This window comes from Methyloversatilis discipulorum (assembly GCF_000385375.1).
GTDB classification, from domain to species: domain Bacteria; phylum Pseudomonadota; class Gammaproteobacteria; order Burkholderiales; family Rhodocyclaceae; genus Methyloversatilis; species Methyloversatilis discipulorum_A.
Genome location: NZ_ARVV01000001.1, coordinates 2,183,242 through 2,235,247 on the forward strand (window position 1 = coordinate 2,183,242; position 52,006 = coordinate 2,235,247).

The following is a 52,006-nucleotide window of genomic DNA, read 5'->3' on the forward strand; positions in this document are numbered from 1 at the left end:
GCGGGATAAGCTGACAGGGAGAGAACGACCATGAAATGGATGCTGGTGATCATCGTGATGAACTCGCCGGTCAAGACCGATCTGGTCTTCGGCAGCCTCGCGGAGTGTCTGTCGGCGGAAGCGCAGATGCGGCAGGAGTGGGCCGATCATTACGGGCAGGCGAAGAAGGCCGGTGCTGCAGCTGAAACCCTGGGGCTGCTGAGTTCGCAGGTGACCAAGGGGACCTGCATTCCGGCGAAGTGAGGGGTGTTGCGGGTTGCTGGACCGCAGCGCGGCGAGTTGGTGATGTTGAGGTTTTTGCGGCCGTGTCGGGGTCAGAAGACCCCTCCCACAGGGGCGGTGCGCCTGATCCACGACCAGAGCCTGAGCTGGGGTTCTGTGGGAGGGGTATTCTGACCCCGACAGCGGCGGTGAGCAGAGTGGCGGCGCCGGGTCCCGGCCCAATCGCGGCCAAGGCCGCTCCCACAGGGATCGCGCCCGACCCACGGCCTGAGTGAAGGGACGGGAGATAAACCAACCCGAACGCGCGAGATAAATCGGGAAGAGGCCGGACGAAACCGGATATTTGCGGAAGGCCTGATGAACAACATTCACCTAGGCTGAATGGCACCCGAACCCGTTGAACGTTGCGCAAGGTACTCGCCGACAGCGGCTCGCAGGGCAACTGCCTCCTGCGGCAGAACCTCGTGTGTGATCGGCGACCTGTCACCGTTAAACCGAAGCACCCACCGCACATCACTCCCCTCTCGATACAGCGAGGCAATCCACTGCACCGCTTCGGAATCGATTGGCACAGCCACCCGCTCATCGTAGGTGCAGTTGTAAGTGCGTACCGCACGCGAGCACCCCGCAACGTTCCGACTCAATACCTGTACTGGTGTTTGGCGCGGGGAATTGTTCACAGAGCTGTTCGCGCTGGAGTAGTACCGCCACCCTTCATCCGAATAGACAAGCTGCGCGATGTAACTGTAGGCGACGCCTCCTGTCTCCTTATCAACAAGGGCGACCAGATGTCCGGACCGGTTCATCACGATGCCCGCAGTAGACAGCGTAGCTGTGACGTCCAAGGATGAATCGGTCAGAACGATCTGCCGTTTGATCAACTCCGGCGTTACCTGAGAAACCTCGACCCGGTTCGCATGCGAGCCGGTAGTGACGCACCCGGCTGTCGAAATCGCGGTGCCGATGCTGATGACAAAGGCGGGAACGCGATGAGCTCGAAGGGCACTCATCTTCTTCAGCGATCTGTGTGCAAAGAAGCCGTGCGTGGCGGCAGCGGCAACGAGAAAACGCACGCCGACCCTTACGCGATGTCGGGCGGCTTCCAGCCATCCAGATCTCGCATCCAAGCTGTCTGCGCCGGACGGCCGGGCGGTCTTGGCGAAACGACAGGCTGCTACTGCGAAGCGGTAGTGCTTCATCATGACCGAAGCCCTTTTGAATGGTGGAAATAGACGAAAACTCACGCTCATTCGCGGCATGAACAGCCCACCAATGCACGCGCATTTGTCGAGCCAACAAAAAGCGGGGTGTGACTTGCAACGGCGCCTCACCAGGCTGAAAAAGCTTGGCGAAAGTACGCATGTACATGTCGTCGTCGTCCCCCATCAGTCCCTCGTGGCTGAGGGGGAATGCTACCCACGTATGCGTTTCACTCTGAAACGCAGCGCCTCATCCGTTAGGGTGAACGCGTGCAAACAAAGGTGTCAGCCATGTGTCCCGGTCTGCCCAGGCTGCTGCGTGCCGTCACCCATGCCGATGTCGGCGACTCCTGATTCAAGTTCCTGCAGGTACTCGAAGAACATCGCGATGACCATGCGGATGAACTGGTCGGAGGTAAGTTTGTGCCCGTGCTTCTTAGAACCGGTAATGGTCGTCAGCACGGCGGCGTGCAGTGCCTGTTCCATGAAGTCCTTCGTCGGTGCAGCCGACGTCGCTTTTGGGTTGACCTTGTAGCTTGCTGCAGGGGCCTCGGCGGCTGGTAGGTGCCTACCGCTCAGCACGTAGGTCACGTCCACGCCATGTTCGCTTGCCTGGGCAAGCTGGCGCGCGTCCGGGGCGCCAACATTCCTTTCCCAGTTTCCCACCGTCTTGGCACTTACACCGCCGAGCCACACCCCAAATTCTTCCTGTCCACACCCACAGCGGATGCGCTCTTCCCGCAGTCGCTGACTGACGTCGAAGCCTCTTCCCCCTTGCGGTTGACGGGCTACCTCTTCAAACGCCGTGTCGTCGGAGGGATTGCCTATCGGCGCCTCGACGGCTTGAGAGGGCCGTCCGGTCAGGACGAACGCGACGTCGACTCCCGCTGACGAGATCCGCTGCAGGTAATCGGCCGTCGGGCTGGAAAGGCCCTTTTCGTAGCCGAGCTGCGTCTTCTTCGTGACGCCACCCAACGCCCCTAGCGCCGCCTGCGTAAGCCGGAGTCGTTTTCGTTCCTCGGCCAGACGTTCAGGAAGCTCCATGATTGACCTCAAGTGAATAAAAACGCTTGCAGTGAACGACTTCGTGAACTACGATGCGCATAAGGTGAATATTTGGTTTATCGCAAGCGAAGAAATCAACCATTTCTAGCTCTGCGGTTAGTCAGTTTGTAGGCGCAAAAAATTAAGCGCGTACATCGGCGCATTTGGGAGAAGCGATGAAACCCGAACAAATCAAGGCGTTGCTGAAGGAACAAGGGGCGACGCAGTCTGATGTGGCGCGTGTTGTCGGCGTCAGTCCGGCAACGGTGAGCGGGGTGATCAATGGCACCTCGAAGTCGCGAATGGTCGCCATGACGATCGCGGGGTTCCTGAAAAAGGACGTCGATGTCCTTTGGCCGGGAAAGTATCCGAAGGTCTATCGCCGCAATCGCAGGGATGTGTGCGTTGATCTGGAGAGGGTGTTCCAGGCGCTGAAGGCGACGCCTGCCGCGGCTCGCGCGACTGCCGAGGTTTGACATGAACGGCACCCAGCATCCCGTGCCCGTGACTGCGCGTGATCCGCTCGAAGACGATGTTCGCCCCTTCAGCGAGGAAGAACAGGCTGCGCTGTATGAGCGGGTCGCGCTCATGGCGTATGGCCTCACTGCCCTGCCGGGCGATGCGAGGCGCTGATGACCGCAATCACGTTCATCAGGTTCTGCAGCGACTCGTTGCGCCGTTCCGGGTTGCCGATTGGCAAGTTGCGGATCGCGTTCTCGATGTCGAAGCGCCAGTTCATGGTGCAGATGGATCGGCTGTCGCGGAGCTGCGAGACGGCCGCGCACAGCCCTGCAATCAAAACCGCGTTCAAGTCGCCCATACGTTCGACGCGTTCTTCCAGCGCTGCGATCCGGTCCATATACGCCCCTTCCGTCACGTGTTCTTCACCGATGACTGAATTTTACGCCAGTGAATCGAATTCACTCGGACGCAATAACCCGCTTTTTTTGGAGGGTGCTTCGTGGGCCTGAATCCAAGAAGGCGGGCGTATTGGAAGTCGTACGTTCCGGCCACGCTGAAGGACGCGCTGTACGGCTGTATCGAGTACGCGAAAGAGGCGCGGAACCTCAGCGTCGAGCGCATCGCGGACCTGTGCGGCATCAACAGCCGGGACACGCTCTACAAGTACATCAGCGAGGCGCGGCTGCCGGTCGGGCTGGTGCTGGCCTTCGAGGCCGCATGCGGCATAAACCTGATCAGCCGCTGGAACGCCAGCGCGAGCGGCCAGCTGCTGCTCGACATCCCCAAGGGCAAGACGGCGACACCCGACGACATCAGCAACTTGCAGACCGCGCTGCACTCCGCTGTGGGCGACCTGTTGTCCTTCTACCGCGACGAGAAGAGCGCCGACGAGGTGCTGGCGTCGGTGACGGCCGGGCTGAATCAGCTCGCCTGGCACCGCGCCAACGTCGCCAAGCACAACCAACCGGAGCTTGACCTGTGACCACCGAGAAGTCCGACGCAACTAGCCAGCGCGCCGTCGTGCGGGCGATGCGAATCATGAAGCTGCTCAAGGGGCAGACCGACCTGGGCGTGAGCCTGCGGCAGTTGGCAAAGGCCTTGGGTGAGAACGACTCCACCGTGCTCAACACGCTGCGAGCGATGGAAGGCGAAGAGATGGTCATGCAGTACGACAAGACCAATCACTGGGCGCTTTCGATTGCCTGCATGCAGATCCACGCCGCCACCGATGCCGAACTCACGCGCATCGCCACGCGCACCGCCGAACGCCGCCAGCGCATCAATGCCGCCATCGCAGAAGTCGGCGGCTGATTCCTCAACCAACGGAGATCACAAGAACATGGCACGCCCCAAGAAAGCCGAAGTCGAGGCCGTCGAAACAGGTATCGACACGCCGCAGGCCACGCATGCGCTGCAGACGCTGCAGCAGTCCGGCGCGGCGATGATCAATCAGGTCGCGCAGCAGCTTGAACAGGCCGAGTACAGCCGATCCGCAGCGATCACCACGATTCAGGGGCTGATGGCGAACGCCAGCCTGGTCATGTACGAAATCGGCCGCGTGCTGTGCTGGGTGCGCGCCAACGAGCCGGCGGAAGAGTTCGTCGCGTTGCTCGATCAGGTCGGTATGGAAAAGCGCCTGGCACAGAAGCTGATGCAGACCTTCCGCAAGTTCAGCGCAGCGCTGACGGGCGAACAGCGCAACAGCGTGCTCGGCCTGGGCCGCAGCAAGCTGCTCGAACTGGTCGCGCTCGACGACGAAGAGCTGCAGGCGGTGGCCGACGGCGACAGCGATCTGGGCACCATCGACGAAATCGACGCGATGAGCACCAGCGAGTTGCGCGCCGCCATCCGCAGAGAGCGTGAGAAGGGCATCGCCGAGGCCGAAGCGAAGGACCGGCGCCTGAGCGATCGCAATCAGCGCATCGAGAAGCTGGAAGATGAGCTGGAAAAGCTGCAGCACGGCACGAAGGACGAGAGGGTACGCGCCGCCCGCGCGGCCGATCGCCACGCCGTCGAGCAGGTGCAGGGCGCCACGCTCGCGCTGCTGGCGCAGGTCGAGGCCTTCGATGTGGCGATCGCCGACATCCTGGCGCACGCGTCACAAGGCGGCGGAAACGCCGTCAGCCTTCGCCGCATCGCGACGGACAGCTTGAACTTCGCCTTCCAGCGCATCGCCGATATCGCACGCGAGCGTGAGATGGACGTGGACTTCCAGGCCGTGGTCGAACCCGAGTGGCTGAGCGCCGTCGAGGGTATGTCCAAGGGCGTCGGGGCCTGACATGCACGCCGCCGACCTCGCCATCATCGACCTGCTGCGCGCCTACGCCACGCGCATCGCCAGCGCCGGGCACGGGGCGAAGAATGCCATCGTCGCCGAGGCGTGCGAGCGCCTGCAGATGAGCCAGGCCACGCTGTACAAGCGCATGGGCGAACTGGGGCTGACGCGCGCACGGAAGCGGCGCAGCGACGCCGGCACCACGCGCGTTCCGGCAGAGGTGGCGCGAATCGGCGGCGGTCTGGTGGCGCTGGCCACCCGCGCGAACGGCAAGCGCACCATGACGATCAAGGGTGCGGCCCGGCAGTTGATCGCAAACGGACTCGGCGCGGTGGATGAAGACACCGGCGAAGTGGTCAGCTTTTCCACCAGCACGCTTTCGCGCGCGATGCGCCTGCATCAGTGCCACCCCGATCAGCTCGCCGTGCCGAGCGCACACACCAACCTGGTGAGCCTGCACCCTAACCACGTGTGGCAGGTCGATTGCTCGGTGTGCGTCATCTTCTACGCGCCGGAAGGCGGGCTGCGCGTGAAGGCCATCGACGACACGGACGTCTACAAGAACAAGCCCGACGCGGTCGCCCGTGTGGCGCGCGACCTGTGTTTGCGCTGGGCCATCGTCGACCACACCAGCGGCGCGTTCTACAGCGACTACCACGCCGGCGCGGAAGACTCGACCAGCTTCAACGAGTTCTTCATCCGCGCCATCCAGCAGCGCGCCGGTCAGCCCTTTCACGGCGTGCCGCGCATCCTGATGCTTGACCCCGGTGCAGCAGCGCGTGCCGCCACCAGCCGCAACCTGCTGGAGCGCCTGGGCGTGCAGGTGATCCAGCACCGCCCGAAGAATCCGCGCGCCAAGGGCATGGTCGAGGGCCTGCACAACCTGATCGAGCGCGAGTTCGAAGGCCTGCTGCGTCAGTGGAAGCCGGCCGACATCGATGATCTGAACACCTGGCATCACCGCTGGCGCGTCGCCTACTGCGCGACCGAACGCCATAGCCGGCACGGCATGACGCGCTTCGGCGCCTGGACACGCATCCGCGAAGACCAACTCGTACTGGCGCCGCCGGTCGAGTTGTGCCGCGAGCTGGTGGTGTCGCGCCCGGTCGAGCGCACGGTGACCGGTGACCTGTCGATCAGCTACGCCTGCCCCGGCCACAAGAGCGCGATCTACACCCTGCGCCACCTGCCCGACGTGTATCCCAAGCAGAAGGTGCGCGTGGTGGTCAATGCCTACCGCCTGCCGGATGTCGATGTACTGGTCGATGCGCCCGACGGCACGGTGGCCACCTACACCGTGTCACCGGCCGAGCTGAACGAGTACGGCTTCATCGCCGCCGGCGCCGTGATCGGTGAGGGCTACAAGGCCGCGCCGAAAAACGAGGCGCAGCGCCAGCTCGACCGCATCGCGCAAGAGGCCTACGGCCTGCCCAGCATGGATGACGCCAAGCGCCAGCGCGCGCAGCGCACCGCCTTCACCGGCGACGGCGGCATCACGCTGAACCCGTTCGCTCATATCGAAAGCGCCCAGTTGCCTGCCTACCTGCCCAAGCGCGGGCGCGAGCACGGCGCGCAGATCGCCGCGCGCGACCTACCGAACGTCGAGATCACGCAGGCCGTGCGACGGCTGCGCACGGCGGGGGACAAAAGCAGCGATCTGTATGCGCGCCTGTCGGCGCAGTTCGGCGATGGCTTCGTGCCGGCCGACTGGCTGCAGGCGGAGGTGGATGCACTGCGCGGCGCCGAGCGCCAGCAGGCAACGGGCTGAGCCCGGAAGGAATTCGGCCCCGGTGCTGCGAACACCGGGGCCGAGGGTGGGCGGATTGCGATTGCAAGCGAACTTGCACCAGATCGCAAACCGCCCGGACTGCAACGACGACGAGAGGTTACCACGTGAGCACACACACATTGCGGGCCATCCCGACACCGGCCGGTACCGCCTACATCAACCCGAATCTTGAATGGACGCGTCCGATGAAGCTGCGCGAAGTCATGACCGCCAACGGCATATCTCACAGCATGTTGCGCCTGGCAATCCGCGGCACTGACGGCGAGCTGCTGGCGCGATCCACCGTAACCACCATCCTCAGCCGCGATGTGTGGCCGCAGCGCACTCCGCGCGAATGGATCGAAAAGCAGATCCGCGACTACCTGCGCAGCCGCGGCCTGGCCGAGGCCGATCACGCCGATCTGTTCGGAAGCGAGATCGACGCCGCGCCCGACCTTTCGCGCATCCGTCCGCGCAAGAACGAGTACCCCGTCCCCGATCAGGAATTCAACGCCCCGGAGCCCGCCATGCTGTCACCCCAAGCCCGCAAGCACTTCTCGATGTTCCGCGAGCCGTTCCCGCAAGACCTTCACGGCGCCGATGAAGTGTTCCTCGGCCCCGATCAGCTGTACGCCAATGAAGCGCTGTGGGATGCAGTCAAGAACAACCGCCTGTTCGCGCTGGTCGGCGAGTCCGGCGCCGGCAAATCCACGCTGATCGACCTGCTGCGCGACCGCATCCAGCGCGAGCAACTGCCGGTGCGTCTGCTCAACGTCAGCACGCCGGACAAGAGCGAAGTGCGCGGCCGGGCGGTGCTCGAAGCCATCGTGCGCGATCTGGACTCTGACGCGAAGATACCGTCGAGCAACGAAACGCTGAGCCGGCTTGCTCACAAGCTGCTCGCCGAGTCGGCCGAGGCCGGGCAGCACACGACGCTCATGTTCGAAGAGGCGCACGACCTCACGGTCGACGCCCTGAAGCTGCTCAAGCGCTTTCACGAGTTCAAGGTGGGTTGGCAGAAGCTGCTGTCCATCGTGCTCATCGGTCAGCCCGAGCTGACCAAGAAGCTCAACGCCAACGCCGCCGGCGTCGCCCGTGAAGTCGCTCGCCGCCTCGAAGTGCACACCCTGCTGCCGCTCGACAGCGACCTCGAAGACTTCGTCGCCCACCGGCTGAAGGTGATCAACGTCGACGCCAGCAAGGTGTTCGCCGCTGACGCCTATGACGCCGTGCGCCAGCGGCTTGTGGCGCTGGTCAGCGTCGGCCAGGCGAAAGAGCGCGTCTCGATGTGTTACCCGCTGCTGGTCGGCAACCTGCTCACCCGGGCTATGAACGAGGCTGCGCACCTGGGCGCCGCCAAGGTCGACGCCAACATCGTGCGGAGCTGCTGACATGAGCGCCTCAGTCTCCTACGTGCGCCCGCAGCGCACCGTGCCCGAGCCGGTTTCGCCGCTCAACGGCGTGTTCCTGAACGCCACCATCGCCATCGCAGAAGCCGTCGGCGTACTGACCGACATGGGGCTGCGCATCATCAACGTGCAGATGGCATGGGGCGCGCTGCCGACCATCCACATCGCCGAATGCGAAGCGCTGCGTGAGCGCGTCGAGCGCGACGAAGCGGCGTACTACCACTGGTCGACCGACGAATCCACCGGCCGGCAGTTCCGTCACGGGCAGTTCCAGATCCGCGGCGTGCGCTGCATCTGGGTCGAGCAGATCGGTCACTGAGCGAGGGCGACGGCGATGGACGAGAGCAGAGGCGTCACCGAGCAACTGTGCGACTTCATCGCCGAACGTGGCGTTGCGCGCAGCACGGACATCTACGAGGCGTATCCGCACATCGGTACCAACCTGCACGGAATGCTCAAGAACCCATTGGGCAATGGCTACCTGGTGAGTTGCAAGGTCACTGCGCCGGATCGCCGCGGCGTCATGCGCGAGATCGGCGAATTCCGCGTGAGCGAAAACGCCAAAGGCCGCAGCTACAAGGAATGGAAAGCCAAGTTCGACCCCGAAACGCGGGGCGATCTGAAGCCCGCCAAGCTGCCCCCGCGCGCCGCCGCTGCCCTCGCTGTCGCCGTCACGCGCGAAACGCTGACTTCCCCTCTCTCGCCCCGCGAAAAGGGCCGGATCGAGCGCGCTCAGCTCCGCCGCGACACCCTCGCCGCGCACATCAACCGGCCCGCCGTTCGCAGAACGACAGCCCCTCAGCCGGAGGTGGGGAAAAACACCGGCACTGCAGGATTGGTTACTCCAACGAGTGCACCTTTTACCGAGGCCTGCAGCGTTGCACCCACACCGTCCGCGGAGCGCGCCAACGCCACCGCGGACGGTGGCGACGAGATCACCGCAACCTGGTGCTTGCACAGCGACGGCTCGATGCAGCTTGCCAAGGACGGCATGAGCCTCACGCTCGCGCCGGCTGAAGCCCTGCGCTTCGCCCAGTTGTGCGGCCTGGTCACGCCCTACCTGGCCGACATCCGGCCGGTCGGCACGCACTGAGGAACCCGCCATGTCCCAGTCCAAGCAAGCCAATCAGCCACGCATCGCAACCAAGAGCGATCTGCTCGCCAGCCTCGCGCAGAACGGCAACAGCGGCGCGCAACGCGGCGTCACCGCGCGCCGCCTGTGCGCCCGCCTGGGCTGCCACGAGCGCCACCTGCGCACGCTCATCACCGAGCTGCGCGAAGACGGCATCGCAGTCTGCGGCACCCCGCGTGACGGCTACTACATCGCCATCCGCGCCAGCGAAGTGGAAGACACCTGCCGCTTCCTGCGCGCCCGCGCCATGAAGAGCCTGCAGCTCGAAGCCCGGCTGCGTCACATCCCGTTGCCCGAGCTGCTGGGCCAGCTTCGCCTGGAGACCTGAAGACATGAGCACCGAGAACACGAAGCACCCGCTGATCGGTCGCCGGGTGCGCGTATCGCACCAGGCGCGGCACTACCCGAACCGCTTCGGCGTCGTCGTGAAAGTGCTGGGCGACGACAGCCTGATGGTCAGCCTCGACGCCTACAAGCGCGCCCCCGCGCGCCGCCAGGCCTACCGACTGACCGACCTGATTGTTCAACCCCTGTATCAACCCGAACAAGGAAACGACCATGAGCAAGAAAACCGCACCCACGCCTGAACTCGTCGCCATTCGCGAAGCCGCCCAGCGCCTCGCCATTGCCAACCGCGAACTGACCGTGCGTGCCGAGATGCAGCAGCGCGAGCTGGCCGCCGCCGTCGCCCCCATCGCCGAGAAGCACCGCGCCGGCATCGACGAAGCCGCTCAAGCCCGCGCCGAGGCCGAGGCCGCGCTGGATGCGCTGCTCAAGGCCTCGCCGAGCCTCTTCATGTCACCGCGCAGCGTGACGGTCGATGGCGTGAAGTGCGGCTATCGCAAGGAAGAAGACTCGCTGGACTGGGGCGACGAAGACCTGGTGATCAAGCGCATCGAAGATCTGCACCCCGAGCTGTACGACCTGCTGGTGCGCGAGAAGAAGACGCTGGTGGCCGACGCGCTCGCCCAGCTCGAACCGCGCCAGCTTGCCCACATCGGTGTCCGCCTGGTCAGCGGTGCCGACCGGTGCTTCATCAGCATCGGCGACAGCGACGTCGACAAGCTTGTGAAGGCCATCCTCTCCGACGCCCAGCGCCGCGTCGCCGACGACGACAAGCCGGCGAAGAAGCGAGGCAAGGCCACCGCCAAACCCCGCACCCGCGAGGTGGCGTGATGCCCGGCGCCTACATCGACACCTACCGCGAGCCCGGCGTGATCGCGCGCGTGCGCCAGCGGCTGGCTGTGTGGCGCATCCGCCGCCGCATCGAAGAGCTGCGCGCCGCCACCGAAATCGGCCGCGAAATGATCCGCAACGACGAAGCGCTCATCGCGCGGCAGGAAGAGCAGATCGCCGCGCTCAAGGGCGAACTGCTGCAACTCGGAGGGCTGACGACATGCGAGAAGTCCTGAACCTGATGGTCGAGGTGCCGCTGTGGGCCATCGCAGTGTTCGGCCTCATCGGCCTGCTGCTCATCGGCCTTGACGGCTGGCGCGCCCAGCAGTGGCAGCACCTCGCCATCCTCGCCGCCCGCATCGGCACCCGCCCGGCCGACACGCTGCCCGACCCGGCCGGCGCCCTCGACGCCGCCGCTGAATCTGTTTCAACCCCGCCGGGCGACCGGCCAACCACCAGGAGCACCACAGCATGAACCAGCAAGAACTGACCCGCACCGTATCGGAAGTGTCCGGCCACTCGAAGAAGGACGTCGATCACATCCTGAAAACCCTGGGCGAAGTCGTCACCGCCAACGTGGCCGACGAAGAGATCACCTTGCCCGGCATCGGCAAGCTGAAACCCAAGACGCGCGCCGCTCGCGCCGGCCGCAACCCGGCCACCGGCGAAGAGGTGCAGATCCCCGAGAAGGTCACCGTCGCGTTCAAGCCGGCGAAACCACTTATCGACGCGCTGAACGGCTGAGCACCGCTGACCCCAGCGTGAAGCCTCGCGTGCGGGGCTTCACGGTGATCAGACAGACGAAAGGAGAAGGCGATGTACTCGTTTGACAGTGGTGGTTTGGTGGCGGTCGTTGTGATGTGCTTCATGGTCGGCATGGTCGGCCGCTGGGTGGTGATGGGCGAGCTGCCGGTGATCTGGGCGGCGTTGAAGGCACTGGTCGGGCGACGAGGCGAGAAGGACATGTACTCGTTCCGCAATGGCGAACTGATCGCACTCGTGCTGGTGTTCGTGCTGCTCGGCATCGTCGCTGGCTGGGCGTTTCGCGAAGGCCTGCCGCTGCTGTGGGAAGTGGTGAAGCCGTGGATTCATGAGGTGACGCGATGAGCGATCGCACTCTCGAACAGAGCCGCGCCATTCTGCTGAAGCTCAATCAGCTACAGGCCATCGCGCAGAAGCAGGACGTGGCATCGGCGGATGCCCATGAGGCGAACACCCGCTGGAATGAAGCGCGCAAGGAGTACGCGGCTCGCTGGTCCGAGTTCGTCGCGGAGCACGGTGAAGCCGAAGCGCCGCAATGGTTTGAAGCGCTGCGCGGCCCGAAGCCGGTCCTGTCTGCTCGCGAAGGAGGCCTGTGATGGGAATCGACTCTGAAAGCCTGGCGCTGACCTGCAGTTGCCGCGCTGAGTTGCAGGCGAAGCTGGCCGAGCAATACGCAGTGCTGAACCCGGACGCCAGCAACATCCGGGCGGACCTGATGGGCTACGCATTCGGCGCGAGCAAGACGCTGAATCTGGTCGAGATGGGCGCGATGGATGTGCAGTACTCCGGTGAATGGAAACTGAAGTCGGGCGCTATGAAACCCAGAACCTACAAGGCGCGGATGTTCTTCGCGTACTGCCCCTTCTGCGGCCGGAAAGCGGGCGTCGAGCGCCCCGTTACCTACGAGGTGCAGTCCGTCCAGTACCTGGCCGGAGAACTGCGCCTGAAGACGGTCGATGACGCTGAGGTTCCTCAGCTGATCGAGGCCGGCATGCGCGTGGAGTTGCGGAAAGGCGGTGCGTGATCATGGCCAGCTTCCTGCTCAACTTCCAACGCCAGTTCGCCCCGGCTGTGCTCGCCGGCGAGAAGTGCATGACCATCCGCGCCACGCGAAAGGACCGAAAGGTGCCCGAGGTCGGCGACGTGCTTGCGCTTTATACCGGCCTGCGCACGCGCGGCGCGCAGTTGCTGATGAAGACGCCTGCCACCTGCGTATGGCGAATCCGGATGGACTTCCAGGAGCGCATGGTGGTCGTGGATGGGGCGCGCCTTGATCACGACGCACTGCGGCTGCTCGCCCGCAACGACGGCTTCCAGTCGGTCGATGCCTTCTTCGACTTCTTCCGTGCCAGCGCTGAAGGCCCGCTGTTCGAGGGCTTTGCGCCCCACTGGAATCCGAAGGAGCGTCTGCAGTGATCGCCGACCTTATCCAGCTGCTGAACTCGCTGACCTGGCCGGGTGCATTCGCCCTGGCGGCGCTGGTAGCGGGCTGTGTGGCCGTCATTTGGGGGTCGCCGTGGTAGCCAAGAGGACTCCGTGGACCGAGGCCGAGCGTGAGCTGCTGCGCAGGCTGTTTCCGCACTACACGTCGCTGGCCATCGCCCGCACGATGGGGCGGACGGTATGTGCGATCAACGGTCAGGCGGGGAAGCTCGGGCTGCAGAAGTCAGCCGAGCACCTGCGGGCGAACGGTGGCCGCTGGAACCCCGATAACCCGAAGGCCGTCGCCAATCGCTTCCAGAAGGGCCTGGTGCCCTGGAACAAGGGCAAGCACGTGGTGGCAGGCGGGCGCAGCGCGGAAACCCGCTTCAAGCCCGGCAGCAAGCCGGGCAACTGGATGCCGATCGGCAGCGAGCGCGTCACGAAAGATGGCTACCTGCAGCGCAAGCTCACCGATACCGGTTACCCGCCGCGCGACTGGGTGTCTGTGCATCACATCGTCTGGAAAGAGGCCGGCCGGGATATCCCCAAGGGCTATCGGCTGGTTTTCAAGGACGGCAACAGGCTGAACGTCGTACTGGAAAACCTCGAACTGGTGAGCATCGCCGACCTGATGCGGCGAAACACCATCCACAACCTGCCGCCCGAGCTGCGCGAGGTCGTTCATCTGCGCGCCGCCATCGTGCGGAGGATCAACCGACACGAGAGGGCTCAAAGCCATGAGCAATGACATCCGCGAACTGCGCTCGATCCTGTTCGACACGCTGCGCGACGCGAAGGACACCAGCAAGAAGCTGGACATCGAGCGCTGCAAGGTGGTCGCCGAACTGTCGCAGGTGCTCATCAACACCGCCAAGGCCGAGGTGGATTTCCTGAAGACCGTTGGCGGCAAGTCGACCGGCTTCCTGGATGCGCCGGGCGTGACCACGAACGTCACTGGCGGCGAGCGGTTGAAATGAGCACCAGCCGCTTCGCCACCTTCGGCGCGCTGCGCTACGGCGTCGAACGCTTGCGGGCTGCCCGGCGCTGGAAACGCAAGGGGCTCACGTATGCCCAGATCGGTGCGCGCCTGGGCGTGAGCCGGCAGCGCGCGCACCAGCTGCTGAACCCGTCACCGACGAAAGGAAGCGTCAATGCCCATCACTGACAAGCAACTGGCCGGCAATCAGCGCCGGTCGCTGCGCGTCATGCGCGCCAAGCTGCTCGCGATGGCGGGCGAGTGGGACGGCCGCGATCAGTTCAACCTGAGTGAGCTGACGCGCCTGGCCGACGATGTCGAGGAAGTCGCCATCAACATGACCGACGACAGCGTGATCGACGACGGCGAGGTCAAGCTATGAGCATGACCGAGATCGCGCCGGGCGTGCGGGTGGGCAAGCACGAGGCCGAGCCGGCCAAGAAGCGCAAGGCACGCCCGGCGCGCTCGGCCGACGATCTGCGCCGCGCCGAGATCGCCCAGATCAAGATCGGCGCCAAGCAGCTCGGGCTGGAGGATGACGTCTACCGCGACATGCTGTTTGCGCTCGCCCGGGTGCGCTCGGCCGCTGACCTCGACTGGACCGGCCGCAAGCGCGTGATCGAGCACCTGAAAAGCTGCGGCGCGACGGTGGGTAAGCAGCGCAAGCCGCGCGACGGCCAGGCGGAGAAGATCAGGGCGCTGTGGGCAGCGCTCGCGCAGGCCGGCGTGGTGCGCGACGGCTCGCCCGCCGCGCTGTCGGCCTGGCTCAAGCGGCAGACGCGCATGAGCGCGGCCGAGTGGCTGTCGACCGCCGAGGCCTCGCGCGTGATCGAGTCGCTGAAGGGCTGGGCCGCACGCGGCGGTGTGGAGCTGGCGGACTGATCATGCACGCGCTCGACCTCGATCCCGACCTGCTGCCGGCCTTCGCGGCCGAGCTGGTCGCGCGCATCGGCGAGGCCGCCACCTTCGCGCTGGCTGGCCGCTGGCCGGGCGTGCGGCTGTACGTGCCGCTGCGCGCCGAGATCGATAACCAGGAGAACGGCCCGCACCCCATCGTCGCCTGCATCGGCCTCGACGCCGCGCAGAAGCTGAGCGACGAGTACGGCGGCACCGTCATCGTGGTGCCCAGCTGCAAGCTGGCCATCCGCGCCCGCTACGTGAATCGCCTGGTCGAACGCTTCTACCGCGGCGAGTCCGCCCGCGATCTCGCGCTGTCCGAAGGCATGACCGAGCGCGGCATGCAGAAGCTGCTCAGCGGCGCCGGCGCGATGGCGGACAAGCGGAATCTGAGTCTGTTTGATTGAGAACGGGTCTGCACAGGACGTTGAAAGGAGGAAACGATGGGGATGGTGACTGAACGCCAAATAGTCGAAGCAACCGACAGCCAAGAAATCAAACTTGGGCTGTTCCAGGTTTGGATAGACGTCAACTGCGGGCTCGATGCTGCACCTGACTGGTGGTGGAACTCGGAACCCCAGCCCCTGCAAGGCGCGCTCAATGAAGCTGCCGAGTGCAGGGATAAAGGAGTTCCTGCGCGGGTGATGCCGGAAGGGATGAACCCTCGCCCTGACGGCCGATGGGACAACCCATGCTGAGGCCCAACGGGGAGATGACAGACGGACAGGCCGGCCGGTTTGGCGAAAGCGAGGCCCCAGACACCTGCCCGGAATGCTGCGCCGAGTGGTCGCACTCCGAGCGGGTGCACACGGGCGATGCACAAGCCTTGGGCGGCTGGGAAGACTGGATGTTTTGCGCCGCCTGCCAGTGCGAACTGTTCTACCCCGTCACCATCCGCCCACAGTTGATCGCGGAAGCTCAGCGGCCCGCCCGCTGATTGTTCGATAATGGCGCAGCCGGCGGCGGGTCCGCTGGAGCGCACAGTTCGGCCTGGTGCCGAAGCGAAAGGACAGAGATGAACCAAGGTATGCAATGGCTGCTGCTGGGCGGGCCGTGGAACGGGAAAACACTGTGGATCAAGGCCGGGAGTTCTGTGCGCGTGCCGCACGAAGACGGCGAGGAGTACCTATACGCAGGAGAGAACTACCTGCACGACGGCCGCTTGTACCGTCTTGGTGTCTGCCATAGCGAGGGGGACGCCGATCTGTCCGCCGCTCCGCGGCTTATCCAAGAAACAGGCCTGCAGCACATCGCTGGCTCATGAGGCCGAACGCGGGATAGACGACAACCGGGCGCAATGCGCACCCTCGCCGAAATCGTAGGCTGGCTGATCATCGCGATGTTCCTGCTGGGCACCACCGGCCTGGCAGACTTCCGTCTCGACTTCATGCTAGGCTGAAACCCTTCCTGCAGCACCCGCGCTGAACGCGTTCAGCATGTAAGCGCCTTCCCCCCGCGGCCATCATGGCCGCATGAACACCGCCACCCCCGCACCCAACGCCGAACCGGTTTTCGCCGCCCAGCGCAGGACCACGCTGGTGGCGATCCATTGTTCCGCCACGCCCGATGACCGCACGCTGTTCTACGGCTCGGGCCGTGAGCTGCGCACGCCGGTCGATGAGATCGACACCTGGCACTGGGACCGCGGTTTCCGTCGCCAGTCGGCAGCGCTCAAGGCCTTCAATCCTCACCTTCGCGCGGTCGGCTATCACATCGTGATCGCACGCAATGGCGCGGTATTCACCGGCCGTCACCCGAACGAGGTGCCGGCGCACGCCAAGGGGCACAACACGCCCGCGCTCGCGATCTGCCTGGTGGGCAAGCAGCGCTACACGCCGGCGCAGTGGGCGCAACTGGCCGACCTGGTGCGCGAGCTGTGTGCCGCGAACCGCGTGCCGCTGCAGCCGGTCACGCCGGCGCGCCTGACCGGCGTGTGCGGTCACCGCGACCTGAGCCCCGACCTCGACCACAACGGCAAGATCACGCGCAATGAGTGGGTGAAGGTGTGCCCCGGCTTCGACGTTGCGACCTGGCTGGCGGGCGGCCTGCAGCCGCTGGCCGAACACACGGCGCCGGAGGTGGGCAAATGATGCGGATGGGCAAGTCGATACTCGCTGCGCTGCAGATACTAGCGCTGGGCGCAAATCCGGGTTGGTCGGCGGGCTGGGCGCCGCTGATGCGCGCACCGCGCGTGCGTATGCACTCGGTCGAGACCGGGCTGCACGCACCGCACCGCGTGCGCCGCACGGTGGCCGGTGAGCAGCGCGCCGCCGCGAAGCGCCTTGCCGTGCGCCGCGAGCGCGCGCGGCGGAAGGCGCGGGCGCGTCGATGATCCGCCTCGGCCCCGTCACCCTCGCGCTGATTCAGGACTGGCAGCGCGCGCACAAGCTGCTGAGCGTGCAGTTCGCCGGGCTGCTGCTGGCGCTCGACGTGGCTTACGACTACCTGCCCGCGATCGCGCAGTACCTGCCGGAGCACTGGGTGCGCTGGATCGCGCTGGCAATCATCTTCGGTCGCGTGATCCGCCAGGCGAGCGTCGGGCGGTCCGGGCTGTGAATTCAGGCGATCAACTGCTGCGCGACTGGCGGCCCCACATGCTGCTGGGCGTCGTCGTGCTGGTGTGTGCGCTGGTGCTGCTGGTGCTGGGCCTCAAGTTCTGGGACAGCTTCACCGGCGCTCCCGAACCCACCCGCGCCCGCGACGTGGCCACCGTCGCCACGCAGGCGCCGCAGATCGAGTCCGCACCCGTCGAATGGATCGTGCCGCCCAAGCCACTCAAGACCTACGCACCCAAGGCCAAGGCGGCGGTGAAGCTGCCGCAGGCGGTGCAGGCCGACGCCGCGGCCGTGGTGCTGGAGTCGTCGCGCATCGCCGCCAGCGACCGCCCGCAGACCGTGACCGCCGTGCTCGACACCGAGACCGGCGAGACACGCCAGTACGTCGTCGACGAGCCGCTGCCGTGGCTCGATACCACCGTGCGCAGTGACGCCGGCGTGTATCTGGGCCTGAAGCGCGGCGAGCCGACCATCCGAGCGCAGGCGCGCGCCCAGATTGCGCAGGTCAAAGAACTGCGACTGGGCGCGCTCGCCAGCGCCGACATGCCGCTGAACGGCGAGCGGCCCGGCGTGCAGGCGGAGTACTTCATCGGCGTGGGGGCGTGGCTGCAATGGTGAGAGTGACCGAACACGGCACCGAGAAGGCGCTGCCGCTGCATCTGCACTTCGACGCCGTGCAGTACATCGTGCGCGGCTATGCCGAGCCGGACGGCTACGCGCGCAAGGCCCCGTACGACCTGCTGTTCACCGTGCTCAAGCCCGGCGACGGCACCGCCACCGTGCTCGCGATGAAGGGCGTGATGAACCGCGCCACACGCGACGAGATCGTGCGCCGGCTCGCAGCCGAGGGCGTGCACACCGCCCGCGTCGTGCGGCACGGCCAGATGAGAGAGATTTCAACCGGACTGAAGGAAGGGCGAGCGGCGTGACGATCACCCCTGAACAGATAGGTACGTGGCTGGTCATCGTCGGCGCGCTGGCCAGCGCCATGTGGACGCTGGGGCGCGTGCTCATCGCTCAGTTCACGAAGCTGCTCGACACGCGATTCAAAGGCCAGGACGAGCAGTTCGCCGCCCTGGTGCGTGGGCAGGAGCAGGAGCGCGTCAACTGGCAGCGCATCGAGCGCGACCTGCTGGAGCTGCGCGCCGAGCTGCCGGTGGCCTACGTGCGCCGCGAAGACTATGTGCGCGGTCAGACGGTGATCGAAGCCAAGCTCGACGCCATCCACGTGCGCGTCGAGAACGTGCAGATACAGGTGGCACAAGTACAAGGAACCCAGAAATGACGCCCGACCTTCAGAAAGCCCGCCGCGAGCAGATGCGCTGGATCATCCTGCTCACGCTGCAGAACTCGCGCCCCGTCGAGATCCACGAAGCGGTCGTGCTGCAGGTGCTTCAGGGCATCTACCCGGATGCAACCGCGCTCGAAGTACGGCGCGAGCTGGATTACCTGGGCGACCGCGAACTGGTGTGCCTGAACAAGCGGCCGGAAGGCGTATGGCTGGCCGACCTCACGCGGCACGGCGTCGACGTCGTGGAATACACCGTGGATGTCGAGCCCGGCATCGCTCGCCCCGCCAAGTACTGGGGCTGACATGCCGCCCCGCTCGAAGATCGAAACCGACCTGTCGCCCGAGCTGCGCGCCGAGCTGGACCGCCGGCTGGCCGAGGGCGGCTTCGGCGGCTACCAGGCGTTGACCGACTGGCTGCGCGAAGAGGGTTTCGAGATCGGCCGCAGCGCCGTGCACGTGTATGGCCAGGCGCTGCAGCGCCGGCTGGAGTCGGTGCGCGCCAGCACACAGGCCGCGCGCGAGATCGCGGCGCTGGCCACCGACGAAGCCGACGACAGGTCGGGCGCGATCATCAGCATCGTGCAGTCGGAGATCTTCAACACGCTTGTGCAGCTGCAGGAAGTCGAAGAGACCAAGGATCAGGTCGACCGCATGAAGCTGCTGAACAGCGCGGCCAAGAACATCGCCACGCTCACCCGCGCCAGCGTCAACCTGAAGCGCTACCAGGGCGAAGTCGCCCAGCGCGCACGCGCTGCGGCCGACGCGGCGGCGAAGGTCGGCCGCGCCGGTGGTCTGTCGGATGATGCGATCGAGCAGATCCGCGCCGGCATCCTCGGCATCGTGGGGTGATCCCGTGAGCCACGACAGCGACGATCTGCGGATCCGCGACCCCATCGTCACCTGCGGAAACCGCCTGTGCCAGCACCGGCACCGCGTGCATCAGCGCCGCGTGGTCGAGGGCGCGGACTACACCCATTGCCCGCGCTGCGGCGACGAGTGGTTCCGCGAACAGGTGCCGCACCGCACGGCGCAGGGAGTGCGCTGATGGCCGTGTTCAAGCGACTGAGTCGCGCCGAGATCGAGCGCGATTACACGCATGTGGGCTGGTTCTGCGGGCTGGTGCCGGTCTATATCGGCGGCCTCGAACTGGAGGGGCCGCGCGTCGCGGCGCGCAACGGCGTGCCGGAATGGTGGTTCGACCTGGTCGGCGTCCTGTACGGCTTCACCGCCGCGTCGGCCGAGTTCGCCTTTGGCGTCGAGATGCCGGGCTGGAAGCTCACGTTGACCGGCGAGATCCGGAGGCGCGCCGATGCTGCCTGACCAGGTGAGGCCCGCCACCCCGCCGGTGATGCTGCCGTATCAGCAGCGCTGGATCGCCGACCCCGCGCCGGTGAAGATCTGGCCGAAGAGCCGACGCATCGGCGCCAGCTGGACGGACGCGGCCGACAGCGTGCTGACCAGCGCGCGCGCGAACGAGGGCATGGACACGCTGTACATCGGCTACAGCGAGGACATGACTCGGGAGTACATCGACGACTGCGCGATGTGGGCCAACGCGTTCCAGTACGCCGCCGGGCAGATGCAGGAAACGCTGTTCGACGATATCGGCGCCAATGGCGATGTGCGTCAGATCAAGGCGTTCCGCATCGACTTCGCGAGCGGTCACAAGATCCTCGCCCTGTCGTCGCGGCCGCGCTCGATCCGCGGCAAGCAGGGCAAGGTGACGATCGACGAAGCGGCGTTCCACGATGACCTCGACGGGCTGCTGACCGCCGCGCTCGCGCTGCTGATCTGGGGCGGGCGCGTGCATGTGATGTCGTCGCACAACGGCGAGGACAACCCGTTCAACCTGCTGGTGAAGGACGTGCGCGCCGGCAAGTACGCCTACAGCCTGCACCAGACCACGTTCGACGACGCGCTGCGCGACGGGCTGTACGAGCGCGTGAAGCTGATCCAGGGCGCGCGCTTCAAGTTCGACAGCAAGGAAGCCTGGCGCGACAGCATCTACGCGTTCTACGGCGATCGCGCGGCGGAAGAGCTGGACTGCATCCCGAAGGCTGGCAGCGGCGTCTACATCCCGCGCACGCTGGTCGAGCGCTGCCAGTCGCCGGACATCAAGCCGCTGCGCCTGGCACGACCCGCTGAGTTCGTGCTGCGCCCGGACCGCCTGGAAGAGATGGAGCGCTGGTGCCGCGACAACCTGCAGCCGGTGATCGACTCGATGGCCGGGCGGCGCACCGTGGTCGGCCGCGACTTCGGCCGCTCGGGTGACCTGTCCATCACCAAGGTGCTGCAGCAGGACGTGGCGCCGGGCCGCTGGTCGGTGGCGCTGCACCTCGAAGAGCGCAACATGCCCTTCGACTGCCAGCAGTTCGTGTTCTTCTACCTGGTCGATCGCCTGCCGCTGTTCTTCCACGGCAAGCTCGATGCGCGCGGCAACGGCCAGCAGCTGGCCGAGGCGGCGATGCAGCGCTACGGCGTGAGCCGGATCGAGTGCGTGATGGCCAGCCCGACCTGGTACGCCACCTACTTCCCGCCGTACAAGGCGGCGTTCGAAGACCGCTCGATCACCACCACGCACGGCGAAGACGAAGTGGCCGACCACCGCCGCGTCATTCTCGACAAAGGCCGGCCGCGTATGGACGAAGGCCGCGATAAAGGCAGCGACGGCGGCTACCGACACGGCGACGGCGCGATCGCGGGTGTGCTGGCCTGGGCTTCGACGATGGTCGAGGGCGAGCCCGCCGCGGGTGCGACCGTCGAGGCCGAGCCCGAGGCCTACGCCCCGCAGCGCGCGAGCGGCATGGGCAGCCTGTCGCGTCGCCCGCGCGACTTCGGCATCGAGCAGCACCGCACCGGCACGATTTTCGGTCGGAGAGTGCGGTGAACACCCCAACGCGTTTTAAGCCCCTCAGAGGCGTTTTCGAGGTCGAGGTGCGGCATCGGGTCACCCTTCGCCCGATACCCCCCGGTCGGACCGTTTCTGACAGCCTTCCCGAGGTATTCGCATGAAGCTGATCGACTCCATTTTTCGCTTCGTGGGCCTCGCCCCCGAAAATGCACCCGCAGAAGCCACCTCGACCACACCGGCCCATGTGACGGAAGCGGCTGGCGTCACCATCGACAACGATGAAGACGGCTGGCGCCGGCTGTCCGGCGACACCCGCCGCGACCTGTCACCCACCAGCCAGTACCGCATGCGCGAAACCGCCGCCTTCCTGTGGGAGGCCAACGCGCTGGCCAACCGGATGATCGAGCTGCCGATCGCCTTCATGCTCGCCGAAGGTGTTTCGCTCAAGCACGAAGACGAAGTGCTGCAGCTGGTGCTCAACGATTTCTGGAATGACCCGATCAACTGCTGGGACATCAAGCTCGAACGCAAGGTGCGCGAACTCGCGATGTTCGGCGAACAGTGCTGGCCGACCTTCGTCAATGAATACACCGGCCATGTGCGCCTGGGTTACCTCGACCCGGCGCTGATCGAAACCGTGGTGCATGACCCGGACAACCCCGAGCAGCCGATCGGCATCGTGACGGTGAAAGACGCGAAGGGCCGTGCGTTGCGCTACCGCGTCATCGTCAATGGGCCCGACGAAGAACTGTTCACCTCGCGCACGCAGGCTATCCGCGACACCTTTATCGACGGTGAATGCTTCTACTACCAGGTGAATGTGCTGAGTGCTGGCAAGCGCGGCCGCAGCGACCTGCTCGCCGTCGCCGACTGGCTGGACGGTTACGACAGCTACCTGTTCAACGAGCTGGAGCGCGCACAGGACACGCGGGCGCACATCTGGGACGTGACGCTGACTGGGTCGGACCAGGCAACGGTCGATGCGCGCGCCAAGCAGATGCGGACACCCGGCCCGCGTGCGATCCGCGTGCACAACGAGAACGAGAAGTGGCAGGCGGTGGCCCCTGACCTGAACGGCAATGACTCGGAGGCCGTTGCGCGCCTCTTCCGTAACCATGCCCTGGGCGGTGGCACGCTGCCGGAGCACTGGTTCGGCGGCGGCGGCGACGTGAACCGAGCGGTCGGTGCTGAGATGGGCGAACCGACCTTCAAGGTCATGAGCATGCGGCAACGCCTGTGGAAGCACATCCTGCAGAACGTGGGGCGCTACCAGCTGCGCAAGTACCTGGGCGCCCGCGCCGTCGAACCGCGCTGGAACGATCCGCAGACGCAGTGCGAGGCCGTGTTCCCGGAACTCACCGCGCGCGACACCACGAAGTGGGCGGCGGCCATGCAGCAGGTGGTGGCCAGCGTCATCCTCGCGACGGACCGCGGCCTGATCACCGAGGAGACCAGCGTCGCGCTGGTTCAGCAGATCGCGGGTCGTCTGGGCGTCGAGTTCGATGCAGCCGAGGAGCTGAAGGCCGCCCGCGCCGAACGCGAAAAGCGCCAGAATGACGAAGCGAAGCGCCGGCAGGAAGAGGATTTCTATCGCGAGCCGATATCGCCGCCCGCCGGCGGCAACCCCGCGCAGCAGACCCCGCCCGCCGATGACGCGGAATGAACGACGACGAGAAAGACGCGCTGCGCGAGCTGACGCGCATCGTCGCCGACACCGAGGCTGAAATCCGCCGGCTGCTCGCGCTCGCTGCCGCCGACATCAGCGCCACGCTGCTTGCGCAGCCCAGCGAGTGGCAGGCCTGGTACCTGCCCCAGCTCGAAGCCAGCGTGCGCCGCACGCTGCAGGCCTACGGCGACACCGCCGCGTCCGCGGCCGGTGCGTCGCAGGTCACCACCATCGCCGCTGCATCCGAAGCGGTGGCCACCTCGCTACAGGTCCGCGCCGGCGTCGTGCTGCCGACCGTGAGCACCGCTCAGCTCGAAGGCATGCGCGTGTTCCTGACCAGCAAGGTGCGCGACATCACGCTCGACATGGCCAACCGCGTGAATCAGGAACTCGGCCTGGTCATCATCGGCACGCAGTCGCCGTTCGATGCCATGAAAAAGGTTTCAGCCCGGCTGGATGGTGGCATCGACCGCGCCGCCACCATCGTCAGCACCGAAGTCATGCGCGCCTACAGCGCCGGCGCGCAGGCGCAGGCGCAGAAGTACTTCGACCTGTTCGGCCTGGTGAGCTGGAAGACCTGGCGCAAGAGCGGCAAGCTCGCACCGCGCCAGAACCACGTGATCATCGACGGCCAGCGCGTGCGCTTCGACAAGCCGTTCAGGCTCAATGGCGGCCAGGTGAAGATGATGTACCCGCGCGACCCGAAGGCGCCCGTGAAAGAGACTGCCAACTGCGGATGCGTGGCGCTGTACCGGCCCGCGGATGACGATTGATGCCGGTCTACGTCGATGACATGCGTGCGCGCTATGGCCGCATGGTGATGTGCCACATGGTTGCCGACACCTTGGACGAGCTGCACGCAATGGCGGATAAGATCGGCGTGTCCCGGCGCTGGTATCAGGGGCCGCCCATCACGCGCAGGCCCCACTACGACATTTCTTTGTCGAAGCGGGCTGTCGCGATACGCCTGGGCGCGCTTGAAATCCGCAGACGACAGGCGCCAGCCATCGCTCGCCGCTGCCTCGATCCGATGGTCAGCGCCGGGCCAGTCAAGGCTGTGATAGCCTGACCCGCCGCTTTAATCCCCCGCCCGCCTTCCCCTCGCTGCTGCTGAACGCGTTCAGCATGTACGCCCGTTTCGCCCCTGCCCACACTGGCACCCGTTCGCTTTTCAAACCGCGATGGAGTGCCACCCATGAGTGCATCGGACCCGAAGTCCACCCCGCCGGCCGCTGAGGCAGCCAAGCCCGAACTGACTGCGAAGCAGGCCGCCGCGCTGGTGAAGCGCGCGGTGCCGCAGCCGCCGGACGAAGACGGCAAGCCGCAGCCGGACAAGATGGTGGCGGTGAAGGCCGAGGAAGTGCTGTCGCACAAGGTCTATGAAGACGGCCGCGTTGTCGTCGTGACCGAAGACGGCCAGAAGTTCGAGGGCGCGCTGAAGGAATCGGCGAAGTGAAGACCATCCCGCCCGAGGGCCTGCGCGGTCTGCGCCTGGTTGAAGCGGCGGCCGGCGAGCTGCGCGCCCGTTTCGACCTGGTGCGCGCTGCGGTGGCCAAGGCCAACGGCCGCGACTGGGCGGACATCGTCGCCTGGTACGCCGACCGCGTCGTGGTATGTGACGAGGGCGGGCGGCTCAAGGCCTACCCCTACGCCATCAACGACGACAACACCGTGCAGCTCGGCGCCCCGGAAGAAGTGGTGCAGCAGCACGTGCCGGTGCGCGTGGTCGAGTCGGTCGATGTCGGCCGCGTGATCGAGGCCGCCGCCGACAAGGGTGAGTGGCTGATCCGCGTCATCCGCGCCGGCGAGTCCGCCAACGGCAACGTCTACCCGGCCGCGGTGCTGCGCGAGGCCGCGCCGATGTTCGAAGGTGCCCGCGTGTTCGTGAAGAGCGACGACGAGCACATCAAGGGCAGCGGCAAGGATGTGAACAAGCTCATCGGTGGCCTCACTGCGCCGCGCTTCGTCGAGGGCGCCTCGCCCGAGGCCGGCGAGATACAGGCCATCGTGCGGCTCATCGAGCCTGAAGGCGCCATCGCCGTGCGATTCCGCGAGGCGCACTCCCGCGGCCTTTCCGGCCTCTTCGGTTTCAGCATCGACGCCTACTGCGACGCGAAGAAGGTCACGCGCGGCGGCAAGCGTTTTCGCGAAGCCACGAAGTTCAAGGCAATCAATTCCGTGGATCTGATCGTCGAGCCGGGCGCCGGCGGCGAACTGATCCGCATGGTCGAAGCAAAGCAATCACAGGAGCACGACACTATGCGTACCCGCATGATCGAAGCCATCCGCGCCAAGCGCCCGGACCTCGCCGCGGACATTACCGACGACACGCCGGAAGATGTCGTGCTGGCCCGCTACACCGAAGCCACGAAGCCCGCGCCGACCGCGTCGGGCGTCACGCCCGAGCAGCTGGCCGAGCAGGTGCGCATGATCGAGGCCCGCGCCACCGCCCGCGCCACCATCGGCGCCAGCAAGCTGCCGCAGCCGGCGAAGGACAAGCTCATCGCCGACTTCGCAGCGCGCGAGCGCTTCGTCGAGGCCGACGTGACCACCGCGATCGAAGCCGAAACCCAGTATCTCGGCCGCTTCACCGAATCCGGCAAGCCCATCATCCCGTTCAACTCGGTGGAAGTGGGCGACCGCAGCGTGCTCATCGCCGACATGCTCGACGCCTTCTTCGACCGCAGCCACAAGAATCACCGCAGCGTGCAGTCGTTCAAGGAGTGCTACATCGAGATCACCGGCGATCGCCGTGTGACCGGCGATGTGGAAGATTGCGACATGTCGCGCCTGCGTGAGGCGGCTGGCAGCCGCTTCGTTGAATCGGTGAGCACCACCACCTTCGCGAACGTGCTGGGCGATTCGATGCGCCGCAGCCTCGTGCGTGCCTACGAGGGCGACACCGACCTGCAGGGCTGGCGCCGCGTGTGCGACGTGGTGCCGCGTTTCGACTTCCGCAGCAATGAGATCACGCGCATCGGCGGTTACGGCAACCTGCCGGCCGTGAATCAGGCTGCGGGCTATGCGGCGCTGACCACGCCCAGCGATGAGAAGGCGAGCTACGCCGTCACCAAGCGCGGCGGCACCGAAGACGTGACGCTGGAGGCGATCCGCAACGACGATGTCGGCGCGCTGCGTCGCATCCCGCAGGAGCTGAGCGCCGCCGCGCTGCAGACGCTGTACGAGTTCGTGTTCGACTTCATCCGCACGAACCCGACCGTCTACGACGGCGTGGCGCTGTTCCACGCGTCCCACAACAACCTGGGCACCACCGCGCTGGACGCCACCAGTGCCGCGGCCGCGCGCCTCGCGATGGTGAATCAGACCCGCGCCGGCAGCGGCAAGAAGATCAACTGCGGGCCGGCCACGCTGCTCGTACCGTTCGAGCTGCAGGAAGCGGCCTTCAACCTGTTCGTGCGCGGCACCAACAACGACAAGACCTACGTCCAGACGCTGAACCCGTTCGTCCTGCCGATCAACTACTGGACCGACGCGAACGACTGGGCGATGGTCGCCGACCCGATGAAGTGCCCGACCATCGAAATCGGCTTCCTCGACGGCCAGGAGACGCCCGACCTGTTCGTGCAGGACATGCCCAACGTCGGCTCGATGTTCAGCAACGACAAGCTGACCTACAAGATCCGCCACATCTACGGCGGCACCGTGCTCGACTTCCGCGGCATGCGCAAGCACGTGGTGGCGTAAGGCATACGACCAGGCGCAGTGATCCATGCCCTGGCGGCGCGGTGTAGGCCGTGCCGCGCTGCCGGGTGCATGGGGAGCCCTCCCGCAACGGCCTTCGAACAATTCTCGTGACCGTGGCACGCTCGGGGTGCGGCATCGGCCGCACCCCGCGGGGCCCCGGCACCTCACCGGAGGCACGCCGTGCAACTCAAGACCCAATTCCCGTCCGTAAATCAGGCGCTGTCCGCGTCGCTGCAGGACATCGCCACCTTCGATGTCGCCCAGCTCGACGTGCTGCACCTGGACATCGAGAACACCGGCAGCGCCGCCTTCACCGACTTCCGCGTGCTCGCCCGCGTATCCGAAGCCGCCCCGTGGCGCGACATCACCCCGGCGAGCCTGATGGTCGAAGGCGACCTGGTCTTTGCCCCCGCCCGCACCGTTCTCAGCACGCTGGCCGCGGGCAACTGGGCGCACCTCGGCCTGAACATCACCGACTTCCAGGGCGTGAAGCTGCAGGCAATGGGCGCGAGCGCAGCATCGAAGGTCACCGCCGGCGGCTATGAGGTGAAGCCGTGAGCGGGCTGGATGTATTTGGTCGGCTCAGTCCGCGGATGGGGGCGCGGCAGGCCGCTGCGATGGTGGGGGCGGCCGGTGCGGGCATAGGCGCTTATGCATCAGCGGCACCGCCGGTTGCAATGGTGGGGGGCGACTCCCAACTTGACCGGACGTTCCTGACGACCGCAACAGAGAATTCACTGGTCGGCTACGGCGCCCTAAACCACGCAAACATGGTGCTGGGGCAGGCGTGGGACTGGGTGCCGGGGGCGGATCAGGCCGTTATCGGGGATTCGACCGATGACGTGCTGACCAGGATGGCAGAGATTCGCGCCGTCGATTGCGACCTGCGTTTTCTGAGCCTCGGGACGAACGACATCTGGGGCGACCTGCGCACTGGCGAGCAAACGATTGCTGGACTGGGGCAGGTCTTCGATGCGCTCTCCGACAAGCCCCTCATTTACATCCCGATCACGCCGCGCAGTTTCATCGACGCTGACAAGGTGAGTTACGCACTGCAGGTTAATCGGTGGGCGGCAGCGCAACAATCCGTGCGCCGCAACCTGATCGTGGTCGAGCGGGCCGTCGATGCGATCATCGATCCGTCCAGTACGCAGTTCGTCGCCGCGGCTGGCCTGCTCGACGGCGCCGTGCACTGGAACAACGCGGGCGCGGTCAAGGTCGGCGCGGCCATCGCGGCGCGACTCGCAGGGCTGTATCCGGGCCGTGCGCGGATGGTTTCGTTTGCTGGCGATGCGTATCCGACGAACAACGCATCCAACCAACTGCTGCCGTCGCCGATCCTGTCTGGAACGTCGGGCGGGAAAACCGCGACTGGCGGCGGAACCGCGCCGACAGGCAACGTCGCAGCAGGCTTTGAAGTTGATCACGCCGTCGCAGGGACGGGCGCGTGCGCGTGCTCACTGGTTGCGCGCGCTGACGGAATCGGCAGCGATCAGCGTTTGCAGATCAGCGGCGCTGCGGCGAATGATCGTTGGACGTTTCGGAATACCGGGAACATCACTCAGGGCGTATCGCCGGGAGAAGTTCTTCAGGCGCTGGGCGACATCCGGATTTCGTCACACACCAACCTCACCGCGGCCAATCTTTTTATCCAGGCGCAGGTTGACGGTGGTTCGATCAACTACAACCAGGCTCTGCGTAATAGTGCAGCCGATGCGGCCTACGGGGCCGGTTTTGTAGGTGGCATACAGCGCACGCTCGCCGCCGCCTTGCCGGCTGGGGCGACCATCACCGCATTGCAATTTCGCGTCGATGTTCGTTTTGGTGCCGCTGGCGGTGCAGCGGACGTACTGCTCGGACGCCCGAACTTTTGGAATTTGTCGCGACAGTAATACTTATCTGCTCACCACCCAGCCGCCTAGGGGGCTTTTTCATTCCCCGCCGTCCGCGTTCAGCATGTACCGATAGTCGCGCGCGCGCGACGATGCGGGCATGCGTACCGACTTCCATGCCCTGATTGCCGATGCCCTGCCGGGCGCCTCGTTTGACGACGCGGCGCGCGACAGGGCGTTTGCGTCTGCGCTGGCCACTTACAGCAAGGATCGCCCCCGGTCGCGCGTCGAAGATGTGACGGCCACGGGCGGCCATACGCTGCCGCTGCCCACGGGGTGGGTGGCGCTGGCGTCGCGCCTGCTCGATGTCGAGTACCCGGTGGGCAGCTTTCCGCGCCTCACGCTCGCGGCGGACCAGTACGGCACCTACGGCACGCCGACCGGCGAAGCGATCGGCCTGGTGGATGCCATCACGGCCGGCCACAACGTGCGGCTGACCTTTACCGGCGCGCACGAAGTGACCGACGCGGTCGATACCGTGCCGCTTGAGCATCGCCACGCGGTGGCCATGCTGGCTGCCTCGTTGCTGGCCGACCAGGAAGCCACTCGCCACGCCAACGACACGCCGGTGAGCATGGCCGGCGATGCGTCCGACCAGTCGCACCCGGCACGCGAATGGAGCTACCGCGCCAAGTCGCTGCGCAAGCAGTACAGCGACGCCGTGCCGGCCGCTGCCGGCGTGCTGCCGCCGGCCGGTGTGGTGGTGTCCGGCGTGCCGGCCACCGAGCGTCTGGTGCCGCGGAGGTTGCGGCGGTGAGCGCGCTACGCATCTATGTCGACGCGACCGATCTGGAGCGCCTGGCGGCGCAGTGGGATCGCGCGCCCAAGGTGTTCGACGACAGTGTGGGCGGTCGCGTAGGCGGTCTGATGATGGATGTCAGCGCCGACGTGAAGGAACTGACGCCCACGAACCAATCAACGCTGAAGGACAGCATCTTGCACGCAACGCAGGTGCGACCTGGTCTGGGTGTGACGGGCATCGTGGGCACCTCGTTGAGCTACGCAATACCGGTTGAGTTGGGTACGCGACCACACATCCCGCCAATTGAGCCGATTCTCTTGTGGGTAAAGCAGAAATTAGGGTTGCGCGGTCGCGAGGCAAAGAGCGCTGCCTACGCGATCAAGTGGACGATCGCGAAGCGCGGCACGCTGGGTGTGGGGATGTTCCATCGCACGTTCGCGCGACGGCGCGGCGAGATTGCCGGTGTTCTGAATTACGCGGTGCGTGAAGGTCTTCAGAAGGCTTTCGGAGGCCGGCCATGAGCGTCGCTGCCGTGCGCGCGGCCGTCGTCGCCAAGGTGTCCGGCATTGCCGGCATCGGCCTGGTGCATGACCGCGAGCGCTTCATCAACGACAACGCGAAGCTGAAGGCGCTGTACGTGAGCGCCTTCGCCGAGGGCGATCGCCTGCAGGGCTGGTACGTGAGCTGGCGAGGCATGGAGCCGGCCGCACCCGACGAACGCCGCGACACCTGGGCCGTCGTCGGTTACCGAGCGGTCGATGACGCGCGCGACAGCGAGGGCGTGTTCGCCACGCTCGCCGACACGGTCATCCAGGCCTTCCGCAGCTATGAGGCGCTGGCGCTGCCCGGCGTCGCCACTTTCGGCGAGGGGCTGAACGGCCCGTCGCTCAAGACGATGGACCACGTGATGTTCTGCGGTGTGCTGTGCCACCGCGTGGAGATCGAGTTGATCACCGCGAGCTTCACCGCGGTTCAGGGTCAGTGAAGCGCCTTCAACAGGAGAGAAGCATGAGCGCGAAGAACCAAGCCGCACCCGAGGCCAAGCCCGAGCAGACCGTCGATGTCGTGCTCGATGCGGACCACGAGCACCAGGGTGTGCCGCACAAGAAGGGCGAAACCCTCACCGTGCCGAAGCGCGTGGCCGACTGGCTGCGTGCGAATGGCGTTGTCGGCCAGGCGCCGGCTACCGAAAAAGCCTGATCGCCCGGCGACCAGGTTTAACCAAGGAGTACTGCCATGTCCCAGATCGCCATCCAGGGCAAGATGTCCGTCTACGAACGCACCGTGGGCGGTGACCCGATCGACGGCTTCTACGTCGGCTACACCGAGACGGTGACGCTCGATCTGTCGCTGTCCAGCGAAGAGTACGTCGAGGCCGATACCGGCAACAGCCTGACCGTCGCGAAGATCTCGACGGAGAAGAAGACCAACCTCAACGCAGAGATGCGCGAGCTGGACGAGAAAACCGCGGGCCTGGTCGTGCACGGCACGAACTCGACCGTCGCTGCAGGCACCGTGACGGATGAGCCGCTGCCGAACACGATCACGGCGGGCCGTTCGTACATCCTGAGCAAAAGCAATATCACGGGCAGTTTCGCGGTGGTCGACAGCACGCCGACCACGCCGAAGACGCTGCCGTCCGGCCAGTATTCCTGGACCAAGCAGGGCAGCATCATCGTGCTGGACAAGACGACCGGCGGCGCATACATCGAGCCGTTCAAGTGCAGCTACGCACACGGCGGCACGAAGGACATCGCGATCTTCAACGCACCGCAGCCGGAGCGCTGGGTGCGCATCGAAGGTATCAACCTGGCGGACAACAACAAGCCGGTGACCGTCGACATCTATCGCGTGGTCTTCGATCCGGCTCAGTCGTTCCCGATCAAGGGCCGTGGCCTGGCGAGCTACCGCCTGGGCGGCGCCGCGCTGGTCGACTCGACGAAGCCGGTCGACGGCGTGCTCGGTCAGTTCGGTCGCATCCGTCTGGCGGCCTGATCATGAGCGAACAGGCTGCACACCCCGCACCGACCGACCTGGACGTGCTCGTCCAGGCGGTCGACGAACCGCTCAACGTGGGCGGCAAAACCATCACCGTGCGCCCGATCCGCGTGAAGGTGCTGAGCCGGTTCGCGCAGGCGGTACTGCCGCTGGCGCAGGCCTTCGCGCCGGTGATCGACGGCAAGGCCGATCTGACGCAGATCAGCCTCAAGGACTTGAACCTGCAGGATCTGATTGTCTGGCACGCGTCGGACGTAATCCTCGCCGTGTCGCTGGCGACCGGTGAGCCGGAAGAGTGGGTCGGCGAGTTGGACCCGGCTGAGCTGATTCAGGTCGCGGCCGAGGTGCTGGCGGTGAACATGAATTTTTTCGTCCAGCGCCTGGCGCCGATGCTGCTGGCGTCGATCACCCGGATCGGCGCAGCGCGCGTGGCTGGGCCGACACCTTCCAGCAGCTCATCGAGCACGGCCACCGCCGCGCCGACATAGCGAACTACACGCTGGCGGAGATCGAGCTGTACCTGGGCGCAATTCGCCGCGCCGAGGCGCATCGCGCCCGCCAGCACCTGCTGCTCACCGCACAGGCTGCACGCAACGTGATCGGTGACGGCAGGGAGCTGATGCGGACAGCCGACCAGCTCGAAGCGATCGCCAACGACCAACCCCTGGAGTGACCTGGTGGCCGACGTAAAGAACACCCTCTCGCTGGAATTGCAGGTCAAGTACGACCAGGCAATGAAGGCGCTCGGGGAAGTTCGCGGCGCCATCGCGGCCGTCACGCAGGGCACGCCCAGCACCGCCACCGGCGGCGACCTGGGCGGCATGCAGCGCGCACTCGGCGAGCTGAAGACCAGCATTGCCGAGGTGAAGACGGCGATGGCCAGCGTTGGCCAAGGTAGTGGCGGCGGGGGCTTGGCATCTGGCATCGGTGCGCAAGCCGCCAAGGCCAAGGCTGAACTGAACGACCTGAAGAACAGCATTACCGGTGTGGGCGACGCGGCAAGCGGCGCTGCAGGCGGCGGACTGCGGTCGATGGCGACCGGCCTTGTCGGGCTGGGTGTTGGGGTCTTCACGCTCAAGCAGATCGCGGACGCCGTGATCGACGTGGGCCGCGCACTGCTCGAAGCGCAGGGCCGGCTGGACAACTTCCGGGCCGGTATTCAGTTCGCGCTGGGTCGGGACGCCGGGGCCGACCTCGACTACGTACGCGAGACAGCGTCGAACCTTGGCCTTGAGCTGACATCGTTGTCGCGCAGTTACGTGCAGTTCATGGCTGCATCGCGCGGCACTTCGCTTGAAGGCACCCGCGCCCGCGAGGTTTTCGAGTCGATCGCGCAGGCCAGTTCCGTGCTGGGCCTTTCTGCCGAGCGGCAGGAAGGTGCGCTGCGCGCGCTGGCGCAGATGATGTCGAAGGGCACCGTGCAGGCGGAAGAACTGCGCGGCCAGTTGGGCGATCAGCTGCCGGGGGCCTTCCGCCTTGCGGCGCAGGCGATGGGCGTCACCGAGGGTCAGCTTTCCAAGATGCTGGAACGCGGTGAGGTCATCGCGAGCGACTTTCTGCCGAAGTTTGCGGCGGCGCTGCGCACACAGCTCGGCGATACCGCGGTGACCGCCGCTGACGGCGCGCAGCAGGCCATGAATCGGCTTGCGAGCGCGTGGGAGCGTTTCGTCCAGGCCGTGGCGGACTCGGGTGTGGGGCAGGTGTTGAAGGGCGCCCTGAACACCCTGTCCGAGGCGCTTTCCGAGGTATCCGAGGCGTTCGAGCGCGCGAAGCGAAGCGGTGACGGATTCTTCTCGACGTTGGCGAAGGGCTACGCCGCGTACGCCGGCTATGTCCTGCGCGGCTTCGAGAAGGAAACCGAGGCGCTGGAGGCCTCGATCAGGAAGAACGAGGAACTGCTGCAACGGCAGGTGCGAAACGGCTACGACCCAAAGGGTGGCACGGTTTCGGCAATTCGCAGCCAGATCGAGCGCGACAAGGCGGAACTGGAATGGCTCAGGGGTAGCGGCGACGATGGCGGCTGGATGAATGCCGGCCAGCGCAAAGCGATGGATGAGCAGCGCGAGCAGGCTGAGCGTCGTCGCCGTCTTGAAGCCGATATCGGTGACGAGATCACCAAGAACCTTTCACAGATCGCCAAGGCCGAGAAGGCGCTGGCCGACTTCCGCAGTAAGTACGCGCTGCTTCAGGGCACCGCCGAATACGACAAGCTTGAGAAAGATCTGGTGCGGAAGCTGGCCGAGGCGCGTGATACGGCCTCGCGCAAGGGCGTGGCGCAGCCGATACCGAGCGCACGCCGTGTGTTCGACACCGAAGTCGAACTGGCACTGGATGCCGCGCGCCGCGAGGAGCGTGCGCTGCAGGAAAGCTATGGCGTGCGCCTGACCGACCTGCAGACCTACCTCGACCGCCGGCGGCAGATCGCCGATGCGGCACTCTCGGCCGAGACGGCGCGGCAGCAGACGCAGATCGACGCGCAGCGCGAGCTGCTGCGGAAGCTGGACGCGATCACGCCGAAGACCGACGTTCAGGCGCAGACCATTGCCGACCGCCGCACCGACGCGCAGCGCACGATCGAGCAGGCGCAGGCCCAGCAGATCAAGGCGCAGCGCGATCGCGACGACATCGAGCGGCAGTTGCGGCTGTTCGAAACGACCGAACGCCTGGCCGAGATGGAGCGCACCCGCACCCGTGTGGCCGAGGGCTATCGCGAGGTGCAGGACCGCATCCGCCTCGCCGTCGAGCGGCGCGAGATCACCGAGCGCCAGGCGCAGGACTACCTGGCCGAGGCCAACCGCCGCACGGCCGAAGGGCTGCGCGCGCAGGCCGAGCAGTACGACCGTATCGCCGAGGCGGGCGGCATCTTCGCCGAGAACGCCGCCCGCGCCGCCGCGGCGTTGCGCGTGGAAGCCGACAAGCTGGACAGCACGCTGACCTTCATCGAGCAGCGGTTCCGCCGAACCGCGGACAGCATTGACGCCGCGTTCCAGGAAGGCCTGGCCGACATCTTCGAGAGCATCGGCGAGAAGGGCACGAAGGCCGCGGACGTGATCCGCGAAGCGTTCCTGAACGTGGGCCGTTCGATCCGCCGATCGCTGGCCGAGATCGCGGCAGAAGACACGCTGAACGCGATCAATCAGTCACTCGGCAAGGATGCGAACGGTCAGCAGAACACGCTGGGCCGCGTCATTTCGCGGGCGCTGGGCGTCGATGGCAGTTCGCGCGAGCGGGCGCTGTGGGTGCGCAACGCTGATGGCGCGGGCGCTGCTGCCGCGGGCGCGCAAGGCATCCTGCCTGGCGACCTGAAGGGCACGCCGGGCATCGGCGACGTGCTGGGCAATATCGGCACGCAGCTGCGCGACCTGTTCGGCGGCTGGATGGACACGCTGGGCCAGCTGTTCGGCGAGATCACCGGCGGCTTCGGCAGCTTGTTCGACGGCCTGCTGTCGTCGCTCGGCAGCATCTTCAGCTCGGGCGGCGGTGGTGGAGGCGGTGGCTTCTTCGACGCCATCGGCAGCTTCTTCGGTTCCTTCTTCCACCAGGGCGGCGTTGTTGGCGCTGGCATGTCGCGTGGCCGCATGGTCGATCCGCGCGTGTGGATCGGCGCCCCGCGCTTCCACAACGGCGGCATCGCAGGCAACGAGGTGGCCGCCATCCTGAAGCGCGGCGAAGAGGTGCTGACCGAGGATGACCCGCGCCACGCCAAGAATGGCGGCGCGGCGATGGGCGTGAAGGTCGAGCTGATCAATCAGGGCACGCCGCAGCGTGCGACCGGCTCGCAGGCACGCTTCGACGGCCGCCAGATGGTGGTGCAGGTCTTCACCGAAGACATGGCGGAAAACGGCCCGATGTCGCGCGCGATACAGGACACGCTTGGCGGCAACCGCGCCGCCGGGCTGAGTTGAGGGGCTGCTGATGGAATCGTTCCCGACACTGCTTCGCGGGCGCATCCGTGTGCGCGACGGCTATGACCTGGAGCCGGTCACCAGCTTCACGCGCACCGACATGGAAGTAGGCGCGGCGCGCCAGGTGCCGCGCGACCCCGGCGCGGCGGTGCCGGTGCGCTGCACGATGGAGTTCAGCCAGCTTGAATGCGACATCTTCAATGCCTGGTACCGCTACAAGATCAACGACGGCGCCGACTGGTTCGAAATGCCGGTGGCCACGCCGCGGGGCGTGACGGTGGAGGAAGTGCGCTTCACTCGCGCACCGCGCCCGCGCATGCTCGAAAAGGGCGTGTTCATGGTGAATTGCGAGCTGGAGATCCGCACTCTGCCGCTGATGACCGAAGCCGCGCTCGATGCGCTGCTCGGGGGCTGACATGCCGGTCGATATCGACGTAGCCCTGCAGGAAGCCTATGCCAGCGCCAACGCGGTGGAACTGCACACGCTGGAGGTGCGCCACCCCGGCTTCACGCAGCCGATCCGCCTGGTGCTGAGCCATCGCAACCACACGCTGACGCTCGAAGCCGATGCGCCGCTCGATCCCTCGACGCCCGTCGAGTTCATTGGTACGTCGTTCGGCGCGGAAATGCCCGCGGTCGATGAGAACGGCCAGATGCGCATGCGCATCACGATCGACAACGCCACAGGCGAGATCGAGGACGAGTTGGGCCCGGCTGTGCAACTGCCGACCGTCGCTGAAGTGACCTACCGCACGTTTCTGGATCTGGACACCAGTGCGCCGCAACTGCCGATCCTGAACATGGAGGTGTTCGACGTGAGTGCCGGCGACATGACGATCGAAGTCGTTGTCGGGTTCGGCGACTTCAGCAACAAGGCGTTTCCTCGCGAGGACTACACGCGCCAGCGCTTTCCGGGGCTGCGGCGATGAAGGGGCCGGGACACTGGGCGGAGCAGTACATCGGCCTGCCGTGGGAAAAAGGGGGCGAGGGGCCGGACGCCTTCAACTGCTGGAACTTCTTCCGCATGGTGCAGCGCCAGCACTTCGGCCGCGAGATCGGGCCGGTGCAGGCCGATGAAGACGTGCCGCGCGAGTACATCGAGGCCTTCCGCACGCACCCCGAGCGCTGCGACTGGATCGAGGTCGACCGCCCTGCCGAGGGCGACGGCGTCGAGGTGTGGCACATCCGTTACCCGTGGCATATCGGTGTGTGGGTCGACGTCGATGGCGGCGGCCTGCTGCACTGCGTGCGCGGCATGGGCGTGATCTTCTCGCGGGCACACGAGCTGCCGGCACAGGGCTTCGGCCGCGTCGTGTGCTTCCGCCACCGGAGCGCGCTGTGACTCGCCGCGAGCCGTTTGCGCGGATGACAATCAGCGCCAGTGCGCTCGCGCCCAGCGTGACGGTGCGCGAGGTCGCGTTGCGCAAGCCCGCATCGATCGCAACGCTGGTCAGGCGCTACAAGGTCGGCACGCATGGCTTGCCCTTCGTGTGCTCGATCGACGGCTTGTACTACGGCCGCGCGGAGTGGCCGACGCGCCGCGTCGAGGCCGGCGAGCACGTGATCTTCCGCAGCGTGCTGCAGGGCGGCGGCGGCAGCAATCCGCTGAACCTGGTCATGCAAGCGGTGCTGGCGGTGGCCACCGGCGGCGGCTCGATCTGGGCCCAGATCGGCACCTTCGCCATGAGCGTGGTCAAGGGCATGGTGGTGAACTCGCTGCTGAACCTGCTGCTGCCCTCGCCGAAGCAGCCGGCGGCAGCCACCAGCCGCGCAATGGCCTCGCCCAGCCCGACCTACACCTTGCAGGCGCAAGGCAACAGCGCGCGGCTCGGCCAGCCGATTCCCGTGCTGTACGGCCGCCACCTGATCTTCCCCGACTACGCGGCCGACCCTTACGGCGAGTTCCGCGACAACGAGCAGGATCTGTTTCAGCTCTTCTGTGTGTCGCAGGGCCAGGTGGCGATCGAGCAGCTGCGGATCGAGGACACGGTGATCACCGGCACCCTGGGCGCCGACGGCTACTACCGGTCCGATTCGCCGTTCACCGGTGTGGTCTGGCAGATCGTGCCGCCGGGCGGCACGGTGACGCTGTTCCCGGCCAACGTCAGCACGTCAGGCGAGGTCGCTGGCCAGAAGGCCGAGAAGGACGAGACGCTGGGCCCGTTCGCGGTCAATGAGCCCGGCACCGTGATCGACCGCATCGGTTACGACGTGGTGTGCCCGAAGGGCCTGTACTGGTTCCGCGACGACGGCACGATGGACCCGCGTACGGCCACGTTCACGGTCGACGCCCAGCAGATCGACGACAGCGGCAACCCGCTGGCGGCGTGGTTTCAGCTCGCGACGCATTCCGTGTCGAAGGCGACGAACACCGCACAGCGCTTCAGCTGGACGAAACAGGTTCCACTGGGCCGCTATCGCGTGCGCCTGACTCGGGTAAATGACCCCGAAACGAGCACCCGCGGCACCAGTGACCTGCACTGGGCAGGCGTACGCGGTTATCACCCCGGAAACCAGGCTTACGGCGACGTGACGATGCTGGCGCTGCAACTGCGCGCCGGCAACCAGATCAGCGAGCAGAGCGCGCGCCGTATCAACCTGATCGGTCAGCGCTACCTGCGCACCTGGCACCCAGAAACCGGCTGGACGCCGGCGCCGGTGGCCACCCGCAACCCGGCGTGGGCGCTGGCCGACATGGCACGCGCACAGTACGGCGGGCGCCTGCCGGACAGCCGCATCGAACTGAGCACGCTGTACGAGCTGGCCGCGCTGTGGGAATCGCGCGGCGACCGCTACGACGCCGTGCACGACACGAAGGGCACGTTGTGGGAGGCGCTGACGCTGGCCGCGCGTGTCGGCCGCGCTGCGCCCTACACCCAGTACGCCAAGCTCTTCTTCGTGCGCGACACGCCGTCGACGATGCCGGCGATGCTGTTCAGCGACCGGAACATCGTGCGCGGCTCGATGCGCGTGCGCTACATCGTCCATAGCAGCGAGACGGTGGACGCCGTCGAGTGCGATTACATGGACGAAAACACCTGGTCGGAAAACCGGGTGCTGGCCAAGCTGGCCGACTCGGCCGCCGAGCAGCCCGCGCGCCTGAAACTGTTCGGCGCTGTGCAACGTCTGCATGTGTGGCGCGAGTGCATGCACATGGCAGGCGCGAACCGGTACCGGCGCGCCGTCATCACGCTGTCGACCGGCAAGGAGGGGCTGATTCCGCGCCCCGGCACGCTGTGCGCGATACAGCACCGCCGGCCGAAGTGGGGGCAGAGCGGCGGTGACCTGGTCGCGTTCACTGGCGCAAACGACGACGGTGGCGTCGATATCGGTGGCGTGCTCACCCTGGAGCGTCCAGTCGAGTTTCTGGACGCGACGCCTCATTTCGTTGCCTTCCGCGGTCGGCGGGGCGAAATGCATGGGCCCTACCAGGTCACCGCCGGTGCCGACGCGCAGCACGTCGTGCTTGCCGAGGCGATCGACGACTGGCAGCCCTATGTAGGCGCCAACGGCGAGCGCACGCACGTGGTGTTCGGGCCTTCGAACAGGATGTGGATCAAGGCGCGGCTGATCACGCCGATCCGCCCGCGTACCGAGACAGTCGAGCTGGCGTTCGTGATCGAGGCCGACGAGATGGCCGATATCGACGCCGGCAGCCCGCCGGCGGAAACGCCGGTGTTCAACCTGCCGACGATCCCTGATACGCCCTCGATCGGCGGCGACATCCTCGCTGTGCCGGGCGGCGCGCCGGATCTGCCCACGCTGGCGCTGTCGTGGCCGGGCGCGGTCGGCACGAAGTTCTACCTGGTGGAACACAGCTACGACAACGAGTCGTGGGTGCCGGTCGGCCAGCCGACGGCGCCCAGCTACACGATGCAGGTGCAGCGCGGCATGAGTTACGTGCGCGTGGCGCCTGTGGGCCGAAATCAAGGGCCGTGGGTCTACGCGAGCGTCGATGTGCAGGGCGGCACCGACACCGCAGAGCCTGGCCAGCCGGATGACCCGACGGCCGCGGCGTTCCAGACCACTATCGTCGTCGAGTGGCCCGAGCATCTGCGGCCGGATATCCGCTACATCGAGATCTGGCGATCGCCGTCGGCCACCTTCGCCGCCGGCGCCCAGCTCGACATCGTCGACGGCAACGTGCGCCGCTACGCCGACCCGGTCGGCACCAGCAACGCCCAGCGCTGGTACTGGTACCGCCTCATCAACACCCGCGGCGAGCCCGGCCCGTGGTCACTGCCGGCGAACGCAACGACCACGGCCGTAGGCGGCGTGACGGTCGTGGCCAACGTGCCGACCAGCAACATGGGCGACATCGTCTTCGTCAGCACGCAGCAGAGCCTGTACGAATGGCAGGGCACCGCTTACGTCAAGGCGCAGCCGACCATCGCTGCGAACAAGATCCTTGCCGGCACCATCACGGCTGCGCTGCGGATGGAGGCGGCGGAGATCGTGGGCGGCACGCTGGACATCGCCGGCAAGTTCAGTGTCGACGCCAACGGCAATGTGCTCATCCGCAGCAGCGCCAGCGGCGCGCGTGTCGAGGTCAGGAACAATGTCATCAAGGTCTTCGACGACAACAACGTGGTGCGCGTGAAGATCGGGGATCTGTCCCAATGAGCTGGGGCATCGAAGTCCGCTCCGAGGATGACGTGGTTCAGCTCACCAGCGAGGCGTCATCGCTGCTCTTCGTCGACTTCATCGAGCACATCGGCGCGGCCGGCGCCGTGTTTGCCTGGCCCGACCTGACCGGACGCCAGATCATGCTGATGGCCGTGCCTTATGTGGCGTGGCCGTTCTATGCGATCAGCTACCCGGGCGGCGTGCCGACGGTGACCACCACCGAACCGGAATGGGGCTCGGGGATGTCCAGCAACTTCGCCTACGTGTTCCTGATATGAGCTACGGATTCGAAGCGATGGACGCTGCGGGCCGGGTGCTGCTGTCGCACCGGGTCGGCGGTTACGGCTACAAGGGCACGTTCGCCGCCTCGTTGTATTCCGATTTCCTGACCTACACCTCGTGCGGCGAGCGATCGAACTCGTTCTACTGGATGCAGGGGCGCGGGAATTACAGGGCTTTCCTGCCGAAGAGCCAGTTTCCCAGCCCGCCGCTCGTGTTCTTCGAACTCCCGACCTATCCAGATGGCTGCGGCGTGGCGGGCATCTTCGAAGAGTCGTCGCAATGGGTCGTTTCATTTCTGTCGACGGTGCAGCCGGTGGTGCACGCCTTCGGCGTCTTCACGAACGAACCGAAGAGCACTGTGGGCGCGGGAATTCAGGTCTTTGACTCGAATGGTCTGCTTACTTTCGACAGCATCGCCCGGCGTCCCTTGCAGCTGCTGCAGCCGCCGCTGGCCATCGCTCAGCCTGCAATCAGTTGGCCACTCGTGGGGACGATCACCTACGGACGTGCCACGGTCACCAACGACACCACGTGGACGCCTGCAGTCACGCTGCCCAGCACTGTGCTGTGCTCGGGCGTCGCACTTTGGGAAGCGCTGTATGAGCCCGACACGATGGGCGCCGGCGGGAAGACCAACTATGGCCTGCACGTTCAGACCTGGTGGCGACTGCTAGGCCGGGACGGCAACAACATCCGCTTCTTCGGATACCAGTACAAGAACTGCCAAAACGCGACGGGTTGGCTCAATCCCTACACGCATCCGCGCGCGTTCAACGGTCACCTGATGCTTGCCGACAAGGCGCTCTACATATGAGCCGCAGCGTTCGCCTCGATGCGGCTGGCCTCAGCGAGTACGGCCTGATACCCGATCAGGTCGCCTGGGCTGATGAGGTGTGGATCGGGTCGGTGTGCATAGGGCTGGCCGGCGCCTGGGCATCCGGTCGTGTTCCATTGGCCCTGATTCGGAGCTTCAGGGCGCACGCCCTAGGCCTTCCGGTATTGGTCAATCACCTTCTTGGGGTTGATCCGGTCATCTACGTCAGCACCGGCGAATCGGCGTGGCTCGACTACTGCGTTCGCGCCGGTGGTGTGCCGATGGCGCGATTTCCAACGCTTGGGGTGATTTACGCGATCAGTCGTCAGCGCTGCACCTGGTGGAAAGGCGCCCGCGACCCCGACAACCTTCCCGTTCCCGATGGAGACTCGCGATGGATACCTCGCGCCGTTGTTCGCTTGCCGTCCTGATTGCCCTGCTCGCCGGCTGCGCGCTCACGCCGCCGGCGTTCAAGGCGCCGCCCGAGCTGAGCGAAGCCGAGGCCATCCAGTGGTATGCCGGCTGCGACAGCGGCGTGCATGTGGCCAGCTTCGGCCGGCTCGGGTCATGGAGCGCATCGAGCGGCCGCGCCTGGTCGCGCGGTTACGTGACCTGTCGTGACCGGTACGTTCTGCTGCAGGCGAAGCGGCGAGAGTAGGCCGAGGTGCTATCTTCAGTCCGTCGTGCCGGCCGTTGGTGCAGGCGACTGGATTGGCAGGATCGAAGAATGGCTGGGCGATGGGAAAAGCGTTGGTCGCACCGCGCTCCCTTCTATTTCAAACCCTCGGGATACGGTTCGACTTCGAGCAATGTGGTCTTCGACGCCGAAGGCCGATACATCTGCGGTCACGTCCATGCCGACATCGGCGCGCTGTTCGCGGCAGCCCCAACGATGTACGCGACGCTTCACCAGATCGCGGAAACGATGTCCGACGACGATCCGAGGAAGGATCTGATCAATCGAGCGCTCGCGAGGGCTGACGAGATCGATGGCGTCGCAACTCTTCCGCCACCTCGCAGAGATTGACCATTTCGTCACGCGTGATTCTGTTCAGCGGGGAATAATTTCGGCAAGGTCCATTTATCTCGCGTTTGTGCCGAATTTTTCTCGCGCGGCTTCACCTGAGCCAGGGTTTTGTGGGAGGGGTCCTCTGACCCCGACTGCGGCCGGCATCGAAGCCAGCGGACGGCGATGGCCCTGTCGCGGCCAAGGCCGCTCCCACAGGGATCGCGCCCGACCCGCGGCCGAAGTCGGGCTTTTGTGGGAGGGGTCTTCTGACCCCGACTGCGGCCTGCGTCGAAGCCAGCGGACGGCGACGGCCGTGTCGCGGCCAAGGCCGCTCCCACAGGGATCGCGCCCGACCCGCGGCCGAAGTCGGGGTTTTGTGGGAGGGGTCTTCTGACCCCGACTGCGGCCTGCGTCGAAGCCAGCGGACGGCGACGCCCGTGTCGCGGCCAAGGCCGCTCCCACAGGGGGATCGCGTCCGACCCGCGGCCGAGGCCGTTCCCACAGGAAACTGACCTACATGCCGTTGTAGATCGGCCCTTCCCCGCCCTGCGGCGTGACCCAGGTGATGTTCTGCGTCGGGTCCTTGATGTCGCAGGTCTTGCAGTGCACGCAGTTCTGCGCGTTGATCTGCAGCCGCGGGCCGGTCTGCTCGCGGATGATTTCGTACACCCCGGCCGGGCAGTAGCGCTGCTCGGGCGCGTCGTAGGCGGCGAGGTTGACGGTGATCGGTATGCCGGCGTCGGCCAGCCGCAGGTGACAGGGCTGGTCCTCTTCGTGGTTGGTGCTCGACAGGAAGACCGACGACAGGCGGTCGAAGGTGAGCACGCCGTCCGGTTTCGGGTAGTCGATCGGCGTACAGCTGGCGGCCGGCTGCAGTGAGGTGTGGTCGGCGGTGTTGCGCAGCGTCCACGGCACGGCGCCCTTGAACAGCAGCTGTTCGGCGCCGTACAGGAAGGCGCCCAGCCACAGGCCTTTCTTCATGTAGGGCTTGAAGTTGCGGGTGCGGTAGAGCTCGTCGCGCAGCCAGCTGATGCGGAATTTCTCCGGGTAGGCGGCGAGCGCGTCCTGCGCGCGCCCGGCGGCAATCGCCTCGACCGCCGCGTCGCCGGCCAGCATGCCGCTCTTGATCGCGGCGTGGCTGCCCTTGATGCGCGCGGCATTGAGGAAGCCGGCGTCATCACCGATCAGCGCGCCGCCCGGGAACACCAGTTTGGGCAGGCTCTGCAGGCCGCCGGCGGTGATCGCCCGCGCGCCGTACGACAGGCGCTGCCCGCCTTCGATGTGAGTGCGGATGGCCGGGTGGGTCTTGTAGCGCTGGAATTCCTCGAACGGCGACAGGTGCGGGTTGCTGTAGTTGAGCCCGACCACGTAGCCGATGGCGACCAGATTGCCCTTCAGGTGATAGATGAAGCCGCCGCCGTAGGTGGCGTTATCCAGCGGCCAGCCGGCGGTGTGCACGACCAGGCCCGGCTGGCTCTGTGCCGCCGGTACCTCCCACAGTTCCTTCAGACCGAGGCCGTAGGTCTGCGGGTCGACGCCGTCGCGCAGATTGAAGCGCTGTTCGAGCTCCTTGCCCAGGTGGCCGCGGCAGCCTTCGGCGAACAGCGTGTATTTCGCGCGCAGCGCCATGCCCGGCTGGAAGTTCGGCCCCTGATCGCCCTCGCGCGTGAGGCCCATGTCGCCGGTGATGACGCCGGCGACCTTGCCGTCCTCGATCAGCAGCTGGGCGCCGGTGAAGCCGGCGAACACATCGACGCCCAGCGCTTCCGCCTGCTCGCCCAGCCATTTGACGACATGGCCGAGTCGCACGATGTAGTTGCCGTCGTTGTGGAAGCTCTGCGGCAGCAGCGCGTGCGGCACCGGGCGCGCACCGGTTTCCGACAGGAAGAGCATGCGATCTTCGGTGACCGGCGTGTCGAGCGGCGCGCCCTGAGAGGCCCAGTCCGGCAGCAGTTCGGTCAGCGCGCGCGGGTCCATCACCGCGCCGGACAGGATGTGGGCGCCGACCTCGGCCGCCTTCTCGATCACGCACACCGACAGTTCGATGCCGGCCTGTGCCGCCTGCTGTTTCGCGCGGATCGCCGCCGCCAGCCCGGCCGGGCCGGCGCCGACGACCAGCAGGTCGAATTCCATGGACTCGCGTTCGATGTCGCTCATTCGTATTGTCTCGGGTGCGGGAGCGGACAAGGCCGCCTACAGGCCGATTCTCGCCGATCAGGTGCCGGCCCGCGCGTGCGGGCCGGGCATGTCAGGATTCCTGCAGGTTCTGGATGGCCCGCGCGAACTCAGCCCTTGCCGCCGGCGCGCGCGAAGATGCCGGCCACGGCGTCCTGCAGGTCGGCTGGCAGCACGACCACCTTGGCGTTCGGCGATTCGCCCAGCTTGTTCAGCGCGGCGATGTACTTCTCGCCGAGCAGATACATCATCGGCAGCTGCTGCTCGCCCAGCGATGCGGTGACGCGACGGATCGATTCGGCGCTCGCCTCGGCCAGCGTGACCTGGGCGGCGGCGTCGCGCTTGGCCGACTCCAGCCGCGCCTCGGCTTCGAGAATCATCGACTGCTTCTGACCTTCGGAGCGCGTCACCATGGCCTTGCGCTCGCGCTCGGCGCTGGCCTGCTGCTCCATCGCGCGCTGCATCGAGTCGGACGGATTGATGTCCTGGATCTCGACCGACTTCACGGTCAGGCCCCAGTCGATCGCCTCGTCGGCGATGCTCTCGCGCAACCGCACCTTGATCTTGTCGCGGCTGGACAAGGCCTGATCGAGGTCCATCTCGCCGACGATGGAACGCAGCGTGGTCATGATCAGGTTGCGGATCGCCTCGGAGAAGTCGGTCACGCCATAGACCGCCTTGACCGGGTCGGTCACCTTGATGAAGGCGACCGCATTGGTGCGGATGACCGCGTTGTCGCGGGTGATCACCTCCTGCTCCTGCACGTCGAGGATGATGTCCTTGGTCACCACCTTGTAGGCGACGTCGTCGAGATAGGGAATGATGATGTTGAGGCCGGGCAGCAGCGTGCGCAGATACTTGCCCATGCGCTGCACCACCCACTCCTCGCCCTGCGGCACCACGCGCAGGCCCTTGGCCAGCGTGACTGCGACGAATACTACCAATGCAATGACGACGATCAGTCCGGAACTCATGGGCAATCCTCCCTCAGGTTTTGTTGATGTGCGTGCGCCCGACCTTGAGCAGCGAGCCCTCGACCGACAGTACCTTCACCCGCTCGCCGACCGGCAGCGTGTCGTCGGCGATGCAATCCCATACGTCGGCGCCGAGCAGCGGCTTCTGGAAGCGCACCTGGCCGCGACCGAAGGGGGTGATCTCGTGCACCACCAGACCCACCTCGCCGAGCACGTCACCGGCCGACATGCCGGAGTGCGTGCGGTGCTGGTCGGCGCGGAAGACGCGGAACCACGCAAAAACCAGCACGCAGGACAGCACCGCCCACAACGCGAGCTGCAGCGTCAGCGACAGTGTGGGCACCGCCCACAGCAGCAGACCGATGCCGATCGCGGCAACGCCGAACCACAGCACCACCATGCCGGGCACGGCCAGCTCGATCACCAGCAGTGCAAGACCGGCGACCAGCCAGTGCCACCATTGAATATCCATATTGAAAGTCCGCAGTGAATGCCGGCGCAGTCTAGACGCTGCAGTCGCCGAGCGCCATCAGGTGAGCGGCCACCGCCGGACCGATGGCCGGCAGACCGTAGCCGCCTTCCAGCGTAGACACGATGCGCCCCTGCGCCGACGCCTCGGCGATGTCGCGCAGTTCGTGCGTGATCCAGCGATAGTCGGCGGCTTCGAGTTCGATATTGGCCAACGGATCGTCGCGCAGCGCGTCGAAGCCGGCGGAAATCAGCACCAGCTGCGGCCGGAAGGCGCGCAGCTTCGGCAGGGCAACCTCTTTCCAGTGTCGGCGGAAGGCGTCCGAGCCCTCGCCCGCCGCCATGCGCAACGGGATGTAGCCCGCTCGCTCGGGAAACTCGCCGCGCGGGTAATACGGGTGCTGGAAGCTGTCGGCCATCAGCACGCGCGGCTCGCGCCTGAACATCAGTTCGGTGCCGTTGCCGCGGTGCACGTCGAAATCGGCGATGGCGACGCGCTCGATGCCGTGCGTCGCCAGCGCGTGTGCGGCGCCGACCGCGACGTTGCCGTAGATGCAGAAGCCCATCGCGTCCCCCGGCTTCGCGTGGTGGCCGGGCGGGCGCGTCGCGCAGAAGACCGCCTTCGCCCGCCCGCTCATGACCAGATCGACGCCCTGCACGACGGCGCCAGCGGCGCGCGACGCAGCGGCCAGCGAGCCGGGCGACATCACGGTGTCGCTCTCCAGCTTGTAGGTGCCGGTCTTGGGCGCCACGCGCTCGACTTCGTCGAGATAGGCGGCGTTGTGCACGCGTTCAAGCTGGGCGCGGGTGACCAGAGGCGCCTCGACGCGCTGCCACTTGCGCGTGACGCCGGTGCGCTCGAGTTCGGCGAGCACGGTCTGCAGCCGGGCCGGCGATTCGGGGTGACGGTCGCCCGGACGGTGGTCCAGACAGTCGGGATGGGAAATCAGTACGCAGTCCATGGCCGCAGTGTAGGCGGCCTCGGCGTCGGCGTGGCGCGCCGGGCACGCACAAAAAAACGGGAGCCGCAGTGCGGCCCCCGTCGGTACGAAGAATCCGGGGCTCATCCAGCCCTGGACCTCACTTCTTCTGCGCAGCCTTCTTCTTTTCGTAATTGACCATTTCGTCCGGCGTGATGTGGCCGTCACGGTCGACGTCCATCGCCACCCAGTCGCGCGCCAGCTCGGGTTTGTCGGCCTTCGCGTCGGCAGCGTGGGCGCCGGCGCTCATCACGGCGCAGGCTGCAAAAACAAGACTGAACTTCTTCATTGCCATCTCCTGTCGTCGGTTGTGGGGTGCATCGTTGCGGCAATACTTAGCGCGCAAATCGAATGCCCCGCATAGAGGCGGAAGCAAGCCCCGCGGTTCCGTCCGACGACAGGCTCTTACGTGTTTTTGCGCTTGGAAAAGTTTTGAAAAAATGGGGAGGTGCCGGACTGCGGCCGGCACCGTCCGCTCACTTCTTGGCGTCGGCGCGTTTCTTTTCCCAGGCGACCATTTCGTCCGGCGTGATGTAGCCATCCTTGTTGGCGTCCATCTCGACCCAGTCGCGGGCCAGTTCGGGCTTGTCCGACGACGGCTTCTTCGCGTCGGCGGCGAAGACCGGTGCGGCAAGCAGGGCCAGCGTGCAGATCAGGGCAGTTTTCTTCATGGCTTTCTCCTCAGTGACGTGCCGCTCGAACGGCGACAGCGCCGTTCAATATCGGTGAGTCACGCCCGCCCGTGGCAGGGAAATCCAATCGCACCGGGCGGGATGCAGTCCCGCGCCACGGACGGCGGCGCGCGATGCGCGGGAGGATTTCCCGACAGCCTTCGCATTACGATGCCCGGTCACCCAACTTCCGGAATGCCTGCATGAGTCTGCGTTTCAGACTCACCCTCATCATCGCCTCGCTGATGACCCTGCTGGTGATCGCCGACAGCGGGCGCAGGCTCTACGACGCCCACGACGATGCAGTGACCGAGATCGATTCCGTGGCGCGTCTTGCGCACGCGCTGCTGCCCAGTGTGCTGACGCCGGCGCCGCCCGGCATGTCTACCGAGTCGCTGCTCGCGCACATCGATCTCACGCATGAGCTGCGCACGCTGCGCCACCTCACCGTCGAGGTGCACGCGCTGGATGGCCGCACCATACTGAGTTCGCGCGACGCGCCGCCGATCGAGGCGCCGGCCGCGCTGAACTGGATGGGCGAGCGACTGCGCAACCTGCCGCCGTTGCGCAAGGACATCCGCGTCGGCGAGCGCGTGGTCGGCTACTACCTGCTGGTGCCGAACGCCGACGACGAGCTGCGCGAGATCTGGGACGATTACATCAAGCAGACCAGCATGGTGCTGGCGATCGGGCTGATCGCCTGCTTCATGGTGTATTGGGCGGTCGGCCGTGCGCTGCAGCCGCTGGGCAGCGTCATGCGGGCGCTGTCGGCAATCGGCGAAGGCCGGCTCGACGCCCGGCTGGACAACGTCGGCCCGGGCGACCTGGCGCCGCTGTCCGATTCCTTCAACAGCATGGCGGCCACGCTGGAGGCGGCGGTGAACGAGCGCGCTCGCCTGCTGCGCAAGCTGATCACGCACGAAGAGGAAATCCGCCAGTCGCTGGCGCGCGATCTGCACGACGAACTGAGCCCCTATCTGGTGGCCATCCACCCGCACGCCCGTCTGCTGGCCGACGCCTGCGAGGGCCGGCCCGAACTGGCCGAGCACCGCGAGGCGGCGCGCTGGATGTCGGAACAGGTCGGCCACCTTCTGCGCTTGGTGCGCAACCTGCTCGAACACCTGCGCCCGCCGGACATCGAAGAATTGGGCCTGCGCCACGCGCTGGCCGAACTGGGCACCCAGCGCAGCCGTGGCGCCGACAAGGTCGAGGTGGTGTTCCATCTCGACGAGGATCTCGGTCAGCTGTCGGCTATGCACGACATCACGCTCTACCGCATCGTGCAGGAGTGCCTCACCAATACGGCCAAGCACGCACGGTGCACCCGCATCGATGTCCACCTGGACATCGACACAAGGCTCGGCCGCGTATCGCTGCGGGTGACCGACGACGGCGAACCGACGCCCTACGTCGCACCCGAAAGCGGCTTCGGTCTGGTCGGCATGCGCGAACGCGCGCTCGCACTGGGTGGTGACTGCCAAGCCGGTCCGCGTTCGCGCGGCGGCTGGGAAGTTACCGCCTGGCTGCCCCTGAAAACCTCGGTACAGGAACACTGACATGGCTCCGAACACTCCCATCCGCGTTCTGCTCGTCGACGACCACGCCGTTGTGCGCGCTGGCTACCGCCGCTTCCTCGAACACAACCGCATGATGGAGGTGGTCGGCGAAGCGGGCAGTTCCGACGAGGCCTACCAGCTGTTCAGGCTGATGAAGCCGGACGTCGTGGTGATGGACATTTCGCTGCCCGGCGCCAGCGGCATCGAGGCAGCGCGCCGCATGCTGGCGCTCGACGGCCGGGCGCGCGTGCTCATGTTCTCGATGCACGCCCAGCCGGCTTTCGCCCGCCAGGCGCTGGAGGCCGGGGCCATCGGCTTCCTGACCAAGGACACCGAACCGGAAGCGCTGGTGCAGGCCGTCATCGCCGCCGCTCAGGGCCGGCGCACGCTGAGCCCGCGCGTGGCCGAACAGCTGGCGCTGGACAACGTGATGCCGGACGAGAAGCGGCTGGACGTGCTGACGCCGCGCGAATTCGAAATCTGCCGCCTGCTGCTGGCCGGCATGACGGTGGACGAAATCGCCGACGCGCTGAAGCTGAGCCCGAAGACGATTTCGAACCGGATGAGCGAAATCCGCCAGAAGCTCGACGTGCGCAGCGACGTCGAACTGGTGCGCCTCGCCACCGCCGCCGGCCTGGTGCCCTGGGCGGCACGGCCGGACGTAGCGGGCGAAGCGCCGGCTTGAACACCTCTCAGCGCGGATCGAGCTGGTAGCTCAAGGTCAGCCAGATGCCTCGCCGCGCGCCCGGTGCCAGGAAGTTGGTGCTGAGCCAGTCGCTGGAGTTGTGGTTGTAGCCGTCTGGCCCGATGGCACCGTGGATCGACGGCGAGAACGGATTCACGCCAAGGCGGCCCGCGCTGAAATATTCCTTGTCGAGCAGGTTGTTGATGCGCATGCCCAGCGTCCATTCCGACGTGAGCTTGTAGCTCGTGTGGACGTTGAAGACGACGTGGCCGGGCACCGAACCCTTGTTGCCGGTCGGTTGCAGGCTGATCATCTGCTGGCCGATGACGGCGCCGTTGCCGTCATAGATGTCGACCGGCACCTGCCTCACCACACCTTCTCGGTGTTCGTTGTTCTCGTTGCCGCGCACGTAGGCGGTTGAGTGCGCGATCGCGGTGAGACCCACCGTCCACTTGTCCGTCACCTCGTAGCTCAGCGTCGCGTTCAGGTTGTGCAACGGTATGCCCGGCATCCGGTTGCCCGGCTTGACGCGGATGCGGCCGACCGGGTCGTCCAGGTCGTAGATGCACTGACCGGAGGCGTTGCAGTAGGGCTCCAGCGTCGCACTGCTGTTGTCGTTCGCCGCCATGACGAATGACTCCTGGAAGGTCGCGTCGGTCAGTGCGTAGTTCAGGCGCAGGCGTGCCTTGCCGAGCTGGGCGGTCATCCCCGCCTCGATGCCCTGCCGGCGCGTGTCGCCGATGCTGTCGAAGAAGCTGCGGTTTCCCGGGTAGGTCACCAGGTAGATGTCGTCCTTCAGATCGGTACGATAAGCGCCGAGATTCCATTCGATGTTGTCGCCCCAGCGGCCACGCATGCCGAAGTCGATCGTTTCGGCGCGGATCTGCGGCAGATAGGGGTCGCCCGACAGCGTCGAGGGCAATGAGCAGGAGCGGTTCTCCAGCAGCCCCTTCTCGATGTACTTGTTGCCGCCGAGGCTGACCAGGGTGTGATCGAGCGCGCAGCCCAGCTCGATCACCGACGGTGTGCGGGCACCGCGTGCCCAGTTGCCATAGACGTTCAGGTCTGGCCTGGCCTGCCAGGTGCCGCCGACCGAAGGATTCAGCGAGCGATAGGTGAAGTGTTCGGTTTCCGCCGGGTTCACGAGGCGTGCAAGGTCAGGTACCCGATAGCCGGTGGTCGGACACATGCCATTGACGCAGATGTCGTAGAAGTTCGGATAGGCCTCGTACTGGGCAAGATCGAAAACGGTGAAGCCGTAGCTGCGTGAAGCCAGCACGTTCTTGACCCGCGTGTGGTTGAAGCGCACCGCGCCGGTCAGGTGCACCGTCTCGACCGGGCTCCAGGTTTCGCTCGCGTAGAGGCTCTTGGTGATCGAGGTGCCGGCGAAGTCGTTGTTGCGCACCTCTTCGTCCGCCGCGGCGTACTGATCGCGGATTTCGTCCGGCGCAAGGTAGGCATTGCGTTCGGCATCGAGCAGCCCGAGCATCTGCCCGCTGCCGTAGCGCGCCTTCGCGCGGTCGACCGATGCGCCGACCATGAATTTGTGGCGATCGAAGTTCCAGTTCAGCTGCATCGACGCGCCGTGGATGATCTGTTCGATCCGCGTATTGGTCAGCACTGCGGTCGGCGTGCCCTCGACCACACCCGGTCGGGTGGTGCCGAAACCGTCGGTCATCAGCACGTTGCCGGTCACCGGGTCGCGCTGGGTCAGTTCGCCGCGCTGCGAGGTCACGTCGCGCTGTTGTGTGGCGGCACAGTTGTCGCCGTTGAAGGGGGTGACCGTCATGACGGCGTGCTTCACGCCATCCGGCGTATAGAAGAAGCTCGCGGTCATGCCGCCGATGACGTCGATGTCACCGGCCGGCACCCTGGGGGCGCTGCCGCCGACCCAGGTGCCGGCGGTGTAGGACGGTTCGCCATTCGAATACGGCGTGGGATCACCCGGCAGCACCGGCGTGCGCGTGACCGCCTGCGGCACGTAGAACAGCGCCTGGTGGTAGTTCTTCCAGGTGTCGAACTCGTACTTCGCGTGTGCCGCGTAATCGTCAGGCAGGTCGGCGTTGAATGCGCCGTCCGGCAGCAGCGCCGGGTTGGCGACGCCGTTTGTTGCGTAATCAATCAGGAAGTTCAGGAACTCCGGATACGCCGGCGAGAACCAGTCGTTCGGATCGAATGCGACGACGTAGTAGTCAGGCAGACCGTACTTGTTGCTGCTGTTGTACAGACAGGTGTACTGCTCGCCCGGATCAAGCTTGCGCCGCGCATAGTCGCCGCGAAGTTCGGTGTAGACGTCGGCACCGAGGGCGCGACGATTGCTGTCGCGCTGATAGACCTGGCCGGTGATGGTGAAGTTGTCATTGACGATGAAGCTGCCGGACAGCTGCAGCTGCAACAGACGGTTCTTCGTCGTGTCC

Annotated in this window: 74 protein-coding genes (1 of these 74 cut by a window edge); 64 read left to right on the forward strand and 10 right to left on the reverse strand. The window is 66.2% G+C overall.

Annotated elements, in window-relative coordinates:
• The first annotated feature begins 30 nt into the window (after positions 1-30).
• A complete protein-coding gene (locus METRZ18153_RS0110335; RefSeq protein WP_029143694.1) occupies positions 31-243 on the forward strand; it encodes a hypothetical protein in 213 nt (70 codons plus the stop codon).
• A 347-nt stretch (positions 244-590) separates the two neighbouring features.
• On the opposite strand, the gene METRZ18153_RS0110340 is transcribed toward METRZ18153_RS0110335, so the two are convergent.
• Positions 591-1,424 (reverse strand): hypothetical protein, encoded by an 834-nt coding sequence (locus tag METRZ18153_RS0110340; protein WP_157257229.1) that lies wholly within the window; start codon positions 1,422-1,424, stop codon positions 591-593.
• A 282-nt stretch (positions 1,425-1,706) separates the two neighbouring features.
• Complete coding sequence (locus tag METRZ18153_RS20390; RefSeq protein ID WP_020164665.1) at positions 1,707-2,465, reverse strand: helix-turn-helix domain-containing protein; 759 nt, start codon at positions 2,463-2,465, stop codon at positions 1,707-1,709.
• Between the two features lie 176 nt (positions 2,466-2,641).
• Between METRZ18153_RS20390 and METRZ18153_RS0110350 the strand changes: the two genes are divergently transcribed.
• Entirely contained in the window at positions 2,642-2,941 is a 300-nt protein-coding gene (locus METRZ18153_RS0110350) for a helix-turn-helix domain-containing protein (protein ID WP_020164666.1), read from the forward strand.
• A gap of 1 nt (position 2,942) precedes the next feature.
• Positions 2,943-3,098, forward strand: a complete 156-nt coding sequence (locus tag METRZ18153_RS20890) for a hypothetical protein (protein WP_157257230.1) — start codon at positions 2,943-2,945, stop codon at positions 3,096-3,098.
• Here the strand turns inward: METRZ18153_RS20890 and METRZ18153_RS0110355 are convergent.
• Positions 3,067-3,324: a hypothetical protein gene (locus tag METRZ18153_RS0110355; protein WP_020164667.1), complete on the reverse strand. Its 258-nt coding sequence runs from the start codon at positions 3,322-3,324 to the stop codon at positions 3,067-3,069. The genes METRZ18153_RS20890 and METRZ18153_RS0110355 overlap by 32 nt on opposite strands.
• A gap of 102 nt (positions 3,325-3,426) precedes the next feature.
• Between METRZ18153_RS0110355 and METRZ18153_RS0110360 the strand changes: the two genes are divergently transcribed.
• The 59 genes from METRZ18153_RS0110360 to METRZ18153_RS0110650 all read left to right on the forward strand — a co-directional run bounded on the left by METRZ18153_RS0110360 (position 3,427) and on the right by METRZ18153_RS0110650 (position 42,098).
• Complete coding sequence (locus METRZ18153_RS0110360; protein ID WP_020164668.1) at positions 3,427-3,909, forward strand: hypothetical protein; 483 nt, start codon at positions 3,427-3,429, stop codon at positions 3,907-3,909.
• Positions 3,906-4,238, forward strand: a complete 333-nt coding sequence (locus METRZ18153_RS20130; RefSeq protein WP_020164669.1) for a helix-turn-helix domain-containing protein — start codon at positions 3,906-3,908, stop codon at positions 4,236-4,238. The genes METRZ18153_RS0110360 and METRZ18153_RS20130 overlap by 4 nt, the downstream gene beginning before the upstream one ends.
• A 28-nt stretch (positions 4,239-4,266) precedes the next feature.
• Positions 4,267-5,205, forward strand: coding sequence for a cysteine--tRNA ligase (locus METRZ18153_RS20395; protein ID WP_020164670.1), 939 nt, complete (start codon positions 4,267-4,269; stop codon positions 5,203-5,205).
• 1 nt (position 5,206) lies between these two features.
• Positions 5,207-6,970: a DDE-type integrase/transposase/recombinase gene (locus tag METRZ18153_RS0110375; protein WP_020164671.1), complete on the forward strand. Its 1,764-nt coding sequence runs from the start codon at positions 5,207-5,209 to the stop codon at positions 6,968-6,970.
• A gap of 125 nt (positions 6,971-7,095) precedes the next feature.
• Entirely contained in the window at positions 7,096-8,361 is a 1,266-nt protein-coding gene (locus METRZ18153_RS20140; RefSeq protein WP_157257231.1) for an ExeA family protein, read from the forward strand.
• Position 8,362: 1 nt separating this feature from the next.
• Positions 8,363-8,698: a hypothetical protein gene (locus tag METRZ18153_RS0110385; protein WP_020164673.1), complete on the forward strand. Its 336-nt coding sequence runs from the start codon at positions 8,363-8,365 to the stop codon at positions 8,696-8,698.
• Positions 8,699-8,713: 15 nt separating this feature from the next.
• Positions 8,714-9,472, forward strand: a complete 759-nt coding sequence (locus METRZ18153_RS0110390) for a hypothetical protein (RefSeq protein ID WP_020164674.1) — start codon at positions 8,714-8,716, stop codon at positions 9,470-9,472.
• A 10-nt stretch (positions 9,473-9,482) separates the two neighbouring features.
• Positions 9,483-9,839: a hypothetical protein gene (locus METRZ18153_RS0110395; protein WP_020164675.1), complete on the forward strand. Its 357-nt coding sequence runs from the start codon at positions 9,483-9,485 to the stop codon at positions 9,837-9,839.
• A 4-nt stretch (positions 9,840-9,843) separates the two neighbouring features.
• Positions 9,844-10,098, forward strand: coding sequence for a hypothetical protein (locus METRZ18153_RS0110400; protein WP_020164676.1), 255 nt, complete (start codon positions 9,844-9,846; stop codon positions 10,096-10,098).
• Positions 10,070-10,687 carry a hypothetical protein gene (locus METRZ18153_RS0110405; protein WP_020164677.1) on the forward strand — a complete coding sequence of 206 codons (618 nt, stop codon included), beginning with the start codon at positions 10,070-10,072 and terminating at the stop codon, positions 10,685-10,687. Before METRZ18153_RS0110400 ends, METRZ18153_RS0110405 begins: the two co-directional genes overlap by 29 nt.
• Positions 10,687-10,923, forward strand: a complete 237-nt coding sequence (locus METRZ18153_RS0110410; RefSeq protein ID WP_020164678.1) for a hypothetical protein — start codon at positions 10,687-10,689, stop codon at positions 10,921-10,923. Before METRZ18153_RS0110405 ends, METRZ18153_RS0110410 begins: the two co-directional genes overlap by 1 nt.
• Positions 10,908-11,162: a hypothetical protein gene (locus METRZ18153_RS0110415; protein WP_157257232.1), complete on the forward strand. Its 255-nt coding sequence runs from the start codon at positions 10,908-10,910 to the stop codon at positions 11,160-11,162. Before METRZ18153_RS0110410 ends, METRZ18153_RS0110415 begins: the two co-directional genes overlap by 16 nt.
• Entirely contained in the window at positions 11,159-11,431 is a 273-nt protein-coding gene (locus tag METRZ18153_RS0110420) for an HU family DNA-binding protein (RefSeq protein ID WP_020164680.1), read from the forward strand. The genes METRZ18153_RS0110415 and METRZ18153_RS0110420 overlap by 4 nt, the downstream gene beginning before the upstream one ends.
• Positions 11,432-11,503: 72 nt before the next feature.
• Positions 11,504-11,794 carry a hypothetical protein gene (locus tag METRZ18153_RS20145; RefSeq protein ID WP_020164681.1) on the forward strand — a complete coding sequence of 97 codons (291 nt, stop codon included), beginning with the start codon at positions 11,504-11,506 and terminating at the stop codon, positions 11,792-11,794.
• Complete coding sequence (locus METRZ18153_RS0110430) at positions 11,791-12,045, forward strand: hypothetical protein (protein ID WP_020164682.1); 255 nt, start codon at positions 11,791-11,793, stop codon at positions 12,043-12,045. The genes METRZ18153_RS20145 and METRZ18153_RS0110430 overlap by 4 nt, the downstream gene beginning before the upstream one ends.
• Entirely contained in the window at positions 12,045-12,473 is a 429-nt protein-coding gene (locus METRZ18153_RS0110435; RefSeq protein ID WP_020164683.1) for a hypothetical protein, read from the forward strand. The genes METRZ18153_RS0110430 and METRZ18153_RS0110435 overlap by 1 nt, the downstream gene beginning before the upstream one ends.
• Before the next feature lie 2 nt (positions 12,474-12,475).
• The gene (locus METRZ18153_RS20150) at positions 12,476-12,865 is read left to right on the forward strand and encodes an ASCH domain-containing protein (protein WP_043363855.1); all 390 of its coding nucleotides are present in this window, start codon (positions 12,476-12,478) and stop codon (positions 12,863-12,865) included.
• Between the two features lie 88 nt (positions 12,866-12,953).
• Positions 12,954-13,619 (forward strand): HNH endonuclease signature motif containing protein, encoded by a 666-nt coding sequence (locus tag METRZ18153_RS0110445; protein ID WP_020164686.1) that lies wholly within the window; start codon positions 12,954-12,956, stop codon positions 13,617-13,619.
• The gene (locus METRZ18153_RS20155; RefSeq protein WP_020164687.1) at positions 13,609-13,848 is read left to right on the forward strand and encodes a hypothetical protein; all 240 of its coding nucleotides are present in this window, start codon (positions 13,609-13,611) and stop codon (positions 13,846-13,848) included. Before METRZ18153_RS0110445 ends, METRZ18153_RS20155 begins: the two co-directional genes overlap by 11 nt.
• Positions 13,845-14,036 (forward strand): helix-turn-helix domain-containing protein, encoded by a 192-nt coding sequence (locus tag METRZ18153_RS0110455; protein WP_020164688.1) that lies wholly within the window; start codon positions 13,845-13,847, stop codon positions 14,034-14,036. The genes METRZ18153_RS20155 and METRZ18153_RS0110455 overlap by 4 nt, the downstream gene beginning before the upstream one ends.
• On the forward strand, positions 14,023-14,229 hold the full coding sequence (locus METRZ18153_RS0110460) for a hypothetical protein (protein ID WP_020164689.1): 207 nt from the start codon (positions 14,023-14,025) through the stop codon (positions 14,227-14,229). The genes METRZ18153_RS0110455 and METRZ18153_RS0110460 overlap by 14 nt, the downstream gene beginning before the upstream one ends.
• Positions 14,226-14,729 (forward strand): regulatory protein GemA, encoded by a 504-nt coding sequence (locus METRZ18153_RS0110465; RefSeq protein ID WP_020164690.1) that lies wholly within the window; start codon positions 14,226-14,228, stop codon positions 14,727-14,729. Before METRZ18153_RS0110460 ends, METRZ18153_RS0110465 begins: the two co-directional genes overlap by 4 nt.
• Positions 14,730-14,731: 2 nt before the next feature.
• Positions 14,732-15,151, forward strand: a complete 420-nt coding sequence (locus METRZ18153_RS0110470; protein ID WP_020164691.1) for a hypothetical protein — start codon at positions 14,732-14,734, stop codon at positions 15,149-15,151.
• A gap of 42 nt (positions 15,152-15,193) precedes the next feature.
• The gene (locus METRZ18153_RS20895) at positions 15,194-15,442 is read left to right on the forward strand and encodes a hypothetical protein (protein WP_157257233.1); all 249 of its coding nucleotides are present in this window, start codon (positions 15,194-15,196) and stop codon (positions 15,440-15,442) included.
• Positions 15,436-15,681 (forward strand): hypothetical protein, encoded by a 246-nt coding sequence (locus METRZ18153_RS0110475; protein WP_043363857.1) that lies wholly within the window; start codon positions 15,436-15,438, stop codon positions 15,679-15,681. The genes METRZ18153_RS20895 and METRZ18153_RS0110475 overlap by 7 nt, the downstream gene beginning before the upstream one ends.
• A gap of 90 nt (positions 15,682-15,771) precedes the next feature.
• On the forward strand, positions 15,772-16,008 hold the full coding sequence (locus METRZ18153_RS0110480; RefSeq protein ID WP_020164693.1) for a hypothetical protein: 237 nt from the start codon (positions 15,772-15,774) through the stop codon (positions 16,006-16,008).
• A 208-nt stretch (positions 16,009-16,216) separates the two neighbouring features.
• Positions 16,217-16,834, forward strand: coding sequence for an N-acetylmuramoyl-L-alanine amidase (locus tag METRZ18153_RS0110490; RefSeq protein WP_020164695.1), 618 nt, complete (start codon positions 16,217-16,219; stop codon positions 16,832-16,834).
• Positions 16,831-17,076: a hypothetical protein gene (locus METRZ18153_RS0110495; protein WP_020164696.1), complete on the forward strand. Its 246-nt coding sequence runs from the start codon at positions 16,831-16,833 to the stop codon at positions 17,074-17,076. The genes METRZ18153_RS0110490 and METRZ18153_RS0110495 overlap by 4 nt, the downstream gene beginning before the upstream one ends.
• Positions 17,073-17,300, forward strand: a complete 228-nt coding sequence (locus METRZ18153_RS0110500; protein ID WP_020164697.1) for a DUF7940 domain-containing protein — start codon at positions 17,073-17,075, stop codon at positions 17,298-17,300. The genes METRZ18153_RS0110495 and METRZ18153_RS0110500 overlap by 4 nt, the downstream gene beginning before the upstream one ends.
• Positions 17,297-17,917, forward strand: a complete 621-nt coding sequence (locus METRZ18153_RS0110505; RefSeq protein ID WP_020164698.1) for a hypothetical protein — start codon at positions 17,297-17,299, stop codon at positions 17,915-17,917. Before METRZ18153_RS0110500 ends, METRZ18153_RS0110505 begins: the two co-directional genes overlap by 4 nt.
• Positions 17,911-18,228, forward strand: a complete 318-nt coding sequence (locus METRZ18153_RS0110510; protein WP_020164699.1) for a hypothetical protein — start codon at positions 17,911-17,913, stop codon at positions 18,226-18,228. Before METRZ18153_RS0110505 ends, METRZ18153_RS0110510 begins: the two co-directional genes overlap by 7 nt.
• On the forward strand, positions 18,225-18,584 hold the full coding sequence (locus METRZ18153_RS0110515; RefSeq protein ID WP_020164700.1) for a hypothetical protein: 360 nt from the start codon (positions 18,225-18,227) through the stop codon (positions 18,582-18,584). Before METRZ18153_RS0110510 ends, METRZ18153_RS0110515 begins: the two co-directional genes overlap by 4 nt.
• Positions 18,581-18,892, forward strand: a complete 312-nt coding sequence (locus tag METRZ18153_RS0110520) for a hypothetical protein (RefSeq protein WP_020164701.1) — start codon at positions 18,581-18,583, stop codon at positions 18,890-18,892. The genes METRZ18153_RS0110515 and METRZ18153_RS0110520 overlap by 4 nt, the downstream gene beginning before the upstream one ends.
• Position 18,893: 1 nt before the next feature.
• A complete protein-coding gene (locus METRZ18153_RS0110525; RefSeq protein WP_020164702.1) occupies positions 18,894-19,439 on the forward strand; it encodes a DUF3486 family protein in 546 nt (181 codons plus the stop codon).
• A gap of 4 nt (positions 19,440-19,443) precedes the next feature.
• Positions 19,444-19,635: a hypothetical protein gene (locus METRZ18153_RS0110530; protein WP_020164703.1), complete on the forward strand. Its 192-nt coding sequence runs from the start codon at positions 19,444-19,446 to the stop codon at positions 19,633-19,635.
• Positions 19,635-19,910 carry a hypothetical protein gene (locus METRZ18153_RS0110535; protein ID WP_020164704.1) on the forward strand — a complete coding sequence of 92 codons (276 nt, stop codon included), beginning with the start codon at positions 19,635-19,637 and terminating at the stop codon, positions 19,908-19,910. The genes METRZ18153_RS0110530 and METRZ18153_RS0110535 overlap by 1 nt, the downstream gene beginning before the upstream one ends.
• Positions 19,900-21,477 carry a hypothetical protein gene (locus METRZ18153_RS0110540; RefSeq protein ID WP_020164705.1) on the forward strand — a complete coding sequence of 526 codons (1,578 nt, stop codon included), beginning with the start codon at positions 19,900-19,902 and terminating at the stop codon, positions 21,475-21,477. The genes METRZ18153_RS0110535 and METRZ18153_RS0110540 overlap by 11 nt, the downstream gene beginning before the upstream one ends.
• Before the next feature lie 121 nt (positions 21,478-21,598).
• The gene (locus METRZ18153_RS0110545; protein WP_020164706.1) at positions 21,599-23,104 is read left to right on the forward strand and encodes a hypothetical protein; all 1,506 of its coding nucleotides are present in this window, start codon (positions 21,599-21,601) and stop codon (positions 23,102-23,104) included.
• The gene (locus tag METRZ18153_RS0110550; protein WP_020164707.1) at positions 23,101-23,880 is read left to right on the forward strand and encodes a hypothetical protein; all 780 of its coding nucleotides are present in this window, start codon (positions 23,101-23,103) and stop codon (positions 23,878-23,880) included. Before METRZ18153_RS0110545 ends, METRZ18153_RS0110550 begins: the two co-directional genes overlap by 4 nt.
• Positions 23,880-24,176, forward strand: coding sequence for a DUF4031 domain-containing protein (locus METRZ18153_RS0110555; RefSeq protein WP_020164708.1), 297 nt, complete (start codon positions 23,880-23,882; stop codon positions 24,174-24,176). The genes METRZ18153_RS0110550 and METRZ18153_RS0110555 overlap by 1 nt, the downstream gene beginning before the upstream one ends.
• A 126-nt stretch (positions 24,177-24,302) precedes the next feature.
• The gene (locus tag METRZ18153_RS0110560) at positions 24,303-24,563 is read left to right on the forward strand and encodes a hypothetical protein (RefSeq protein WP_020164709.1); all 261 of its coding nucleotides are present in this window, start codon (positions 24,303-24,305) and stop codon (positions 24,561-24,563) included.
• Positions 24,560-26,812: a phage major capsid protein gene (locus METRZ18153_RS0110565; protein ID WP_020164710.1), complete on the forward strand. Its 2,253-nt coding sequence runs from the start codon at positions 24,560-24,562 to the stop codon at positions 26,810-26,812. Before METRZ18153_RS0110560 ends, METRZ18153_RS0110565 begins: the two co-directional genes overlap by 4 nt.
• Positions 26,813-26,992: 180 nt before the next feature.
• A complete protein-coding gene (locus METRZ18153_RS0110570) occupies positions 26,993-27,370 on the forward strand; it encodes a hypothetical protein (protein ID WP_020164711.1) in 378 nt (125 codons plus the stop codon).
• Complete coding sequence (locus tag METRZ18153_RS0110575; RefSeq protein WP_198291213.1) at positions 27,367-28,704, forward strand: SGNH/GDSL hydrolase family protein; 1,338 nt, start codon at positions 27,367-27,369, stop codon at positions 28,702-28,704. The genes METRZ18153_RS0110570 and METRZ18153_RS0110575 overlap by 4 nt, the downstream gene beginning before the upstream one ends.
• A gap of 100 nt (positions 28,705-28,804) precedes the next feature.
• Positions 28,805-29,461: a hypothetical protein gene (locus tag METRZ18153_RS0110580; protein WP_020164713.1), complete on the forward strand. Its 657-nt coding sequence runs from the start codon at positions 28,805-28,807 to the stop codon at positions 29,459-29,461.
• Positions 29,458-29,967 (forward strand): HK97 gp10 family phage protein, encoded by a 510-nt coding sequence (locus METRZ18153_RS20400; RefSeq protein WP_020164714.1) that lies wholly within the window; start codon positions 29,458-29,460, stop codon positions 29,965-29,967. Before METRZ18153_RS0110580 ends, METRZ18153_RS20400 begins: the two co-directional genes overlap by 4 nt.
• Entirely contained in the window at positions 29,964-30,431 is a 468-nt protein-coding gene (locus METRZ18153_RS0110590; protein WP_020164715.1) for a hypothetical protein, read from the forward strand. Before METRZ18153_RS20400 ends, METRZ18153_RS0110590 begins: the two co-directional genes overlap by 4 nt.
• 23 nt (positions 30,432-30,454) lie before the next feature.
• Positions 30,455-30,646, forward strand: coding sequence for a DUF7210 family protein (locus tag METRZ18153_RS20165; RefSeq protein WP_020164716.1), 192 nt, complete (start codon positions 30,455-30,457; stop codon positions 30,644-30,646).
• Positions 30,647-30,682: 36 nt separating this feature from the next.
• Positions 30,683-31,441: a phage tail tube protein gene (locus tag METRZ18153_RS0110600; RefSeq protein ID WP_020164717.1), complete on the forward strand. Its 759-nt coding sequence runs from the start codon at positions 30,683-30,685 to the stop codon at positions 31,439-31,441.
• Positions 31,442-31,443: 2 nt separating this feature from the next.
• Positions 31,444-31,932 (forward strand): DUF6631 family protein, encoded by a 489-nt coding sequence (locus METRZ18153_RS20405; RefSeq protein ID WP_020164718.1) that lies wholly within the window; start codon positions 31,444-31,446, stop codon positions 31,930-31,932.
• A gap of 189 nt (positions 31,933-32,121) precedes the next feature.
• Positions 32,122-35,349, forward strand: coding sequence for a tape measure protein (locus METRZ18153_RS0110610; protein WP_020164719.1), 3,228 nt, complete (start codon positions 32,122-32,124; stop codon positions 35,347-35,349).
• A gap of 10 nt (positions 35,350-35,359) precedes the next feature.
• Complete coding sequence (locus tag METRZ18153_RS0110615) at positions 35,360-35,764, forward strand: hypothetical protein (RefSeq protein WP_020164720.1); 405 nt, start codon at positions 35,360-35,362, stop codon at positions 35,762-35,764.
• 1 nt (position 35,765) lies between these two features.
• Entirely contained in the window at positions 35,766-36,278 is a 513-nt protein-coding gene (locus tag METRZ18153_RS0110620) for a DUF1833 family protein (protein WP_020164721.1), read from the forward strand.
• Positions 36,275-36,691: an NlpC/P60 family protein gene (locus METRZ18153_RS20175; RefSeq protein ID WP_020164722.1), complete on the forward strand. Its 417-nt coding sequence runs from the start codon at positions 36,275-36,277 to the stop codon at positions 36,689-36,691. The genes METRZ18153_RS0110620 and METRZ18153_RS20175 overlap by 4 nt, the downstream gene beginning before the upstream one ends.
• Before the next feature lie 23 nt (positions 36,692-36,714).
• A complete protein-coding gene (locus tag METRZ18153_RS20410) occupies positions 36,715-39,972 on the forward strand; it encodes a host specificity factor TipJ family phage tail protein (protein WP_020164723.1) in 3,258 nt (1,085 codons plus the stop codon).
• Positions 39,969-40,253: a hypothetical protein gene (locus tag METRZ18153_RS0110635; RefSeq protein WP_020164724.1), complete on the forward strand. Its 285-nt coding sequence runs from the start codon at positions 39,969-39,971 to the stop codon at positions 40,251-40,253. Before METRZ18153_RS20410 ends, METRZ18153_RS0110635 begins: the two co-directional genes overlap by 4 nt.
• Positions 40,250-41,071, forward strand: coding sequence for a hypothetical protein (locus tag METRZ18153_RS0110640; RefSeq protein WP_020164725.1), 822 nt, complete (start codon positions 40,250-40,252; stop codon positions 41,069-41,071). Before METRZ18153_RS0110635 ends, METRZ18153_RS0110640 begins: the two co-directional genes overlap by 4 nt.
• A gap of 394 nt (positions 41,072-41,465) precedes the next feature.
• Positions 41,466-41,729 carry a hypothetical protein gene (locus tag METRZ18153_RS0110645; RefSeq protein WP_020164726.1) on the forward strand — a complete coding sequence of 88 codons (264 nt, stop codon included), beginning with the start codon at positions 41,466-41,468 and terminating at the stop codon, positions 41,727-41,729.
• A 69-nt stretch (positions 41,730-41,798) separates the two neighbouring features.
• Positions 41,799-42,098 carry a hypothetical protein gene (locus METRZ18153_RS0110650; protein WP_020164727.1) on the forward strand — a complete coding sequence of 100 codons (300 nt, stop codon included), beginning with the start codon at positions 41,799-41,801 and terminating at the stop codon, positions 42,096-42,098.
• 495 nt (positions 42,099-42,593) lie between these two features.
• Here the strand turns inward: METRZ18153_RS0110650 and METRZ18153_RS0110655 are convergent, their stop codons facing one another.
• From METRZ18153_RS0110655 to METRZ18153_RS0110680, 6 genes are all read right to left on the reverse strand, one after another.
• The gene (locus METRZ18153_RS0110655) at positions 42,594-44,237 is read right to left on the reverse strand and encodes an electron transfer flavoprotein-ubiquinone oxidoreductase (RefSeq protein ID WP_020164728.1); all 1,644 of its coding nucleotides are present in this window, start codon (positions 44,235-44,237) and stop codon (positions 42,594-42,596) included.
• A gap of 128 nt (positions 44,238-44,365) precedes the next feature.
• Positions 44,366-45,229, reverse strand: a complete 864-nt coding sequence (locus METRZ18153_RS0110660; RefSeq protein ID WP_020164729.1) for an SPFH domain-containing protein — start codon at positions 45,227-45,229, stop codon at positions 44,366-44,368.
• A gap of 13 nt (positions 45,230-45,242) precedes the next feature.
• Entirely contained in the window at positions 45,243-45,701 is a 459-nt protein-coding gene (locus METRZ18153_RS0110665) for an NfeD family protein (RefSeq protein ID WP_020164730.1), read from the reverse strand.
• A 31-nt stretch (positions 45,702-45,732) separates the two neighbouring features.
• On the reverse strand, positions 45,733-46,659 hold the full coding sequence (locus METRZ18153_RS0110670; RefSeq protein WP_020164731.1) for a histone deacetylase family protein: 927 nt from the start codon (positions 46,657-46,659) through the stop codon (positions 45,733-45,735).
• A 118-nt stretch (positions 46,660-46,777) separates the two neighbouring features.
• Positions 46,778-46,966: a hypothetical protein gene (locus METRZ18153_RS0110675; RefSeq protein ID WP_020164732.1), complete on the reverse strand. Its 189-nt coding sequence runs from the start codon at positions 46,964-46,966 to the stop codon at positions 46,778-46,780.
• A 187-nt stretch (positions 46,967-47,153) separates the two neighbouring features.
• Positions 47,154-47,348 (reverse strand): hypothetical protein, encoded by a 195-nt coding sequence (locus METRZ18153_RS0110680; protein WP_019918237.1) that lies wholly within the window; start codon positions 47,346-47,348, stop codon positions 47,154-47,156.
• A gap of 203 nt (positions 47,349-47,551) precedes the next feature.
• On the opposite strand from METRZ18153_RS0110680, the gene METRZ18153_RS0110685 reads away from it, so the two are divergent.
• Positions 47,552-48,904 (forward strand): sensor histidine kinase, encoded by a 1,353-nt coding sequence (locus METRZ18153_RS0110685; protein ID WP_020164733.1) that lies wholly within the window; start codon positions 47,552-47,554, stop codon positions 48,902-48,904.
• Position 48,905: 1 nt separating this feature from the next.
• A complete protein-coding gene (locus tag METRZ18153_RS0110690; protein WP_020164734.1) occupies positions 48,906-49,589 on the forward strand; it encodes a response regulator in 684 nt (227 codons plus the stop codon).
• Positions 49,590-49,596: 7 nt separating this feature from the next.
• Here the strand turns inward: METRZ18153_RS0110690 and METRZ18153_RS0110695 are convergent, their stop codons facing one another.
• Positions 49,597-52,006, reverse strand: partial view of a TonB-dependent receptor gene (locus tag METRZ18153_RS0110695; RefSeq protein WP_029143699.1) — the 3' portion only. The gene runs 1,160 nt beyond the window's last position; the window shows 2,410 of its 3,570 coding nt (coding positions 1,161-3,570); its start codon lies beyond the right edge, outside the window; its stop codon occupies positions 49,597-49,599.

Excerpts from the sequence above, each read along its gene's own strand:
- METRZ18153_RS0110650 (WP_020164727.1), top strand. The coding sequence starts at position 41,799 with ATGGCTGGGCGATGGGAAAAGCGTTGGTCGCACCGCGCTCCCTTCTAT.
- METRZ18153_RS0110435 (WP_020164683.1), top strand. The coding sequence starts at position 12,045 with ATGGGAATCGACTCTGAAAGCCTGGCGCTGACCTGCAGTTGCCGCGCT.
- METRZ18153_RS0110685 (WP_020164733.1), top strand. The coding sequence starts at position 47,552 with ATGAGTCTGCGTTTCAGACTCACCCTCATCATCGCCTCGCTGATGACC.
- METRZ18153_RS0110560 (WP_020164709.1), top strand. The coding sequence starts at position 24,303 with ATGAGTGCATCGGACCCGAAGTCCACCCCGCCGGCCGCTGAGGCAGCC.
- METRZ18153_RS0110395 (WP_020164675.1), top strand. The coding sequence starts at position 9,483 with ATGTCCCAGTCCAAGCAAGCCAATCAGCCACGCATCGCAACCAAGAGC.
- METRZ18153_RS0110540 (WP_020164705.1), top strand. The coding sequence starts at position 19,900 with ATGCTGCCTGACCAGGTGAGGCCCGCCACCCCGCCGGTGATGCTGCCG.
- METRZ18153_RS0110340 (WP_157257229.1), bottom strand. The coding sequence starts at position 1,424 with ATGATGAAGCACTACCGCTTCGCAGTAGCAGCCTGTCGTTTCGCCAAG.
- METRZ18153_RS0110550 (WP_020164707.1), top strand. The coding sequence starts at position 23,101 with ATGAACGACGACGAGAAAGACGCGCTGCGCGAGCTGACGCGCATCGTC.
- METRZ18153_RS0110350 (WP_020164666.1), top strand. The coding sequence starts at position 2,642 with ATGAAACCCGAACAAATCAAGGCGTTGCTGAAGGAACAAGGGGCGACG.
- METRZ18153_RS0110590 (WP_020164715.1), top strand. The coding sequence starts at position 29,964 with ATGAGCGTCGCTGCCGTGCGCGCGGCCGTCGTCGCCAAGGTGTCCGGC.
- METRZ18153_RS0110600 (WP_020164717.1), top strand. The coding sequence starts at position 30,683 with ATGTCCCAGATCGCCATCCAGGGCAAGATGTCCGTCTACGAACGCACC.
- METRZ18153_RS0110635 (WP_020164724.1), top strand. The coding sequence starts at position 39,969 with ATGAGCTGGGGCATCGAAGTCCGCTCCGAGGATGACGTGGTTCAGCTC.
- METRZ18153_RS0110355 (WP_020164667.1), bottom strand. The coding sequence starts at position 3,324 with ATGGACCGGATCGCAGCGCTGGAAGAACGCGTCGAACGTATGGGCGAC.
- METRZ18153_RS0110390 (WP_020164674.1), top strand. The coding sequence starts at position 8,714 with ATGGACGAGAGCAGAGGCGTCACCGAGCAACTGTGCGACTTCATCGCC.
- METRZ18153_RS20175 (WP_020164722.1), top strand. The coding sequence starts at position 36,275 with ATGAAGGGGCCGGGACACTGGGCGGAGCAGTACATCGGCCTGCCGTGG.
- METRZ18153_RS0110690 (WP_020164734.1), top strand. The coding sequence starts at position 48,906 with ATGGCTCCGAACACTCCCATCCGCGTTCTGCTCGTCGACGACCACGCC.
- METRZ18153_RS20150 (WP_043363855.1), top strand. The coding sequence starts at position 12,476 with ATGGCCAGCTTCCTGCTCAACTTCCAACGCCAGTTCGCCCCGGCTGTG.
- METRZ18153_RS0110545 (WP_020164706.1), top strand. The coding sequence starts at position 21,599 with ATGAAGCTGATCGACTCCATTTTTCGCTTCGTGGGCCTCGCCCCCGAA.
- METRZ18153_RS0110465 (WP_020164690.1), top strand. The coding sequence starts at position 14,226 with ATGAGCATGACCGAGATCGCGCCGGGCGTGCGGGTGGGCAAGCACGAG.
- METRZ18153_RS0110415 (WP_157257232.1), top strand. The coding sequence starts at position 10,908 with ATGCGAGAAGTCCTGAACCTGATGGTCGAGGTGCCGCTGTGGGCCATC.
- METRZ18153_RS0110420 (WP_020164680.1), top strand. The coding sequence starts at position 11,159 with ATGAACCAGCAAGAACTGACCCGCACCGTATCGGAAGTGTCCGGCCAC.
- METRZ18153_RS20155 (WP_020164687.1), top strand. The coding sequence starts at position 13,609 with ATGAGCAATGACATCCGCGAACTGCGCTCGATCCTGTTCGACACGCTG.
- METRZ18153_RS0110405 (WP_020164677.1), top strand. The coding sequence starts at position 10,070 with ATGAGCAAGAAAACCGCACCCACGCCTGAACTCGTCGCCATTCGCGAA.
- METRZ18153_RS0110500 (WP_020164697.1), top strand. The coding sequence starts at position 17,073 with ATGATCCGCCTCGGCCCCGTCACCCTCGCGCTGATTCAGGACTGGCAG.
- METRZ18153_RS0110675 (WP_020164732.1), bottom strand. The coding sequence starts at position 46,966 with ATGAAGAAGTTCAGTCTTGTTTTTGCAGCCTGCGCCGTGATGAGCGCC.
- METRZ18153_RS0110410 (WP_020164678.1), top strand. The coding sequence starts at position 10,687 with ATGCCCGGCGCCTACATCGACACCTACCGCGAGCCCGGCGTGATCGCG.
- METRZ18153_RS0110525 (WP_020164702.1), top strand. The coding sequence starts at position 18,894 with ATGCCGCCCCGCTCGAAGATCGAAACCGACCTGTCGCCCGAGCTGCGC.
- METRZ18153_RS0110470 (WP_020164691.1), top strand. The coding sequence starts at position 14,732 with ATGCACGCGCTCGACCTCGATCCCGACCTGCTGCCGGCCTTCGCGGCC.
- METRZ18153_RS20165 (WP_020164716.1), top strand. The coding sequence starts at position 30,455 with ATGAGCGCGAAGAACCAAGCCGCACCCGAGGCCAAGCCCGAGCAGACC.
- METRZ18153_RS0110665 (WP_020164730.1), bottom strand. The coding sequence starts at position 45,701 with ATGGATATTCAATGGTGGCACTGGCTGGTCGCCGGTCTTGCACTGCTG.
- METRZ18153_RS0110335 (WP_029143694.1), top strand. The coding sequence starts at position 31 with ATGAAATGGATGCTGGTGATCATCGTGATGAACTCGCCGGTCAAGACC.
- METRZ18153_RS0110495 (WP_020164696.1), top strand. The coding sequence starts at position 16,831 with ATGATGCGGATGGGCAAGTCGATACTCGCTGCGCTGCAGATACTAGCG.
- METRZ18153_RS0110620 (WP_020164721.1), top strand. The coding sequence starts at position 35,766 with ATGCCGGTCGATATCGACGTAGCCCTGCAGGAAGCCTATGCCAGCGCC.
- METRZ18153_RS0110430 (WP_020164682.1), top strand. The coding sequence starts at position 11,791 with ATGAGCGATCGCACTCTCGAACAGAGCCGCGCCATTCTGCTGAAGCTC.
- METRZ18153_RS0110375 (WP_020164671.1), top strand. The coding sequence starts at position 5,207 with ATGCACGCCGCCGACCTCGCCATCATCGACCTGCTGCGCGCCTACGCC.
- METRZ18153_RS0110520 (WP_020164701.1), top strand. The coding sequence starts at position 18,581 with ATGACGCCCGACCTTCAGAAAGCCCGCCGCGAGCAGATGCGCTGGATC.
- METRZ18153_RS0110400 (WP_020164676.1), top strand. The coding sequence starts at position 9,844 with ATGAGCACCGAGAACACGAAGCACCCGCTGATCGGTCGCCGGGTGCGC.
- METRZ18153_RS20405 (WP_020164718.1), top strand. The coding sequence starts at position 31,444 with ATGAGCGAACAGGCTGCACACCCCGCACCGACCGACCTGGACGTGCTC.
- METRZ18153_RS20145 (WP_020164681.1), top strand. The coding sequence starts at position 11,504 with ATGTACTCGTTTGACAGTGGTGGTTTGGTGGCGGTCGTTGTGATGTGC.
- METRZ18153_RS0110680 (WP_019918237.1), bottom strand. The coding sequence starts at position 47,348 with ATGAAGAAAACTGCCCTGATCTGCACGCTGGCCCTGCTTGCCGCACCG.
- METRZ18153_RS0110475 (WP_043363857.1), top strand. The coding sequence starts at position 15,436 with ATGCTGAGGCCCAACGGGGAGATGACAGACGGACAGGCCGGCCGGTTT.
- METRZ18153_RS0110510 (WP_020164699.1), top strand. The coding sequence starts at position 17,911 with ATGGTGAGAGTGACCGAACACGGCACCGAGAAGGCGCTGCCGCTGCAT.
- METRZ18153_RS0110385 (WP_020164673.1), top strand. The coding sequence starts at position 8,363 with ATGAGCGCCTCAGTCTCCTACGTGCGCCCGCAGCGCACCGTGCCCGAG.
- METRZ18153_RS0110580 (WP_020164713.1), top strand. The coding sequence starts at position 28,805 with ATGCGTACCGACTTCCATGCCCTGATTGCCGATGCCCTGCCGGGCGCC.
- METRZ18153_RS20895 (WP_157257233.1), top strand. The coding sequence starts at position 15,194 with ATGGTGACTGAACGCCAAATAGTCGAAGCAACCGACAGCCAAGAAATC.
- METRZ18153_RS0110640 (WP_020164725.1), top strand. The coding sequence starts at position 40,250 with ATGAGCTACGGATTCGAAGCGATGGACGCTGCGGGCCGGGTGCTGCTG.
- METRZ18153_RS0110480 (WP_020164693.1), top strand. The coding sequence starts at position 15,772 with ATGCAATGGCTGCTGCTGGGCGGGCCGTGGAACGGGAAAACACTGTGG.
- METRZ18153_RS0110455 (WP_020164688.1), top strand. The coding sequence starts at position 13,845 with ATGAGCACCAGCCGCTTCGCCACCTTCGGCGCGCTGCGCTACGGCGTC.
- METRZ18153_RS20410 (WP_020164723.1), top strand. The coding sequence starts at position 36,715 with ATGACAATCAGCGCCAGTGCGCTCGCGCCCAGCGTGACGGTGCGCGAG.
- METRZ18153_RS0110555 (WP_020164708.1), top strand. The coding sequence starts at position 23,880 with ATGCCGGTCTACGTCGATGACATGCGTGCGCGCTATGGCCGCATGGTG.
- METRZ18153_RS0110670 (WP_020164731.1), bottom strand. The coding sequence starts at position 46,659 with ATGGACTGCGTACTGATTTCCCATCCCGACTGTCTGGACCACCGTCCG.
- METRZ18153_RS0110460 (WP_020164689.1), top strand. The coding sequence starts at position 14,023 with ATGCCCATCACTGACAAGCAACTGGCCGGCAATCAGCGCCGGTCGCTG.
- METRZ18153_RS20395 (WP_020164670.1), top strand. The coding sequence starts at position 4,267 with ATGGCACGCCCCAAGAAAGCCGAAGTCGAGGCCGTCGAAACAGGTATC.
- METRZ18153_RS0110645 (WP_020164726.1), top strand. The coding sequence starts at position 41,466 with ATGGATACCTCGCGCCGTTGTTCGCTTGCCGTCCTGATTGCCCTGCTC.
- METRZ18153_RS0110655 (WP_020164728.1), bottom strand. The coding sequence starts at position 44,237 with ATGAGCGACATCGAACGCGAGTCCATGGAATTCGACCTGCTGGTCGTC.
- METRZ18153_RS20390 (WP_020164665.1), bottom strand. The coding sequence starts at position 2,465 with ATGGAGCTTCCTGAACGTCTGGCCGAGGAACGAAAACGACTCCGGCTT.
- METRZ18153_RS20890 (WP_157257230.1), top strand. The coding sequence starts at position 2,943 with ATGAACGGCACCCAGCATCCCGTGCCCGTGACTGCGCGTGATCCGCTC.
- METRZ18153_RS0110660 (WP_020164729.1), bottom strand. The coding sequence starts at position 45,229 with ATGAGTTCCGGACTGATCGTCGTCATTGCATTGGTAGTATTCGTCGCA.
- METRZ18153_RS0110490 (WP_020164695.1), top strand. The coding sequence starts at position 16,217 with ATGAACACCGCCACCCCCGCACCCAACGCCGAACCGGTTTTCGCCGCC.
- METRZ18153_RS0110535 (WP_020164704.1), top strand. The coding sequence starts at position 19,635 with ATGGCCGTGTTCAAGCGACTGAGTCGCGCCGAGATCGAGCGCGATTAC.
- METRZ18153_RS0110615 (WP_020164720.1), top strand. The coding sequence starts at position 35,360 with ATGGAATCGTTCCCGACACTGCTTCGCGGGCGCATCCGTGTGCGCGAC.